The sequence below is a fragment of the Paenibacillus sp. GCM10027629 genome (assembly GCF_042676425.1).
Taxonomy (GTDB): domain Bacteria; phylum Bacillota; class Bacilli; order Paenibacillales; family Paenibacillaceae; genus Paenibacillus_K; species Paenibacillus_K terrigena.
In genome coordinates this window covers 404,350-462,020 of sequence record NZ_JBHTGZ010000009.1, presented here as the reverse complement: position 1 = coordinate 462,020, position 57,671 = coordinate 404,350, and the positions used below count along the sequence as shown (strand labels likewise).

General features: G+C 46.3%; 51 protein-coding genes (1 of these 51 running past the window's edge). 10 read left to right on the top strand and 41 right to left on the bottom strand.

What is annotated here, in order from left to right; genetic code table 11:
- On the bottom strand, positions 1 to 135 hold the start of the coding sequence (locus ACFQZR_RS11395; protein ID WP_379345845.1) for a DUF1904 family protein. It extends 201 nt beyond the left edge of the window; only the first 135 of its 336 coding nucleotides appear in the window; its start codon is at positions 133 to 135; its stop codon lies off the left edge, out of view.
- Between the two features lie 186 nt (positions 136 to 321).
- Between ACFQZR_RS11395 and ACFQZR_RS11390 the strand changes: the two genes are divergently transcribed.
- Both ACFQZR_RS11390 and ilvD read left to right on the top strand, forming a co-directional pair.
- Positions 322 to 2,514 (top strand): M1 family metallopeptidase, encoded by a 2,193-nt coding sequence (locus ACFQZR_RS11390; RefSeq protein WP_379345843.1) that lies wholly within the window; start codon positions 322 to 324, stop codon positions 2,512 to 2,514.
- A gap of 194 nt (positions 2,515 to 2,708) precedes the next feature.
- Positions 2,709 to 4,397 carry a dihydroxy-acid dehydratase gene (gene ilvD / locus ACFQZR_RS11385; RefSeq protein WP_379345841.1) on the top strand — a complete coding sequence of 563 codons (1,689 nt, stop codon included), beginning with the start codon at positions 2,709 to 2,711 and terminating at the stop codon, positions 4,395 to 4,397.
- A gap of 56 nt (positions 4,398 to 4,453) precedes the next feature.
- Here ilvD and ACFQZR_RS11380 read toward each other — a convergent pair whose 3' ends face one another.
- On the bottom strand, positions 4,454 to 5,839 hold the full coding sequence (locus ACFQZR_RS11380; protein WP_379345839.1) for a polysaccharide deacetylase family protein: 1,386 nt from the start codon (positions 5,837 to 5,839) through the stop codon (positions 4,454 to 4,456).
- Between the two features lie 125 nt (positions 5,840 to 5,964).
- On the opposite strand from ACFQZR_RS11380, the gene ytvI reads away from it, so the two are divergent.
- On the top strand, positions 5,965 to 7,068 hold the full coding sequence (gene ytvI / locus ACFQZR_RS11375) for a sporulation integral membrane protein YtvI (RefSeq protein WP_379345837.1): 1,104 nt from the start codon (positions 5,965 to 5,967) through the stop codon (positions 7,066 to 7,068).
- Here the strand turns inward: ytvI and ACFQZR_RS11370 are convergent.
- From ACFQZR_RS11370 to cymR, 16 genes are all read right to left on the bottom strand, one after another.
- Positions 7,005 to 8,852 carry a peptidoglycan D,D-transpeptidase FtsI family protein gene (locus ACFQZR_RS11370; protein WP_379345835.1) on the bottom strand — a complete coding sequence of 616 codons (1,848 nt, stop codon included), beginning with the start codon at positions 8,850 to 8,852 and terminating at the stop codon, positions 7,005 to 7,007. The genes ytvI and ACFQZR_RS11370 overlap by 64 nt on opposite strands.
- A gap of 113 nt (positions 8,853 to 8,965) precedes the next feature.
- Positions 8,966 to 11,011: a methyl-accepting chemotaxis protein gene (locus tag ACFQZR_RS11365; protein WP_379345833.1), complete on the bottom strand. Its 2,046-nt coding sequence runs from the start codon at positions 11,009 to 11,011 to the stop codon at positions 8,966 to 8,968.
- Between the two features lie 176 nt (positions 11,012 to 11,187).
- Positions 11,188 to 12,525, bottom strand: a complete 1,338-nt coding sequence (locus ACFQZR_RS11360) for a peptidase U32 family protein (protein WP_379345832.1) — start codon at positions 12,523 to 12,525, stop codon at positions 11,188 to 11,190.
- A 222-nt stretch (positions 12,526 to 12,747) separates the two neighbouring features.
- Positions 12,748 to 13,701: a peptidase U32 family protein gene (locus ACFQZR_RS11355; RefSeq protein ID WP_379345830.1), complete on the bottom strand. Its 954-nt coding sequence runs from the start codon at positions 13,699 to 13,701 to the stop codon at positions 12,748 to 12,750.
- A 35-nt stretch (positions 13,702 to 13,736) separates the two neighbouring features.
- Positions 13,737 to 14,780, bottom strand: a complete 1,044-nt coding sequence (mltG, locus tag ACFQZR_RS11350) for an endolytic transglycosylase MltG (protein WP_379345828.1) — start codon at positions 14,778 to 14,780, stop codon at positions 13,737 to 13,739.
- Between the two features lie 243 nt (positions 14,781 to 15,023).
- Complete coding sequence (locus ACFQZR_RS11345; protein WP_018757107.1) at positions 15,024 to 15,338, bottom strand: DUF1292 domain-containing protein; 315 nt, start codon at positions 15,336 to 15,338, stop codon at positions 15,024 to 15,026.
- Positions 15,339 to 15,341: 3 nt separating this feature from the next.
- A complete protein-coding gene (locus ACFQZR_RS11340) occupies positions 15,342 to 15,641 on the bottom strand; it encodes a DUF1292 domain-containing protein (protein WP_018757106.1) in 300 nt (99 codons plus the stop codon).
- A gap of 12 nt (positions 15,642 to 15,653) precedes the next feature.
- The gene (gene ruvX, locus ACFQZR_RS11335) at positions 15,654 to 16,073 is read right to left on the bottom strand and encodes a Holliday junction resolvase RuvX (protein ID WP_018757105.1); all 420 of its coding nucleotides are present in this window, start codon (positions 16,071 to 16,073) and stop codon (positions 15,654 to 15,656) included.
- A 12-nt stretch (positions 16,074 to 16,085) separates the two neighbouring features.
- Complete coding sequence (locus ACFQZR_RS11330; RefSeq protein WP_018757104.1) at positions 16,086 to 16,346, bottom strand: IreB family regulatory phosphoprotein; 261 nt, start codon at positions 16,344 to 16,346, stop codon at positions 16,086 to 16,088.
- Positions 16,347 to 16,477: 131 nt separating this feature from the next.
- Positions 16,478 to 19,105 carry an alanine--tRNA ligase gene (alaS, locus tag ACFQZR_RS11325; protein WP_379345824.1) on the bottom strand — a complete coding sequence of 876 codons (2,628 nt, stop codon included), beginning with the start codon at positions 19,103 to 19,105 and terminating at the stop codon, positions 16,478 to 16,480.
- Between the two features lie 380 nt (positions 19,106 to 19,485).
- On the bottom strand, positions 19,486 to 19,713 hold the full coding sequence (locus ACFQZR_RS11320) for a hypothetical protein (protein ID WP_379345822.1): 228 nt from the start codon (positions 19,711 to 19,713) through the stop codon (positions 19,486 to 19,488).
- 413 nt (positions 19,714 to 20,126) lie between these two features.
- The gene (locus ACFQZR_RS11315) at positions 20,127 to 21,194 is read right to left on the bottom strand and encodes an AI-2E family transporter (RefSeq protein WP_379345820.1); all 1,068 of its coding nucleotides are present in this window, start codon (positions 21,192 to 21,194) and stop codon (positions 20,127 to 20,129) included.
- A 169-nt stretch (positions 21,195 to 21,363) separates the two neighbouring features.
- Positions 21,364 to 21,573, bottom strand: a complete 210-nt coding sequence (locus ACFQZR_RS11310) for a hypothetical protein (RefSeq protein ID WP_018757100.1) — start codon at positions 21,571 to 21,573, stop codon at positions 21,364 to 21,366.
- Between the two features lie 12 nt (positions 21,574 to 21,585).
- A complete protein-coding gene (locus ACFQZR_RS11305; RefSeq protein ID WP_018757099.1) occupies positions 21,586 to 22,110 on the bottom strand; it encodes a PRC-barrel domain-containing protein in 525 nt (174 codons plus the stop codon).
- Between the two features lie 127 nt (positions 22,111 to 22,237).
- Complete coding sequence (locus ACFQZR_RS11300; protein ID WP_379345818.1) at positions 22,238 to 23,395, bottom strand: cysteine desulfurase family protein; 1,158 nt, start codon at positions 23,393 to 23,395, stop codon at positions 22,238 to 22,240.
- A 59-nt stretch (positions 23,396 to 23,454) separates the two neighbouring features.
- The gene (cymR, locus tag ACFQZR_RS11295; protein WP_018757097.1) at positions 23,455 to 23,874 is read right to left on the bottom strand and encodes a cysteine metabolism transcriptional regulator CymR; all 420 of its coding nucleotides are present in this window, start codon (positions 23,872 to 23,874) and stop codon (positions 23,455 to 23,457) included.
- A gap of 254 nt (positions 23,875 to 24,128) precedes the next feature.
- Here cymR and mnmA point away from each other — a divergent pair, with 254 nt between their 5' ends.
- Entirely contained in the window at positions 24,129 to 25,256 is a 1,128-nt protein-coding gene (gene mnmA / locus ACFQZR_RS11290) for a tRNA 2-thiouridine(34) synthase MnmA (protein WP_379345815.1), read from the top strand.
- A 92-nt stretch (positions 25,257 to 25,348) separates the two neighbouring features.
- On the opposite strand, the gene ACFQZR_RS11285 is transcribed toward mnmA, so the two are convergent.
- From ACFQZR_RS11285 to ACFQZR_RS11255, 7 genes are all read right to left on the bottom strand, one after another.
- Positions 25,349 to 26,494: an efflux RND transporter periplasmic adaptor subunit gene (locus ACFQZR_RS11285; RefSeq protein ID WP_379345813.1), complete on the bottom strand. Its 1,146-nt coding sequence runs from the start codon at positions 26,492 to 26,494 to the stop codon at positions 25,349 to 25,351.
- A gap of 12 nt (positions 26,495 to 26,506) precedes the next feature.
- On the bottom strand, positions 26,507 to 27,376 hold the full coding sequence (locus ACFQZR_RS11280) for a carbohydrate ABC transporter permease (protein WP_379345810.1): 870 nt from the start codon (positions 27,374 to 27,376) through the stop codon (positions 26,507 to 26,509).
- Positions 27,377 to 27,396: 20 nt separating this feature from the next.
- A complete protein-coding gene (locus ACFQZR_RS11275; RefSeq protein ID WP_379345808.1) occupies positions 27,397 to 28,290 on the bottom strand; it encodes a carbohydrate ABC transporter permease in 894 nt (297 codons plus the stop codon).
- A gap of 238 nt (positions 28,291 to 28,528) precedes the next feature.
- Positions 28,529 to 29,920 carry an ABC transporter substrate-binding protein gene (locus tag ACFQZR_RS11270; RefSeq protein WP_379345806.1) on the bottom strand — a complete coding sequence of 464 codons (1,392 nt, stop codon included), beginning with the start codon at positions 29,918 to 29,920 and terminating at the stop codon, positions 28,529 to 28,531.
- 170 nt (positions 29,921 to 30,090) lie between these two features.
- Positions 30,091 to 30,858, bottom strand: coding sequence for a hypothetical protein (locus tag ACFQZR_RS11265; RefSeq protein ID WP_379345804.1), 768 nt, complete (start codon positions 30,856 to 30,858; stop codon positions 30,091 to 30,093).
- Positions 30,855 to 32,297, bottom strand: coding sequence for a sensor histidine kinase (locus tag ACFQZR_RS11260; protein WP_379345802.1), 1,443 nt, complete (start codon positions 32,295 to 32,297; stop codon positions 30,855 to 30,857). The genes ACFQZR_RS11265 and ACFQZR_RS11260 overlap by 4 nt, the downstream gene beginning before the upstream one ends.
- Positions 32,298 to 32,300: 3 nt before the next feature.
- On the bottom strand, positions 32,301 to 32,957 hold the full coding sequence (locus ACFQZR_RS11255; RefSeq protein WP_379345800.1) for a response regulator transcription factor: 657 nt from the start codon (positions 32,955 to 32,957) through the stop codon (positions 32,301 to 32,303).
- Between the two features lie 284 nt (positions 32,958 to 33,241).
- On the opposite strand from ACFQZR_RS11255, the gene ACFQZR_RS11250 reads away from it, so the two are divergent.
- Positions 33,242 to 34,105 carry an ABC transporter ATP-binding protein gene (locus tag ACFQZR_RS11250; RefSeq protein WP_379345798.1) on the top strand — a complete coding sequence of 288 codons (864 nt, stop codon included), beginning with the start codon at positions 33,242 to 33,244 and terminating at the stop codon, positions 34,103 to 34,105.
- 207 nt (positions 34,106 to 34,312) lie between these two features.
- Entirely contained in the window at positions 34,313 to 35,527 is a 1,215-nt protein-coding gene (locus ACFQZR_RS11245) for an MFS transporter (RefSeq protein WP_379345796.1), read from the top strand.
- 15 nt (positions 35,528 to 35,542) lie between these two features.
- Here ACFQZR_RS11245 and crcB (ACFQZR_RS11240) read toward each other — a convergent pair whose 3' ends face one another.
- Positions 35,543 to 35,905, bottom strand: a complete 363-nt coding sequence (gene crcB, locus ACFQZR_RS11240) for a fluoride efflux transporter CrcB (RefSeq protein ID WP_379345794.1) — start codon at positions 35,903 to 35,905, stop codon at positions 35,543 to 35,545.
- 22 nt (positions 35,906 to 35,927) lie between these two features.
- A complete protein-coding gene (gene crcB, locus ACFQZR_RS11235) occupies positions 35,928 to 36,314 on the bottom strand; it encodes a fluoride efflux transporter CrcB (RefSeq protein WP_379345792.1) in 387 nt (128 codons plus the stop codon).
- A gap of 202 nt (positions 36,315 to 36,516) precedes the next feature.
- Between crcB (ACFQZR_RS11235) and ACFQZR_RS11230 the strand changes: the two genes are divergently transcribed.
- Both ACFQZR_RS11230 and ACFQZR_RS11225 read left to right on the top strand, forming a co-directional pair.
- Positions 36,517 to 36,954: a hypothetical protein gene (locus ACFQZR_RS11230; RefSeq protein ID WP_379345790.1), complete on the top strand. Its 438-nt coding sequence runs from the start codon at positions 36,517 to 36,519 to the stop codon at positions 36,952 to 36,954.
- Positions 36,955 to 37,147: 193 nt separating this feature from the next.
- Positions 37,148 to 38,056 (top strand): ROK family protein, encoded by a 909-nt coding sequence (locus ACFQZR_RS11225; protein ID WP_379345788.1) that lies wholly within the window; start codon positions 37,148 to 37,150, stop codon positions 38,054 to 38,056.
- A 92-nt stretch (positions 38,057 to 38,148) separates the two neighbouring features.
- Here ACFQZR_RS11225 and ACFQZR_RS11220 read toward each other — a convergent pair whose 3' ends face one another.
- The 3 genes from ACFQZR_RS11220 to ACFQZR_RS11210 form a co-directional block, all read right to left on the bottom strand.
- Entirely contained in the window at positions 38,149 to 39,477 is a 1,329-nt protein-coding gene (locus ACFQZR_RS11220) for a hemolysin family protein (RefSeq protein WP_379345786.1), read from the bottom strand.
- Positions 39,478 to 39,620: 143 nt separating this feature from the next.
- The gene (locus ACFQZR_RS11215) at positions 39,621 to 40,934 is read right to left on the bottom strand and encodes a replication-associated recombination protein A (RefSeq protein ID WP_379345784.1); all 1,314 of its coding nucleotides are present in this window, start codon (positions 40,932 to 40,934) and stop codon (positions 39,621 to 39,623) included.
- Positions 40,935 to 41,020: 86 nt separating this feature from the next.
- Positions 41,021 to 42,037: a ketoacyl-ACP synthase III gene (locus tag ACFQZR_RS11210; protein WP_379345782.1), complete on the bottom strand. Its 1,017-nt coding sequence runs from the start codon at positions 42,035 to 42,037 to the stop codon at positions 41,021 to 41,023.
- Between the two features lie 170 nt (positions 42,038 to 42,207).
- Here ACFQZR_RS11210 and ACFQZR_RS11205 point away from each other — a divergent pair, with 170 nt between their 5' ends.
- Positions 42,208 to 42,405 carry a hypothetical protein gene (locus ACFQZR_RS11205; protein ID WP_379345780.1) on the top strand — a complete coding sequence of 66 codons (198 nt, stop codon included), beginning with the start codon at positions 42,208 to 42,210 and terminating at the stop codon, positions 42,403 to 42,405.
- A 72-nt stretch (positions 42,406 to 42,477) separates the two neighbouring features.
- Here ACFQZR_RS11205 and ACFQZR_RS11200 read toward each other — a convergent pair whose 3' ends face one another.
- From ACFQZR_RS11200 to ACFQZR_RS11175, 6 genes are all read right to left on the bottom strand, one after another.
- A complete protein-coding gene (locus ACFQZR_RS11200) occupies positions 42,478 to 43,236 on the bottom strand; it encodes a tRNA threonylcarbamoyladenosine dehydratase (RefSeq protein ID WP_379345778.1) in 759 nt (252 codons plus the stop codon).
- Positions 43,237 to 43,253: 17 nt separating this feature from the next.
- Positions 43,254 to 45,035, bottom strand: coding sequence for an aspartate--tRNA ligase (aspS, locus tag ACFQZR_RS11195; protein WP_379348800.1), 1,782 nt, complete (start codon positions 45,033 to 45,035; stop codon positions 43,254 to 43,256).
- 37 nt (positions 45,036 to 45,072) lie between these two features.
- Positions 45,073 to 46,320 carry a histidine--tRNA ligase gene (gene hisS, locus ACFQZR_RS11190; protein ID WP_379345776.1) on the bottom strand — a complete coding sequence of 416 codons (1,248 nt, stop codon included), beginning with the start codon at positions 46,318 to 46,320 and terminating at the stop codon, positions 45,073 to 45,075.
- Between the two features lie 622 nt (positions 46,321 to 46,942).
- Entirely contained in the window at positions 46,943 to 47,086 is a 144-nt protein-coding gene (locus ACFQZR_RS11185) for a hypothetical protein (protein ID WP_379345774.1), read from the bottom strand.
- Positions 47,087 to 47,194: 108 nt separating this feature from the next.
- Entirely contained in the window at positions 47,195 to 47,641 is a 447-nt protein-coding gene (dtd, locus tag ACFQZR_RS11180) for a D-aminoacyl-tRNA deacylase (protein WP_018757071.1), read from the bottom strand.
- Between the two features lie 16 nt (positions 47,642 to 47,657).
- Positions 47,658 to 49,838, bottom strand: coding sequence for a RelA/SpoT family protein (locus tag ACFQZR_RS11175; RefSeq protein ID WP_379345771.1), 2,181 nt, complete (start codon positions 49,836 to 49,838; stop codon positions 47,658 to 47,660).
- Between the two features lie 199 nt (positions 49,839 to 50,037).
- On the opposite strand from ACFQZR_RS11175, the gene uraA reads away from it, so the two are divergent.
- Positions 50,038 to 51,309 carry a uracil permease gene (gene uraA, locus ACFQZR_RS11170; RefSeq protein ID WP_379345769.1) on the top strand — a complete coding sequence of 424 codons (1,272 nt, stop codon included), beginning with the start codon at positions 50,038 to 50,040 and terminating at the stop codon, positions 51,307 to 51,309.
- 75 nt (positions 51,310 to 51,384) lie between these two features.
- On the opposite strand, the gene ACFQZR_RS11165 is transcribed toward uraA, so the two are convergent.
- From ACFQZR_RS11165 to secD, 5 genes are all read right to left on the bottom strand, one after another.
- Positions 51,385 to 51,897 carry an adenine phosphoribosyltransferase gene (locus ACFQZR_RS11165; protein ID WP_379345767.1) on the bottom strand — a complete coding sequence of 171 codons (513 nt, stop codon included), beginning with the start codon at positions 51,895 to 51,897 and terminating at the stop codon, positions 51,385 to 51,387.
- A gap of 27 nt (positions 51,898 to 51,924) precedes the next feature.
- The gene (gene recJ / locus ACFQZR_RS11160) at positions 51,925 to 54,354 is read right to left on the bottom strand and encodes a single-stranded-DNA-specific exonuclease RecJ (RefSeq protein ID WP_379345765.1); all 2,430 of its coding nucleotides are present in this window, start codon (positions 54,352 to 54,354) and stop codon (positions 51,925 to 51,927) included.
- A gap of 38 nt (positions 54,355 to 54,392) precedes the next feature.
- A complete protein-coding gene (locus ACFQZR_RS11155; protein ID WP_379345762.1) occupies positions 54,393 to 55,346 on the bottom strand; it encodes a cation diffusion facilitator family transporter in 954 nt (317 codons plus the stop codon).
- 94 nt (positions 55,347 to 55,440) lie between these two features.
- Positions 55,441 to 56,385, bottom strand: a complete 945-nt coding sequence (secF, locus tag ACFQZR_RS11150) for a protein translocase subunit SecF (protein WP_379345760.1) — start codon at positions 56,383 to 56,385, stop codon at positions 55,441 to 55,443.
- The gene (gene secD, locus ACFQZR_RS11145; protein WP_018757064.1) at positions 56,375 to 57,640 is read right to left on the bottom strand and encodes a protein translocase subunit SecD; all 1,266 of its coding nucleotides are present in this window, start codon (positions 57,638 to 57,640) and stop codon (positions 56,375 to 56,377) included. Before secD ends, secF begins: the two co-directional genes overlap by 11 nt.
- Positions 57,641 to 57,671: the final 31 nt, after the last annotated feature.

Below are 57,671 nucleotides of genomic sequence, written 5' to 3'. Positions count from 1 at the left end.
AACGGTGGTATGTAGACATTCAAATGTAAAGTTATCGGTTCCGCAAGCACAGATCTCGGCAAGTTCTTCAACGAGCTGTTGACTGACCTCTGCAAGCTTCTCGGCTTCTACACCTCTGAATAATAAATGGGGCAAATTAAGCTCCTCCTCTAGGTGGTCTATGTTAGATATTCACTCTTTACATTATAACGAAGCTACTTCATTCATTCAAAGATTACGTAACTGTAAGGTTCATGTAAGTCGTTTGCATAGTGCAAAGATCTAACACCCCCTATACTTAACGTATCATGTTGATAACAAACTTATAAAGGAGAGAACAATATGAATACTACAACAAAGTTAAAAATCTCCAAACGGATGCTGGCATGCTCGTTAATCTTTACATTAGCGGTCTGCCCGATCCTGAATACAGGAAACGCATTAGCAGCGCCCGCAGCAGCGACGAAGCAAGACGTTAACAAAGCAGAAGTTCACAGCCCGATCCAATACCAAATCGATGTTCGATTGGATGAGAAGAAGATGACGCTGCATGGCAATCAGACCGTTGTGTTCCGCAATACCTCTAAGGATTCATTGAAAGAGCTTGTCTTCCATACGTTCGCTGATGCCAATCGGTCGAAGGAAACACAATCTTCTATGTTCAAACTCACCAATGCTGAAGCCCAGAAGAATGAATCCAGTCGGAAGCCCGAGGATTTCCTAGGCGGCATTGATATTACGAAGGTCCAATCCAACGGACAAGCACTTGAATTCAACAATAAGAATCAAGCTTTAACTGCAACATTAGGTCAAGCGTTGAAGCCAGGCGAATCCGTTACGGTCGAGATCCAATTCGATGTCAAACTCCCTTACGGTTCCCAGCGTCTATCCTATTATAAAAATATCATTAACGGCGCTCATTGGTTCCCTGTCATGTCTATCTATGATGAGAACAAACACCAATGGAACAAAACACCTTACAGCACATTCTTTGAGTCTGATTACTACACCTCCTCTGACTTTAAAGTCAATATGGATGTACCCGCTTCTTACCAAGTGTCCATGCCCGGAACCATTACGGAGCATCAAGGCACAGAAGCTGGTCGTAAAATTGTATCGACCGTATCCAATAACACTAGAGAACTCGTCTTCTTCGCAAGTCCCGATTTCAAAGTGGCAAGCAAGACCCGAGATGGTCTAACGGTGTACTACTACTATTTCGACAATATGAAGGGCAAACAAGAAATCATTGATCAATACTTAGATCAAGCCTTCAAAGCCATTAACTTCTTCAACGACAAATTTGGCAAATACCCTTACGCTGATTTCCGTATTGTAGAATCCTACGTAGAAGGCGTCGCAGTTGAATTCGCTCGTGTGATCCAGATGGGGATGATCCAAGGTCATAAAGATGCATCAAAGGATACGGTCTTCGTTCATGAAATTGCTCACCAATGGTTCCACGCACTGATCGGTAATGATTCAGAGACAGAATCCTTCCTCGATGAAGGCTTCGCTGATTTCGCGAGAGTGTATTTTGCGGACAAGCAAGGCGATATGCTGAATGGATTTAAATCGATTCAAATGCCAATAGGACCTATCGATATGATCATCGGATCATCGAATAACGACATCGGTGATATGGCGAACGCCGTCTACTATGAAAAAGGCCGCGAAGCGATCTATCAGCTATACCGCACGGTCGGTGAAGAGAAGTTCGATCAATTTATGAAAGAATATTTCAAACGCTACGTCTATCAGAACACTACGATCAACGGTTTATTGCAGACGATTGAAGATACATTAGGCAAGGCGCCACGTAATGAAATGGAGAAGGCACTTCGCCAACCGAATTTCGATTTAAAGCCGGAATATCAATTGTCTGAAGATGAGCAATCCAAATATTGGAATGAACAGTTCAAATCCATCTATGCAGATATTTTTACGCAGAGTGCGGATCTCCCTTATGAGACCATGAACCGCATTAGTCATAAAGCGCTTCAAGGCGAGCCGCTTACGATCGTTCTAAGCGATCCATTATCGAAGACTGCAAAAGCGCAGCAAGATCAGCTCGTTCAAAAAATACAAATGACCTTTGGGTTCATGGGGATCCAAACGAATGTATTGACAGAGCGTCAAACGATTAAGTCGAAGCTGGAAAAAGAACTGGCAAATAGCAATATCATCGTCATCGGAAATCCGAAATCCAATGCGCTTGTCCAAGCGATGAAGCCCGGCATCATAAAACGATCTGAAGCCATTAGCTTCCCGTGGAAAGAAATGATGGACAAGAAGAACTCGGCTGGGGCATATGTCATCAAACATCCATATAATCAGAATCGTCTGATGGTGAACTTCTTCTGGACAGGCAGTCAATTGAATAAGCAACAGGCAGAGGCGTCTATATTCCAAGCTTCCGAGGCACTAAGCTTCTCAAGTCACTTCTATCAATTCTATATGATAGATCCTGCCGGCAAGGTAACAACAGATAAAAAAGTCGAGAACCCGATAGCTAAATTCTTTGAGCAAGCGTAAGTCCAATACAGCAATTTAAGAAGCGATCACGAAGCCATATCCATGGCGCGCGGTCGCTTTTTCATTTCACAATAAAGTCATAGGAAATATCTATTATAACGAATACACTTATTGCTAGAAAAAGCTAGTCGATTGTGATAGACTCAATTTTAATCATTCCATTTATAGAACGAAAAAAACCGGAGGTTAAAGCCATGACTCAGAAAAAAATGCGTTCAGACATGATTAAAAAAGGCTTCGACCGCGCGCCACACCGCAGCTTGCTGCGTGCAGCAGGCGTCAAGGAAGAGGACTTCGACAAGCCATTTATCGCAGTATGCAACTCATACATTGACATCGTCCCAGGGCATGTCCACTTACAAGAGTTCGGTAAAATTGTAAAAGAAGCGATTCGCGAAGCAGGTGGGGTTCCATTCGAATTCAATACGATCGGCGTCGATGATGGGATTGCGATGGGGCATATCGGTATGCGTTATTCCCTACCGAGCCGAGAGATCATTGCTGATTCACTTGAGACTGTCGTTTCTGCTCACTGGTTCGACGGCATGATCTGTATCCCGAACTGTGACAAAATCACACCAGGGATGATGATGGGCGCCCTTCGCGTGAACATCCCGACGATGTTCGTCAGCGGCGGACCGATGAAAGCAGGTCGCACAAGCGACGGCCGCGCGATTTCTCTAACTTCCGTCTTCGAAGGCGTCGGTGCCTTCATGGCAGGTAAGATCGATGAGAATAGCTTAACGGAGCTTGAGCAATACGGTTGCCCAACTTGCGGTTCTTGCTCCGGCATGTTCACGGCGAACTCCATGAACTGTCTCGCAGAAGGTCTTGGCCTTGCATTGCCGGGTAACGGTACGATTCTTGCGGTTGCTCCTGAACGCAAAGATTTCGTTCGTCAATCTGCTCGTCAATTGATGGAATTGATCAAAGCCGACATTAAACCTCGTGATATCGTAACCATCGAAGCGATCGATAACGCTTTTGCACTCGATATGGCGATGGGCGGATCTACGAATACGGTTCTTCATACGTTAGCACTTGCACACGAAGCTGGATTTGAATATCCAATTGAACGGATCAATGAAGTGGCGAAACGCGTTCCGCATTTGGCGAAAATCGCTCCAGCATCTGACTACCATATCGAAGATGTTCACAATGCAGGCGGCGTCAGTGCGGTATTGAACGAATTGTTCAAGAAAGAAGGCGCACTTCACGGCGATTGCATCACGGTAACAGGCAAAACACTACGTGAGAACGTCGTTGGCTGTGAGATTCAAGATACGGACGTGATTCATACGCTCGATAACCCGCATAGCGTTGAAGGCGGACTTTCCGTCCTATTCGGTAACATCGCGCCTCGCGGCTCCATCATTAAAGTCGGTGCCGTTGATAAATCCGTTGGCGGCTACCACAAAGGCCCTGCAATCTGCTTCGATTCGCAAGATGATGCGCTCTATGGCATTGCGAACGGCAAAGTGAAAGAAGGCCATGTGGTCGTCATTCGTTACGAAGGTCCTAAAGGCGGCCCTGGTATGCCAGAAATGCTTGCTCCAACTTCACAAATCGTGGGTATGGGACTTGGCGCTAAAGTCGGTCTGATTACAGACGGTCGTTTCTCAGGCGCGTCCCGAGGAATCAGTATCGGTCATATCTCCCCTGAAGCAGCTGAGGGCGGTCCAATCGCATTCATTGAAGACGGTGATATCATCGAGCTTGATCTGAAGAACCGTACGATTAACTTGATCGATGTGAGCGATGAAGAATTCGCCCGTCGTCAAGCGAACTGGAAGGGCTTCGAACCAAAAGTAAAAACCGGTTATCTCGCTCGTTACTCGAAGCTTGTAACGAATGCAAGCACCGGCGGCGTAATGAAGGTATAATCGATCTCGATAATAGAGAAAGCCCCTTGACCTTAAGGTCAAGGGGCTTCTCATTATCACATTGTTGATGGGGTGTTCGTCGTATTGCCGTAAGTCTGTTCAACAGCAATCTTCAAGACCTGTTCCTCCATCGGATGATTCCTTTGATTACAAGTTTCTACATAATAACGTTTCTTTAACAGATCTGCTGAGAGAATGATGCTCTTCGGCACTAACATCGATGATCGCTCTTTAAGCCTTGATTGCCCTTGCGGGCGAATGACATGTAGCAGAAATTTGAGATAGACGCTTGTAAGGGATTTGAACATACCCTCTGGTAAATCCTGAACACTGAAGCCGAGTTTATCTGCTCCGCGATGTATCATCGATACACCATACAAAGCTTTTACATCGGAAAATTCCGGATTGTTCACCAATTCGTCTGCGAAATACGGCAAGGCATGTTCGACACTGCGTATCAATTGAATGGCTACATGCATAGATGACCGTGCCTTCTGTCCCATATCGAACAGCTTCTGATTATCGAAGTGAAGCTCCATCACGGAATCTCCATTCATAAGAACCTCGCCATCCTGCATGGTCACAGGCTCTCCATGATAACGGGTTACGCGATAATGGAATGTCGTATCTGGATCTGCTGTCTTCTTCAAATTGAACAAGACGTGGAAGCATTGCTCCCACACGAGCCAAAGTCGAACCGTTACCCGTCTGCCGAAGCTAAGCGTTCTTGCCTTGGCTTCATCTGTCACCTTAATCATTTCATCCACGCGGATGAATCGATATGCTTTATTCGTAGCTGCTTGCATGTAGTTCTCTAAGGCGATAAGCATATTTGCTGGTGCATCCGCATCCGCACCGAATGTAATCCCGCAGTCATGCAAGAGCAAGACTTCTCCAGGACGTAATTTGCGCATCATTCTTCGTTCTAACTGCTCTGCCCCAACACCTTTACGCCAATCCCCGAACATGGCTGACCATAGAATAATTTGAATATGTCCCAAATTCCCAAAATCAAATAAGTTAACTATCCCCCAAGGAGGACGATAATAGACCGACTTCGATCCTGTTATTTGATAAATAATATCGGATGTCTTCTTGATTTGTTTTCTGACCGTACCGGGACGCATCAGCCAATTGGTCTTGTGGACATAATTATGGATTCCTATGAGGTGTCCTTCGTCATGAATCCTCTTGACTATTTCAGGATTTTTTTCCGCATTTGATCCAACAACAAAAAAAGTCGCCTTTGCATCATATTTTTTGAGCAAATCGAGCAACTCTGCCGTGTAATAGGGGTCCGGACCGTCATCAAAAGTTAAGCAGATTTCCCGTTGACTACGCCCTCTTTTGAATACCCGAAATCCAAAAATGCGACTAAACACGCCTGGGAGAAACGCATAAAACGTTAAAATGTAGAAACACCATAGAACCAAATTTTCCATGTACATTTCCCCACTTTTCAAATGAGCTCCTATTATTGTATCATACAGGTGCAAAAAATAGGCACGATTTTTCAAAATAGTGTACAATCAAATATATATTCTTCATGAAATAAGGAGGTTCCCGTTTGTTACCGTTCTATAAAAAATATTGGCGTACCGCATTTGATATTGGGTTAATTGCACTTACTGTATACCTCACCATGTCACTCTTCAGTTATTTGTACAATATTGCTACTCCAATTTTCCTCTCGTTCATCATTTACTTGATTATCGAGCCTCTCGCCAAATTCCTGAATCGCCGTGGTCTCAAGAAATCCGTCGCTTCTGCCATATCCGTACTCATCTTTGTTCTGTTACTTCTAAGTGTCTTCTTCGGACTTGGCGTCATCTTGATCACTCAGATTACGAATTTAATCGATCGGCTGCCCATGTATACCAATATCTTCAAATCAACTATTAACGATATTGTTAGCATGCTACAGAACAAGGTTAATTTATTGCCGGAAAATATTATCGCGAATATAAATTCTTATCTCGGTACGATCGCAGGGAAAGGCTCTGAAATTGCCATAAAATTTCTGAACATGATCCTTGGATCGTTGCAATCCGTATCCTCCTTCGTCATGAACTTTGGCATCGGAGTTATTCTCGCTTACTTCTTAAGCACAGAGATTAAGTCGTGGAAGAAGTTAGCAGATGAACGAACACCGAGAACATTCAAAACGGCGTACATATTTTTGAAAGAAAATGTATTCCGCGGGATTGCAGCTTATCTCAAAGCACAAATGAAGCTCATTTCCATTACATTCGTCGGCGTCTTCGTTGGACTTCTGCTGCTTGGTGTATCAAATGCATTCACCCTTGCACTCATCTCAGCTGTTCTTGATTTACTTCCACTCCTTGGGGTGCCAGTACTATTTATCCCTTGGGTGATTTATCTGTTCTTTGTCGGTAGCTCGACGCTTGCCATTTGGCTGCTCGTATTACTCGCAGTGGTTATGCTGATTAGACAAATTATGGAGCCGAAGATTACAGGCAATACGCTCGGTGTGTCCGCATTTACAATGTTAGCTTGTATGATTATTTCTTTATCGCTTTTCGGAGTGGCAGGTTTGATATTATCCCCGATCTTGCTGATCCTTATGAAGGCTTTAATCGATCAAGGTTACCTCAAATCTTGGATCCGGCTGCCTAAGGAAGAATTTGACGGAACAGAATCCGAATCATGATCTGCGAGCAGATCCATGACCCCTCGAAATAAACTTGTCGCTTGATTAGTGCCGAACGTTGGCTTATTCTCCGACACAATGGCAACCGCGTAACGTGGAGATTCCACTGGGCCATATCCGATGAACCAATGGTTGTTCGTCGTCAGCCCTGGCTTCTTCACTTGCGCGGTTCCTGATTTACCGGCTAACTTCCACTTCGAGCGCTTTAGTGCACTCCCCGTGCCATCTGTTACGACCTCTTCCATCCAATGGGTTAATTGATGCGCAGTCTCTGGACGAATGGATCCATACGGAGATGGTGACAGATGTTTAGGGAGTGACGTTAACAGCTGACCATTCGCATATCGAATTTCCTTCACAAGACGTGGAGCATGCACCTTCCCATCATTTATCAAAGTTACAACTAAATTCGCCGCTTGCAGAGGTGAGACAAGTACATCCCGCTGACCTACGGCAGATTGCACCATAACTCCTCCATCAATTTGTTGCGCAGCAAATACACGCCCCGCTTCCTCGCCATCCAATTGGTTAAAATGAGGCATGTCCATCAGCCGTTCCGCTTGCCAACCGACAGTCCTGGATAACCCCAGCATCGAGGCATAACGGGAAAGGGTCTCCGGTTTCGTATGCTCTCCGATGGTCGCAAACACAATATTACATGACTTTGCAAAACCTTCCTCGAGTGATAGCAGACCATGCCCGTCCTTCTCCCAGCACGAGAAGCCATATTTACCATAATCCCCATGACATTCGAAAGTCGCACGTTCAATCCCTGGTATCGTCTCAAGTGCTGCAGCAGCTGTAACCACTTTGTAGATCGATCCTGGGACAAGTGCTTTCAAAGCACGATTTCCCCAGTTTCCTTCCTTGAGATCTACATGGTACGGATCAAATGACGGCTTCGATACCATCGCAACCACATCCCCATTTGCAGCATCTAGAACGACAATCGCTCCTTTCGTAAGCCCTGCTTGATCGGCATACGCCTCCAGCTTACTCTGGATGGATAAATCTACTGTCGTAACGATTTTCAGGGGATAGAATGGATTCTCAGGCTTCGACACCCTCGTATCCAGTCCGTATAATGGTCGTCTAGCACCGTCTACAAAATAAGTCGCTGTCGTCGGCCCAATACCGCGTAAGAAAGGATCAAATGTTCTCTCTAGTCCCGCTGCGCCAATCGGCGTCTCAAGACGGGTTTTCCAACGGTCTTTGCCACTTGCACGCTGCGCAAGCAACAGCTCAGGCTGCTCCGCTACAAATCCAAGCCACTGTTTGGCTGCACCAGTTGCATCGTAGCGCATTTGTATCGGTAAGATACGTACACCATTTAAAGGAAGCTGTTCAATGCGTCTCATCTGCTCCGATGACAATTTGTAGGGCTGTTTGCTCCCTTTCCCCATCCATATAGTAGGAGCCTTCAGATGCCTCCAATATGCATCAAGATCTCTATAAGATATCTGTAAGATGTCCGCTAACTTACGTTGATTCTCCGTGCTCTCCTTCATTTCTCGCGATGCTGAATCAATCGGGAACATCACTAACATGGGAACTTGTCTGCCTGTCAGCGGTATACCATTTCGATCATAGAAATGCCCACGACCGCTATCGAGGATAATCCCACGTTCACGTTGTAAGACGGATAACTGCGCAATGCTCTTCTTGGATACAGCTCCGGTATCTTGACGATGCAGCTGCATCCACGCCATTCGAATGGCAATACAAATGAACACCGCTGTGAACATCATCAAGCTATAGAACATTCTCCGTTTACTCGTGAACATATCAATCTCTCCATCTATCTCATTGTTACTCCTCATTATTGCCACAAACCTAAGAAAAAACCTGCCTAAGCGCATGCGGCTCAGGCAGGTTCGAAGTGATATGCAATTCATGACTATAACGTAAATTTGGATAATGTCTCTTTGAGGCGCGTAGATACTTCTTCAAGCTTATTTGACAAATCGATCAAGTTCCCGCTGACGACCAGCTGCTCATTACTGAGTGATGCGACTTCTTCCGATGTTGCAGACGCTTCTTCGGCTACAGCACTCACGCTGCTCATCGCTTCTGCTAGAATCCCTTGCGATTGATCAAGTTCCTGAATCGAATCCGTTGCCTGACCCAGTTGCTGAATGAATCCCGTCATCTGACCTTGAACAGTCCAGAAGATCTCGCTTGCATCTTTAACAGATACAATTTGCTCTTGGAAGATCGGATAAGCATCAGATAATACATTCACCGTCTCGCCGATTTCACCAGAGATCTGGTCCGTAATCTGTCCCACAATATCAATCGATTGACGCGACTGATCTGCGAGTTTGCGAATTTCATCCGCTACCACCATAAATCCTTTACCGGCTGCTCCAGCTCTCGAAGCTTCAATCGTTGCATTAAGTGATAGAATGTTCGTCTGTTTCGTCATATTGTTCAGTACTTCAAGAATTTTACGTATGGAATTCGTGCTTTCTTTAAGTGCATTGACTTTCTGAACAAGGGAACGAACCATATCTTCCGTGAGATTCGTCTTATCCGTCAATACAGTCATATGGGTAATTCCGTGCTGACTCGCTTTCTCAACCTCCGAAGCCGCTTCACCCATCTCAACATTGGAGCTAATCACATTGCGCATTTTCGATCCAATTGTGATCGTGAGATCATTTCCTCGCTCAGCTTCTACAGCAAGATTCGTTGCACCGTTCGCAATCTCTTCCGTGGCAATCGCAATCTCACGCGCTGAGATCCCTGTCTTCTTAGAAGCATTGCTGAGCTCGGATGCCGTATCGAGCACATCCTGCGCAGATTGGCTTGTATGCTTCACGAGTTCCGTAATATTATCCATCATCTCGTTAAAGCCTCTGGACAATTCACCAATCTCATCTTGCGACTTCACCTTCATACGGACGCCCAAGTTACCGCTAGCCCCTTGATTCATGAGGTTACGCAAATATTTGAGCGGACTGCCGACCATGCGCATAACCCATACGCCAATTAATCCAGCGACGATCGCCACAACGATGGCTGCAATGATCGTAATATTGTAAATTTCTTTAGCCTTCTCAACCAATTTCTCTACAGGTACTTCACTTACCAGATTCCATCCATTGGTGGATAATGGACTATACGAAGCTAGAACCTCAATTCCTTTACCATTTTTGATGGTCTCGCTACCGCCCGATTTCGCAACGCCCTCTTGGCCCTTAAGCTTCAACAGAGAATCCTTACCAATCAGGTCTTCCTGCTTCGAATATACAATCTTGTTTCCAGGACCAATGATCAGCAGATCGCTGCCTTCTCCAAGATCAATGGTGCTTAAGTTATTGCCAAGCGTGTCCATCTTCAATTCGATTAATAGCACATGGGAAGATTCTCCCGTTGACACATTCTTAAGAACACGACTAAGCCCAAATGTATGGTCCGGTGTCTTGTCGAGAATTTTCTGTGTCCCTGTTGGGATATATACCGTTCTCCCTTGTGCTTGAATAGCATTTTTGAACCATTCTGATTTACGAATCTCTTCCACTTCCGAAGTCATTCCGCCGCCTGTCGTAATGATTCGCGAAGTACCATTGATCGGAATCAAATAGATCCCTACAATATTCGAATTATTGATACTTAGCGTCTGAAGGATATCAGTTGCTTTGCCACTCGCTTCAAAACTACTGAATTCACTCGCATTGCTTTTCAAATAGTCATTCAGATTTGTCTGCAGCTCTTTATTCATCAGCAATTGCATGGACATATCATCATAGGTTTTAAGAATCAAATCCAACTTTTCACGTGCCTGAACGATCGTCTGGTAGTTCGCTTCCGATGATTGCTCCTGTATAATGCTTTTGGACTGCGAGTAGGAATATAGACCAATCCCCACAACAAAAATTATACTGCTTATCAGGAAAATCAATAAAAGCTTGAGTCCTACGGACTTTAGAGGGTTTTGCAAATATTTTGATAGTTGTTTCAAACGCTTCTGCACGATGGGAGCACCATCCTTTATATCTATTTTATCTCCTATCTATTTGTTCGGCATAATCCACTAAAAACTTTTGCTTTTTTTACAAAAAAATAAATAAAAATAAAAAATGCCTTCAATCTGAGACTGAAGGCATCTTCATTATTTTATTTCCCGTTCTTTTTACGCATCATATCGAAATACTGTACAGGCTGTTCGACCTTCATACGGATACGCTGCAATGGGTGACGCGCCGCATCAAGTAGCACTCCAGACTCATCCCAGATTTCCTCAACCGTTTGTTTGAAGAATGTGCCATTCGGTCCAAAGAACTCCACCACTTGACCTGGTTTGAAATGATTGCGCTGCTGAATCGTTGCCATGCCTGTCTCTGCATCATAATCCAGGACAAGACCTGCAAAGTCGTAAGGCGCTGCTTTCTCTTCAGGTTCATAAATGTGATCTTCATGATCCGGCGTATCATAGAAGAACCCCGTATTGAGCGGTCTGTTCGCCGCTTTATTGATTTCTTCGATCCATTCAGGCTTCAGAACATAGTTCTCTGGATCCGCCATATAGGAATCAATGACTTGACGATACACATTTACAACCGTAGCAACGTAGTGGATCGATTTCATTCGCCCTTCAATTTTGAAGCTGTCGACGCCTACTTCGATCAAATCCGGCAGATGCTCGATCATGCATAAGTCTTTGGAACCCATCGAGAATTGGTTGTCTTCTTGCTTGAATAGCGGAAGCTGTGTAATCCCAACTTTAAACTGTTCCAACACCGGATGCTGAGCAGCTTCTTCTTCACTCATGATCTCATCCAAGTCCGGGCGTCCATCCTCGAATAGATCGTATTTCCAACGGCAGGATTGGCAGCAGCCCCCGCGGTTCGAATCACGGTCCGTGAAATGGTTCGACAAAACGCAGCGTCCCGAATAGGAAGAACACATGGCACCATGGATAAATGCTTCAATCTCGATATCCACATGCTGCTTCATTTCATAAATCTCTTGCAAGCTAGTTTCTCGTGCAAGAACGACGCGCGGCGCGCCTTCTTCCTTCCAGAACTTCACAGTCTGCCAGTTCATAATCGATTGCTGCGTACTAACATGGACCTCTAACCGAGGGGCAACACGTTGAGCTGTCTCAATGATTACCGGATCCGCTGCAATAATGGCGGAAATACCGACTTCCTCCAAATTGCGCAAATACTCCTCGATACCTTCAATATCTTCGTTGTGTGCATAGATGTTCGTTGCGACGAATACTTTGGCACCGTATTTCTTCGCGAATTCAACACCTTCACGCATTTCTTCAAAGCTAAAATTATCCGCATTTGAACGAAGACCATACTTCTGTCCACCAATATATACAGCGTCTGCACCATAATGAATTGCGAACTTCAACTTCTCCAAATTCCCTGCTGGAGCGAGCAATTCTGGTTTGTCTAGACGATTTCGTTTGCCCTTTAGTACGGGTCTTTCGCTTGTTAACATTTTTTCCACCTCTTACTTCATCATTCGCCAATGGCGACTTATAATACATGTTCAAAAAGTTGGCTTTTCAGCACCGAGAAGGTTGCGAGAACCCGAAGAAGAAGGAACGCAGTTTAGGCAAAACCTAAATGAGTACCGGACTTCGAGGGTGAACGCAAGATTCGATGTTGAATTCACTTCCTGAAATACTTCGTGATCAAAAGACGACTTTTTGAACTTCCTCTAATACACTTGCTCTTTGAAGAAGAATCCAAAGGTTAGCTCACGTTCCGGATCTTGAACCTGTTGAATAGCTTCTAACCACTCGTCTTGGAACGTATAGTTCTCTGGATCAGCGATATATGCGTCAATGGCTTGACGATAAGCTCGAATCACCGTCTCGTTATATACATCTGATTTCATGAGTCCCTCGATCTTCAGACTATCGATCTGTCCTTCGAGCAGCTCATGGATATTCTCAATCATACAAATATCATCGGAACTCATAATATGCGTACCGTTCATATCTTCATAAATGGGATATTTCTCATCCTGACGTTCCTGCTCAATCAGGAATAACCCGCGATCTTTGGAGACATCTTGGCTGTGTACGTCTTCCGAAGCATGATTACGCTCATTCTGGTGCGACATATAGCTCTTCACCAAATTCCGCTTGGAATGATAAATGTTCGTCATCCCATGGACTTGAACTTCAACTTCCATATTCGGCAAATGTTCTTTCATCTCGATCACTTGCTCCATATTCAGCTCGCGAGCAGCAACGATCCGCTTCGCACCGCGTTTTGCCCAGTACGCAGCTGTCCGGTAGTTCGTTGACGTCATTTCGGCATTCCAATGCAGCTTCAGATCTGGAGCTGCCTCCCGTACGATCATCAGAACAGACGGATCACCGAAGACGATTGCATCAGCTCCGGCTTGCTGCACTTCCGCCAGATAGGCTGGAAGCTCTTCGAGCAATTGATTATCCATAATATTATTCACGGCGACATATATCTTCACGCCTGCTTGCTTCGCGATGTTTACCGCCTCACGGATATTTTCAATCTTGAACTCACCGGGGAGACGCATGCCGTACTTCTGCTCCCCGATGATCACCGCATCTGCTCCCGCTGCAATAAATTTCTGCAACTGTGGAATAGAGCCTGCTGTTACAAGTAATTCTGGTTTTTTGCTCATTTCACTTCACCTCTTGGACTCTCCACTATGCTTTCTTATTTCGCCATTTCTTTGCTCTTCTTAATATTCTCCAAATGTTCTTTGTACGTCACTGCGAACAAATGGCTCTGACTGCCGTCTTTCTTCGTCACATAATACAAATATTTCGAAGGCTCTGGATTTAACGCTGCTTCGATCGAAGCAAGACTCGGACTTGCGATCGGCCCTGGCGGCAATCCATCATGCAAATAGGTATTATAAGGACTTTCAATTTTCAAATCTTTATTGTACAGTCGATCCTTCGGCTTGTCGAACAAATATTGAATGGTCGCATCGATCTGAAGCGGTTTGTTCTGCTTAAGACGGTTATAGATCACACCCGCAACTAGCCCACGTTCAGAATCTACCACAACTTCTCGTTCTATAAGCGAGGCTACCGTCATCAACTGGTGGAAATTCAAGTTCTGGGCTTTCATTTTCTGTTCCCAATCGGATGGGAGAGTAGCCAGCTTCTTATCCAGCTCATTCAACATCCGCTGTATCATATCCTTTGCCGTGCTGCCCTTCTTGAGCTCATAGGTTTCAGGGAAGAGATAGCCTTCTAACTGATGTATCAGCTTCGCATCGGTTGGAATCTCCGTAGATGCCGGTAACTTAAATGCAGCAGCGTCATCTACAAGCTTAAGAAACTCCGCACGATCGACTTGATGATCTGCACTTAGTTTATCCGCGATCTGATTGATCGTATACCCTTCAGGAATCGTGAATCGGATGACTTCATCCGGGATCACATCCCCTGCATTCAACTTGGCAATAATCTCTTGATAAGTCAGACCCGGTGTTAACGCATATTTGCCTGCTTTGAACTTGGATCCTTCCTTATTGACCTTCAAATAAACCTTAAAAATAAGACTATTCTTAATGAGTCCTTCTTGCTCCAATACATCCGCAATCTTCGAAGTCCCCATCCCTTGTTTAATTTGAACCTCTTTGGCCTGCTCACTCGCTGATGTCGGCTGCATTTGAAGCCAGCCATATCCGGCACCGCCTATCACAATCACCAGCAAAATGATGACGCAGGTTAGGACAAATTTCTTCATTTTGTCCACCATTCCCCCTTTTTTCGCAAGAATATAGCAAGTATATCACATATGCACAACTCTTTAAATTTTAATAACCACCGAACACCCACAAAGTGGCGCTCTAGCTTTGATGCGATTCATGTACTTTGCGAGGACCCGATAAATCTAACCGAACCAAAAAGAGCGGAATAATCCGCTCTTTTGCAAGGTCGTAAATGAAGTTACATCTATCATGTGGTGCTATGATGGTAATCTCTGCCCTTAAGGCTCATCAATTGCATCTGGGAGCGTAAGTTCATCATACAGTTCCGAGATATTCTCCCATTCCTCATCATCCTCAATGGTCTCTAGCTCCGGCTGGCCATCTGCATTCACCATAACGCGGAAGATTTCTACATCTTCATCATCATGATCTTGCGATTGGAGCACAGCATAGCCATGCGCACCCAATTGAAATTCTTTGAGCAGACGATAGACGACAGCATGACCCTGGTCATCTGTAAGCTCGATATCATTTCCAAAGGCTTCCACAAGACGGTTCGTAAACACGACATCTCTCAACTGATAATAACTCATTTCTTAATTCTCCTCTTCCAGCTCACCAACGAGTGTATTGAAAGTCTCTTCAACCACTTGCCATTCTTCTTCATCTTCAATAATGAACAACTTCAAATCGTCGCCATCTTCTTCATAACGGAAGGCATAAACTTCATCCGCCTCTTCGTCTGTCGATTCAACCGGTACGACCATCATATACTTATTATCGGAACCATCCACTTCGAACTTCATGATGACTTCGAATTCTTCCTCATTGCCTTCATCATCCGGAATATAAATAATTTCTGGTTCTTCCATCTGTACTTCATTGTCCTTCGTCATCTGCAATCACCCTCACCTTTTCATTTTAGAATCCAAATAGTTTTGCAAAATCAACGTTGCTGCCATCTTATCTACGACTTGCTTTCTCTTCTTGCGGCTCACATCCGCTTCGACAAGCGTACGCTCTGCAGATACGGTGCTCAGCCGCTCATCCCAAAGGTGAACGGGGAGGTTAAAAGCTTCTTGCAACGTCTGGGCAAATGCCATACAAATTTCGCCACGGGGGCCGATTGTGCCGTTCATGTTCTTCGGAAGTCCGAGGACGATCTCGCTAACTTCATTAGCTTCAATCATCTCACCGATTCGCTTCAGCTCATCGCTGTCGCGCTTCCGATCAATGACATCCAGCCCTTGGGCCGTCCATCCAAACATGTCGCTTACGGCTACACCGATTCTCCGATCCCCGTAGTCCAGACCTAGAATTTTTGTCATCTGGTACTCCTGTTATCGATGCAGTTTGAGATACGAACGAACCAATTCTTCAATGAGTTCGTCGCGTTCCTTCTTACGTATCAAGCTTCGAGCATTGTTATGACGAGGAATATAAGCGGGATCCCCGGATAATAAGTAGCCTACAACCTGATTAATGGGGTTATAGTCCTTCTCCACCAAAGCATCATACACTTTTAGCAGAATTTCCTCAGAAGTAAACTCTTCTTCTTCTGCTTTGACGTTAAATTTCATGGTTGAATCCATCGATTCCATCGCCAACACCACCTCACTTCAATTCCAAAGCTTTCTCTCTATCATAACATATCATTGCCCACATTAAAATTCCATCTTCTCTAGGTGGTTCAAAAAGTCATGACGACTTTTTGAACCTTTTTTCCTTACGTTTACACCGTTTGTTTCGCTACAAGTTCCTCAGCAAATTTTAGTGCTTCGTCCAATTTGGATGGATCTTTACCGCCAGCTTGTGCCATATCCGGACGTCCGCCGCCGCCGCCGCCGCAGATTGCCGCAATCTCCTTGATGAGTTTGCCTGCATGGAATCCACGTTTGACCAAATCAGGGGAGACAGATACGACAATGTTCACTTTATCTTCTGCAACCGCACCAAGCACGAGAATCGCCGACTCCAATTTCACTTTGAGCTCATCGGCTACACCGCGAAGCGCGTCCATTCCGCTTGCATTTACTTTCGCTGCAAGAAGCTGCGCATCGCCAACTTGTTTCACTTGATCTGTAAGCTGACCCGCTTCAATGCTGCCAAGCTTCGCTTGCAGTGATTCATTCTCACGTTGCAATTCCTTGATCTGTCCGAATAATGCGTCAAGACGCTTCGGCACGTCGTTGATATTCGATTTTAAGAGAGAAGCGCTTTGCTTGAGCAGTTCAATCTGCCCATCCATATACTTATACGCATGACGACCCGTAAAGGCTTCAATTCTTCGTACACCTGATCCAATACCGCTCTCACTCACCAATTTGAATAAGCCGATTTGCGATGTATTGCGTACATGACAGCCACCGCAAAGCTCGATACTGTACGTACCGACTTGCACGACACGAACGACATCGCCGTATTTCTCGCCGAACAACGCCATCGCACCCATTGCTTTTGCGTCTGCGATTGCTTTTTGCTCAATCACAACATCTGTACCTTTCCAGATCTGCTCATTGACACGGCGCTCGATTTCCGTCAGCTCTTCCGCTGTTATGCTGCCGAAATGCGAGAAGTCGAAACGAAGACGATCGGTCTCTACAAGAGAACCTGCTTGGTTAACATGCTCGCCGAGCACATCTTTCAATGCACGATGAAGCAAATGCGTTGCTGTATGATTCTTAATAATATCTTCTCTAGCCGCCTTATCAACGGAAGCTCGCACGGTATCTCCAACACGAAGTGTACCCGATTGTACTGTCACTTGCTGCACGTGTTGACCAAGCGGTGCTTTGAACACACCCGCAACTTGTGCAACACCACTGTCATTAGAGATCGTTCCTAAGTCGCTAATCTGACCGCCGCTCTCTGCATAGAACGGAGTACGGTCTAAGATCAATTGACACACATGACCTTCTTCGACGGTATCAACAAGCGCATCATCCACAATCATACCGATAATTTGCGCCTGAATCTCCAATTCATTATATCCAACAAACTCACTTTTAGACGTAAAATCAGACAGGACGCCACCTTGCACCTTCATGCTCTCTGTCTCTTGGCGAGCTGCCCGTGCGCGATCCCGCTGCTCTTGCATGGAAGCGTCGAAACCAGCGCGATCCACAGTCAATCCATGCTCAGCCGCATAGTCTTCTGTTAAGTCGAATGGGAAGCCATACGTATCGTAAAGCTTGAACGCATCTGCACCACTGATCTCTGTCACGCCTTCTTGCTTTGCCTTATTGCTTAGCTGAGAGAGAATCTCTAAACCGTCGGACAATGTCTCATGGAAACGCTCTTCCTCTGTGCGAATCACTTTCTCGATGAATTCGCGCTTCTCGACTACTTCTGGATAGTACACGCCCATGATCTCGCCAACAACCGCAGTCAATTGGTACATGAATGGACGATCCATGCCGAGCAATTTGCCATAACGTACGGCGCGGCGCAATAAACGGCGGATGACATATCCACGGCCTTCGTTCGACGGAAGAACACCATCACCTACGGAGAAAGCAACCGTGCGCACATGGTCTGCAATGACTTTGAATGCAACGTCATGCTCGGCGTTCACGCCATATTTCACGCCTGCGATTTCGCAAGTCGCTTGAATGATCGGTTGGAACAGGTCCGTATCGAAGTTCGAATCCACATCCTGCAAAATGGAAGCGAAACGCTCAAGTCCTGCGCCTGTATCAATGTTCTTATTCGGAAGCGGCGTAAAGCTGCCGTCTTTGTTATGGTTGAATTGCGAGAATACCAAGTTCCACACTTCTAGGAAACGTTCATTCTCACCCACTGGCGTACATTCTGGATCCGATAGATCTCCGTACTTCTCGCCACGGTCATAGAAAATTTCCGTACAAGGTCCGCATGGTCCTTCACCGATATCCCAGAAGTTATCTTCCGTCTTGTAAATGCGCTCCGCTGGGATGCCGATCTTCTCATTCCAGAATTTATAAGCTTCCTCATCTTCCGGATAGACCGTCACGGAAAGGCGCTCTGGGTCGAAGCCGATCCATTTCTTGTCCGTTAAGAACTCCCATGCCCAAGTGATAACTTCTTCTTTGAAATAGTCGCCGATTGAGAAGTTCCCGAGCATCTCGAAGAACGTATGGTGACGGCGTGTCTTACCCACATTCTCGATGTCGTTCGTACGGATACATTTCTGCGAGTTCGCAATGCGCGGGTTCGCAGGCTTTACGCGTCCGTCAAAATATGGCTTTAGCGGTGCCATCCCCGCGTTGATCCATAGCAAGGATGGATCATTATGCGGTACAAGCGACGCACTTGGTTCAATTGTGTGGCCTTTGCTGGCGAAAAACTCTAACCATTTTGAGCGAATTTCACTGGCTTTCATTGGGGGATACCTCCAAGTTAAAATTTGTTTTTATAAAGGTGAGGGGGCGAGCTGTGTTACAGGCAAGTTGGAATGTCCGCTCGAAGAAATGGGTGAAACCCGGCCGCTCCGCGACTGAATCGTTCTTCCGATCGCTCTTGTCCCCAGATTTCTCTGATTGAACTAGAACACGAAGAGGTAGAAATCCGGGGACAAATGCGAACGCTATCGCTTCTCCAGTACGATTTCAGCCACTCCGCTGATATTCACCCATCTTCTCGCTATTCCAAGCCCTCCACGTCGCACGCCTCACCGTGGGATAAAAAAGAATTCGCTCCTCGGAGGCGCTTGGACCTCCGAGGCTCGGCGGACGCTGCGCCCGTCCGCCCTCACTGAGCTGCTTACACAAGGCTCTGCTCCGAAGCGTTACATGCACCTACATTGCCCGCAGCACCGCGCAGGGGCAATGTATTCTCTGCTTCAGAGCTTCGCCAAGAGACCACATTGAACGCAGCACCGCGCAGGTTCAATGCACAGCACTGCACCAACGTCCAAGCGGGTCCGAAGGACAGTAGCGCTCTCACCGCCACAGTAGCAGGAAAAAGCGCCTCTGCCCCGCACCTCGACAAACTTTGGGTGTCCAGAGGGGAACCCTTGGAATCCCCCTTTCAAAGGGGGACTTAGGGGGATGGCCCACGGCAAACACAAATAAACGTCCCCAAATAAATTCAGGGACGAAAAATCGCGGTACCACCCTGGTTATCCATCTGCTAGCAGCAGCTGGATCGCCTCGTAGAGCCGTTAACGGGGCCAACCGGCGAAGTTCATTCGCACTCCGAAATTAGCGTTCAACCGTCCTTCATTGCAGACTCTTACAGCCATCACAGCAGCATATCGTTAGAACCATATGGCTGGGAAGGAATCTGCTCTCTGAGCATAGGTGCGGCTTACTTGATTTCATCCACGTATTGATGAGTATAGACCATTTTTTCACAATAATATTAAAGTATATCGACCAAGCTGATTCCTGTCAAATAGCCCCTCAGATTGTCTTTCGCCTCACATAATAAGCAAAGAAATGTTGAAGAATGACCTTCATGACGGCGAAGAATGGCACGGCCAAAATCAATCCAAGCACACCCGCGATTTCACCGCCAACAAGCAATGCGAAAATGATTAATAACGGATGCATATGTAACGTGCGGCCAACGACCTGGGGTGAGATCACATTCCCCTCAAGGATCTGGCAGATTGTATTGATGATCACGACGAACAGGACCATTTTCCAAGAGACCATGAACGCCATGAGAATCGCAGGAGCAGCACCGAAAAACGGACCGAGATACGGAATAATATTGAAGATTGCGACGACACTGGCGAGCAATAACGGATATGGCATCCCAATCAACCAGTAGCCAATATAAGCGAGTACGCCAATAATTAGACAGACCAGGAATTGACCTCGAATATAGTTCCCTAGCGCCGAGTCAATATCTTTCATTAACTTGACGATCTGCTTCCGATGACTGCGAGGCACATACAGAATCACCGCCCGCTCGAATACTTCGAAATCCTTGAGGATATAGAAAATAAGAAACGGCACGATAAACGCAACCATCAGTAAATTAATCGTCTCGCCAATATTATTCATCAGACTCGAAATCGTGTGCGCAAGCTTCGTCTCCAGCTGCCCGATCCAATGAAAGATGCCAGAACGGATGCTCGGCGGCAGCAAAGAATGATTCAGATCCTGCACCAAGCTCTGTGCCTTCATATTCAACTCCGGCATATGCTCGCTTAACTCTTGCAGCTGCTTCATGAACATCGGAATCACATTCATGAGAATAACGGTAAGCGAAGTGAGGAATACCGCATAAATAAGTAAGACCGCCATCGTTCGCGGTACTTTTCGTTCCTTAAGCAGGTTCACAATCGGATTCAGCACATAAGCAATAATCATAGCGACCAAGAAAGGGGCAAGAACCGCCTTCACGAAATCATAGATTCCGACGATAATGGGCTTAATCTGCAGCAGCATGTACAAAATCAGCAAGCCCAGAAGCGTAAACACACCAAATATAAAAAATCGACTTTTCGTAAATCGCTCCATTTTCGTACATCCCCACCGTTCGGACTAGCATATAGATCAGTATATGTACCTGGTAGGGAATTTATAAGCCAAGCAGCAAAGACCAAAAACCCCTGTTCCGGATGACATGGATAAAGGCAGGCTTTCCATACCGAAACAAGGGTATCATGATTACACATTGTGTATGAAATTATGGAGAAACCTGAACCGAGGGGAAATCCTGCGGCACTTCCTCGCCAAAAAACAAATCATCCAATGAGCTGAGTGTCCCATCCTCTTCCACTTGGAAGACAGACATTTTCTCCCCGTTCACGGTAAGCTCAATAAAGCATCCCCAGCAGTAGAACTGGTGAGAACCAATCTTGCCGATATCCTTGGAGTTGCAATTTGGGCATCTCATCATAACATTCACCTATCCATTAACAGAAGTAATGATTTTCTCCAGACGTTGCTCAATGTCTACAGGAACCATGATGGCATCTTGACCAATCTGCAGCACGTCGGACACCCGTAGCCACTTGCGGCCTTCGATGAGATCTGAAATAAAACCATCCGTAATTTCTAAACCTATTATTGTATTACCCAATTTCTGGTCAACGTAAACATCGACAACACGACCGAGTTGATTTCCATCAGGTGTTAACAGTGGGAGATCGCGTATTCTGCGATCCCCGCACAGGAGTGTATATTGTATATCGACGGCGCTTCGCTTCTGAATCGCCTGTTTATTCGCAATCATCACGGCATCTTCGCCGCAAGCCGTTATCTCTTGCCACGGCACCATCCGAATGGGTGAAGTAGCGAACCACTTCTTTCCTTCCAGTTCAATTCCCTCCATCTGCCAATCTGGCGTCAGGTAGAAATCCTGTATTTTACCGACCCGTCTGCCGGTCTCAACTTCATAGATGGGTAATCCGATCATTTCTAGCAGCTTCATGATGCGTTATCAAGGTCCTCCTCATTTCGGTATAGCGGTCTGAACCTCGAATGCACGATACAACAGCATGTCCGACGGTCCTCCGAATGATGTGGATGGTTATCCCTCCTTGCCCACATAGAAACCCCTAACTTCTATTACGCAGCCGTGTGTAAATGGTTGCAATTTTCGCTATGGTTTCTTCCACATCTTCTATAGTATTGCCCAAACCGAAACTAAAACGAACCGCGCTGCGGAGAACTTCCTCAGGTAGATGCATCGCTTGCAGAACATGCGATATTTCGAGCGAACCTGAAGTACAAGCAGATCCGCTAGCTGCAGCTATCCCTTCCATATCTAAATTCATCAGCATCGTCTCAGTCGACACGCCGATCAAGCTGATATTCAGAATATGCGGCAAATGCTCGCTAACATGGCCATTCAGGACAACATGCTGAGCACCAAGCTGTGCTTGAAGCTGATCAAACATCGTATTTCGTAAATGGGAGGCAAATTGAATCTTATCATCGAGTGCATCTGTCGCAAGCTCCACAGCTTTGGCAAATCCAAGGATTCCGGCGATATTCTCCGTGCCCGATCTCCGTTTGCGCTCCTGGGAACCTCCGAACAGGAGAGGATCAATGGTTGTGCGGCGTGAAATATATAGCGCACCAACACCTTGGGGTCCATTAATTTTGTGCGAGGATAAACTCATGAGGTCCACGGGTAATTCCGACAAATCGAGTGGGCAAGCACCTAATGCCTGTACGGCATCCACATGAAATCGAATACCTTTCGATCTGGCCAGCTCGCCAATCTCACGAATCGGCTGCAGTGTTCCCACTTCATTGTTCCCGTACATGATGCTAATGAGCACCGTATCTGGGCGAATGGCAGCTTCGATATCTTCCAGTCGTACGCGTCCAGAAGTATCGACAGGTACGTAAGTAACCTCCACCCCCATGCGTTCCAATTGCTCACAGGCATGCAGCACAGCATGATGTTCAATCTGCGATGTGATGATATGCTTCTTGCCCGTACGATCTCTCTCGTACGATACTGCGCCGAAGAGCGCCATGTTGTCGCTCTCTGTTCCACCCGCTGTAAATACCAGTTCATTCGGGTGGCAACGAAGTCTTGCCGCAATACGATCTCGCGCTTGATTCAGATACTGCTTCGTTTCACGACCGATCCGATGGACGCTAGAGGCATTACCGAAATGCCCCTGCATATATCGCGTCATCTCCTCCACAACCGCTGGATGCATCGGCGTCGTTGCAGCATGATCTAAATAAATATATGACATTTTCATTCACCTGCTGTCTATTAACTTACTCACAATTCGATGGTTACCGCAGCTGCAGCTTAGATATAGAACATGTAATTATCCAGCGCACCTTCATCTTTGAAATTGATCAGGTCAGCGAGCGTCGTGGAATCGAGCACAAGAGCAATACTGTCCCGAATTCGAAGCCACAAATCACGCTTGGCAGGATCGTCTTCTTCCGTAAAATCAACCGGCGAGATCGGTCCTTCCAACACACGAATGACATCGCCTGCCGTAATCTGTTCTGCTTCCTTCGAAAGGATGTAACCGCCGTATGCGCCGCGAACACTTTTCACAAGGCCCGCATTGCGAAGCGGAGCAACCAATTGCTCCAAGTAATGCTCCGACAATTGATTCTTCTCTGCAATACTTTTCAAAGAAATAGGCCCGTCACCGAACTTGGCTGCGAGCTCCATCATGATCGTTAAGCCGTAACGGCCTTTTGTTGATATTTTCAAAAAGAGCACCTCTCTCATCACTTCAATAATTTAAAGCATTGTATTCCGATAATTCCAATGACACACCTGTGTTTATCGTAACATATTTATCATCGTTATGGTCAAAAAAACATCAACCTATTCACGAAAATGTTGTGACATCTAAGTTCTATGCACATTATTCGATGAAAATCAAATGTTATGTTACAATATACTCAAAGTTCTACATTTGCAAGGCAGACCTTTTGAAATATAGGAGAGAAATGGTGATAACGATGTCAAATTCGAATTCGAACATCCGTGTCATCGTCGGCATGTCAGGCGGCGTCGATTCTTCGGTTACCGCTCTGTTACTCAAAGAACAAGGCTACGATGTCATCGGAATATTCATGAAGAACTGGGATGATACAGATGAGTTCGGACACTGCACGGCAGAAGATGATGCAGAAGATGTCCGTCGCGTCTGTGAACAAATCGGCATTCCTTATTATACAGTCAATTTTGAGAAGCAATATTTCGATAAAGTATTCTCTTATTTCTTAGACGAGTACAAACGCGGACGGACACCAAATCCAGATGTCATGTGCAACCGCGAGATCAAATTCGGCGAATTTTTGCAGAAAGCAATGGATCTAGGCGCAGACTATCTGGCTACTGGGCACTATGCGCGTGTCGTAGAGGAAGATGGCGAGTTCAAGCTGCTTCGCGGCGTTGACAGCAACAAGGATCAAACTTATTTCTTGAATGCACTCAATCAACAGCAGCTTTCCAAAGCCATGTTCCCGATCGGTCATCTGCCGAAGAAGGAAGTCCGTCGGATCGCAGAAGAAGCTGGACTTGCTACAGCGAAGAAAAAAGACAGTACAGGCGTCTGCTTCATCGGCGAACGAAACTTCAAGGAGTTCCTCAGCAATTATCTGCCTGCCAAATCCGGCAATATGGTCGATATTCGCACCGGCGAGATCAAAGGTCGCCACGACGGCTTAATGTACTATACCCTCGGTCAACGCCAAGGGCTAGGTATTGGCGGTTCCGGTTCGGGTGAGCCTTGGTTCGTGGCAGATAAGGATCTCGAACAGAACATTCTCTATGTCGTCCAAGGGGATCAGCACATCAGTCTGTATTCGCACGGCCTCACGGCGACAGGGATCAACTGGATTCGGGGTAACCGCACGATCCATCCAGGCGAATCCATGCGCTGCACAGCGAAATTCCGCTACCGTCAGCCCGATCAAGGCGTCACGATCACTTGGTTAACGGCAGACACGGCTGAAGTGAAATTCGATCAACCGCAAAAGGCCGTTACACCAGGACAAGCCGTCGTCTTCTTCGATGGCGATGTATGTCTTGGAGGCGGAACGATCGATCAGGTGCATAAAATGCAGCCGGAGCCAACTGTATAGACAAACGTCCGCTACACGATAAAAATCCGTTAGCTATATACGAATAACCGCCCAGACCTAACGAGTCTGAGCGGTTATTTCGCGTATCTTAATTACATTCGAACCTTATTTCCCTCCTGCAGCGGCTCGCTGCTTTCTAATATCACTTGATCCTGTTCGAACAGTCCTTCGGTTATGGCAGATTCATGATCATTCGCATCCACGACAGTAATCGATGCTCTCTGGACATAGAACGCATTGCCAAGCGGACCGTTCCGCTCTTCTACCCGATAGACGTACTTTCCGCTTGAATCTTCATGTATCGCTTGATTTGAGATCAGCAGCGCTTCCGCGGCTGTCTGTCTCACCAACTCCACTTGAACATTCTCGCCGCCTTTCCAGCCTTCGCCTTGGATCGTGATGCGCAGACGCTTCATAGGCGCGTTCGGAGACGTCCCCCCGCCTGCATCGCCACTGCTCAGCTCTGTACCGTTCCCATCTTGAATATCGGCAAGCACACCTTCGACTTGCTCCACTTGGCTGCCATTCACTTGGACATCAAGCCTATCGCCTATCTTCAAGAAGGATGCCATTTTCGCTGGAACCCATACTTCCGCATCATATCCAAGGCTCCCATTCGAGATTCGCACATCAGGTCCCTTACTGGTGGAAGATAGACCTTCTATCGCGCCCACTTCCGTGATCATGCCGTCAAACGGAGCCACCAATGTTCGACTTTTCGTCAAATCCTCCTGCATTTTTTGGATTTTACGCTGCTGCACATCCAGATCAATTTTGCTGGTATCGATTTGGCGTTTCGCGCCCTTTATTTGCAGCTCATCCCCACTCTGGACTGCCATAATATAGCTGCTCTGCTGCTCCTCTATGGCAATCTTAAGCTTATGAAGACTCGCTTGCTCGTCTAAGATCTGTTGTTCCGCATCGGTGCGATCATATATCACGAGTTGCTGTCCCTTCTTTACCACATCCCCTTTCTTGACTTTTATCTTCTTCACGATACTGCTTGTTGGATTCGCCAATTCCATTTCCGCACGCCACTTCAATATTCCACTACCCTTAAATGTGTGAGTGAGTTGTCCAGGCTTCGGCTCGATGACCGCGACTTTAGGCAATGTCAGCGCCATGATCGTATTGCCAAGCAGCGTAAAGGCAATCAGTACGAAAATGAACAATATTGCAACGATTCGAATCGTTCGTTTGCGTCCCATTACCGCTTGTTCGGCAGATTGTAACTGCATGGTAATCCTCCCTTATCCTTTAATCCCCGATAGCTGAATGCCTTCGACAAAATAAGACTCTGCATAAAGATACAACAGCACCATGGGTGCCATAAACAGAACCGATGCAGCAAACGCAACACCCCGGGCCCCTTCATTAATTCGCGACAAATATAGCGATAACGGCTGCTTGAATGCATCCTCCAGAAAAATAAGCGGCTGCTCGACCATATTCCAATTGTCAACGAACAGCAAGACGATCAGTGCTGCGATTCCAGGTTGAATTAGAGGAACGATAATCTTATAAAAAATCCTTAATTGTCCAGCTCCGTCCATTTTGGCCGCTTCGATATACGAATTCGGAATATGCAGCATGAACTGTCTTAGCATAAATACACCGAAAGCACTGAAAATTCCCGGTAAAATAATCGCGGATGTTGTGTTCATGAGTCCAAGTTTCTCCACAATAATGTAGTTGGGAACCAAGGTGACTTGAAACGGCATAATCATGGTCATTAAATAAATGACAAACAACTTATCCCGACCCCAAAATCGAAGCTTGGCAAAAGCATAGGCCGCCAGAGATGCGACTAGCACTTGCCCAACGATAATAGGCGTGACCAACCATACGGAATTCCAAAACATCTGAAGGAACATCGGTTTATGAACCAACACCTCCGCATATTGATGAAATGACAGCCAATCGGGGAATATCTTCAAGTTAACAAAGCCATCTTTCTCTCCTGCTGAAGTATTGATCATCTCGCCAATGAGATGATAGTTATGCTCAATCTCACCTTCCGTCATCAAGGAGTTGGTGAATGTAACAACAATAGGAAACAGCATCATCGCGGCGATCATCCCCATCACCAACGTCAACGCAAACTTGCGAAAAAAAGCCAACCCTATCACCCTCCTTATGCTTAATCCATGAATTGCCGAAAACGGCGTTCTATGGAGAGCATGACTGTCACACTGATTAGAATGAAGCCAACCATCAACGTGGCAGCGGCCGTTAGTTTCTGAATATCGAGTGATAGAAACATGTTGTTCATATAATGCTGCAGGATATAAATACGGTCATGTGGATAATCTCCTGCAATCAGATACGTTTCACGAAAAACTTTGAAGGAATTAATAATAGACATCAGAACGACAAAGAACATGGTCGGAGTCAAGTAGACCAGCGTAATATGAATCAATTTATGAAATCTACCAGCACCTTCGATATCCGCCGTTTCATAGTAATCCTTAGGTATACTTTGTAGTCCGGCCAAGAATAAAATGATGTTGTACCCGATATTTTTCCATGTGTACACGACAACCAACACACCCATGGACCAATCGGATTTCATCCAATCGATCCGTTCGATATGCATGCTTTGCATCCAAACATTTACTGTACCATTCCAGTCGAACAATATTTGCCACATCATGACGATCGAGGCGACAGGTACCACAAGTGGCAATACAAAAGCCGTCTGCAGCCAATTCCGAATAAATAATTTTTGATTCAGCAAAATCGCAAATAATAAGGATAAAACAACGATGAGCGGTACACTTATACCGGTAAATAGGAATGTGTTTGATGCCGCTTTACGGAAGGATCCGCTAGCCAACAGTTCATTATAATTATCAAAACCGACAAAAGAGCCATCTACCGCGCTATCTTGGAAAGAATAGAAAAATCCCATAACAAACGGAATAAGATAAAAAATTGCGAAGCCTATCAAGCTCGGCGCTATGAAAAGAACAGCCACCATCCAATCTTGTCGTAGCAACTTAAATATTTTGCCCCGATAACATTTTCCCACCATATTTAACATCTCCTAAATCCACTTCGAATGCGAAAAATGAACCTTCTCCCAACCTTTTCACTGAGCATATTCGTTCATCGTCGACTGCCACGACTTGTACTTCTACCAGTGTAGTACGGGAATATATGATAAGTGAGATGGACTTGTAATGAAGTTGTAAAATGCTGAATTCAACAAGCAGCACAGCGCAAAAAGGCCAACTGCGGTTGCAGCTGACCTTGATTCTGTCGGCTCCTGGTTATTCATTCAAGAAGGTCGTCACTCGATTTTGAATTAACTTCCCTACGTCTTCGGCTGACTTCTGTCCGCTGAAGAAGGCCTTCGATTCATTCGTAATGATCTCGTCGATCTTGGAAGGTCTGAACTCCACCGGATAGATCGCTTCAGCCAGAAAATGTTCCAATCCTTGAAGATCCTGTGCTTTCACGTCGAATACCTTTCCCTTCAGCGGTCCCATTTCTTGATCCGATATGACTTTGCCTTCCTGCAGCAGCAGATGCACTTGCTTCTGATAGACGTTCTTATTTAATGGGAAACCCGCGCTGCCTGCTTTGGCTTGTACTTCATCCGACAACATAAATTTGATGAAATCCCATGCTTCGGCTTTAACCTCCGATTTGGCATTCATCCCGATTGTTTTGTAGGTTCTGAAATATCCTCCCGCTTCCTTCCCGTCTGCATGAGGTTTGGCGTACAGCTTGGACGTAAATTCATATCCCTTCCCATAATGTTCACTCTGCTTCATCGTTCGAATGTAGTCTGCAGGGGAAACAATCGACGTGTTCCAGAATATCGAGCGTGATGCGGTCTCTGAAGCCACCTGTTCATCGAATAACGATTTCACTTGTTGCAGCAGGGCGGTAAACCCTTGTGAATCGAAATTGGCTTCACCCTTAGCCTGATCCACATAGGTAGCATATTGATCTTTAACCATTTCATTTAACAAATAAGGCGATTCGCTTAATAAGGCCGTTTGGTTCTTGGAAGAATCCGCCTTCTTTAGTTCTTTGGCCACGTCGACGAATTGACTCCAGTTCCAATTTTGATCATCGATCTTCACACCGCTTTTATCGATCACCGTTTCATTGCCTACAAGGCCGTACAGGAAGAAGTTCAGCGGCATGCCATAGATCCCGCCGTTCAATGTAACAGCGTCCAGGATGTTTGTGAAATATTGGTCTTTCTGAAAAGACGGATCGTGATCCATCATCTCACTCATATTGACCAACAATTGTTTGTTCACATAGCTTCCCATCGGCAACAAGTCCATCTCAATGAGATCCGGTCCTGCGCCAGATAACATGGCTGTATTCGTCGTCTTAATATACTTTTCGCTATCCGCTTCGCCATGGGCGTCATCACTCTCGACATATCTGAGATCAATCGTAATATTTGGATGTTTGGCCTCATATTTCTTTTTTGCCTGCTTAAAAAACTCATCAGGAAAATAGGTGGAGAACACGATCGTTTTTTTCTCCCCGTCCAATTTTAAATCCGGCGTATTCTTCTCTTTTAGCGTTTCTGTTTTCTTATTTTCGCTTTGTGTCTCCCCCTTACCCGCAGGGGTGCTGCATGCCGAGACCGAAATGATCAGTAGGATCGTTAACATCATGAATAATGTTTTTTTCATTTCATTCTTCCTTTCCCTTATGAACTTACTATCCCATGAACCCTAGTGTAATAGGCGAATATATGGTAAGTAAGATGGACTTGTATAGAAGTTGTAAAATTTAGATTCAAGCGAACAAGTCACACACAAAAAGACCAGCTGCAGGTGCAGCTGGCCAAATATCTGTAGATTTACGACTCTGTATAATATTGTAGGAGCGCCATCACGTCTTTACTGAATCCCGCCACTTGCTCCGTACTCATTTGAACTTGAACACTATATTTTATCATTTGATTTGTCTTGTTCAAATAATACACTTCCGGTCTATAGCCCCAACGAATCTGTTTCTTATCGAAGGTCAACTGCGATAATGGTTCATTCATTTTCTCCTGAATAAAACGGTCCGCCACCCCATGGACCTCATCCATGAGCCGATCTGACACGACATCGTTGTATACAATAGGGGACTGGTCGACATTATTGATTCGAAGTACCTCCCCATCTCTCGCATTAATAACGACATCAAAAACTTCCCTAGGGTCAGCATCATGAATCAAGGTAACATAGAATAAACCACTCGGAATTTTTTTCAACTCTGCTTCAGCGTCCATCTCAAATGTGAACATCTGCCTCTCGCGCGGGTGACTCTTATATTTCTTTTCCACCCGGTCCAGCAGGTCTTTCAGCTTCAATTGGTCTACCGCAAGCAACTCGTCAAATTGAACGTCATCGATCGATAAGTTCTTATCGTAATATTTGTTGACCGCATTCAGACTGACAGTCTTCACCGCATCCTGCGACAGCACGCCTTCATACTGCACTTCATTCTTATTCGGCTCTTTCGTTATTTTCTTCACCATCACCTTGTCTTTGGCAATGCCGTTGAATAGGCCTTCGCAACCCGTCAGCGACACCATCACGAATGCTGCACCGATGAGCATTCGAATTAGCTTATTCATATATCCCCCCCGCCTTTCGGATGGATCGGTTCGAAAATAACTCGAATCGTCGTGCCCTCATTTTCTTCACTCTCAACTTCGATAACGGCATGGTGCATCCTTGCGACACTCTGACAAATAGAGAGTCCTAGTCCCGCTCCCTGGTTACCAGGCGATCTTGCTTTATCTGCCATATAGAACGGTTCGAATATTTTGTCACGATGCGATTCAGAGATACCCATCCCTTGATCCATCACTTCCAGCATGTATCGATCATTCTGACTGAAAAGTCGGATCGTAATGCTCTGCTGTAGGGCAGAAGCCTTCAACGCATTATCGACGAGATTGAAGATCAGTACTTTGATCAAATCCTTGTCCAACAGCAGTCTGCCGCCTTCTACACAATCGAGGACGATAGCAATCTGCTTCTCCTTCGCCATCATCTCAAGTGACGGTTTCATTTCGGCGATGATCGATCCTAGGTCTTGTTCCTCCATCTGACCGCGGCCCTCTTGCAACGAAATCAAGTCCATCAACTTATGCGACAGCGACTCTAATCGTTTCCCTTCGGTATAAATAACATCCAGACCGTCGAGGAATTGTTCTTCGTTATATTTCGTCGTTCGCAGGAAATTGGCATATCCGATAATCGATGTCAAAGGTGTCTTTAATTCATGGGTAAAATTATCGATAAATCGCTGCTTCTCTTGATTGTGCCTCTCCAAGTCTTGAATCTTATCCTCAACAACCGCAGCCATTTCATTAAAATTACGAGCCAGAATACCAATCTCATCCTTCGATTTCAATGGGACGCGTTCCGAAAATCCTCCCTGCGCAATCCTTTGAGCCGTCCGGTTCAACCGATCAATCGGCTTTGTCAGCCCTCTGCTAACGAAGAGCATGATCAGCATATAGAGGAAACAGGCGGCAATATCCACTTTGGCGAAGAAGCGATACTGCTCCAAGCGATCCGCGTACAAGGAGGTCACATCTTTCATGTAGGTGAAGACATAGCTTTTATGATGAATATCCGTAATATTCGAGGTGAACAGGATCGTACGCTGATCGATATCTCGAAGAATGTAATGAATCTCATCCACAGCCAGCTTGCTGAGTTCTTCACGATGGATCGGCATCTTAAAATCAACATTGCTATAAATCGACTGATTCTTATCATTCGTAATATCGATATAAACCTGTTGATCGCGATTCTTCTCTACGAATTCCTTGGCGACATTGGTTAATACCGTCTTCTCATAATCAAGCGAATCATAGATTCGAAGAATCGGAACAATCGCGTCGATACTTGAATGAATGCTCATGTTCTGACTTATCGCGCCGTTGATTTCCTGCGACAAAATCTTGTTATGGCTTCGTTCGATCACCAGGATCGAAGCTGCATTAAAGATAACGACGAAGACTAGGAATGAAAACAATGAAATTTTATGCCAAAATTTCATGGCTTAATCCTCCAGCCGATAACCGATTTTGTAAATGGTCTTAATATGATCCTGCAGCTGAAGCTTCTTACGCACCGACTTGATATGCATGTCCACCGTTCGGGTCTCGCCGTAATAATCGCTACCCCATACTTTATCGAGGAACTGCTCTCTAGAGAGGGCAATATTCTTATTCTTCAACAACACCACAAGTAATTCATATTCCTTCGGCGTTAGCTCAACGGTCTCCCCATGCAGCGTTACTTCCCGTTTGTCCAGATCGACTCGGACATGCTGTATCATCATCACCTGCTCTTCTTTGCCGTATCTGCGCAGCACCGTCTCCATGCGGGCCAGCAGCTCAATCGCTTCGAAGGGCTTGACCATGTAATCTTCGGCCCCAAGCTTAAGTCCGTTTACCTTGTCATAGACCGAATTTTTGGCTGTCAGGAAAATAACCGGAATGCCATAAGGTTTTATTTGTTCCATTAATTCGAACCCATCCAACTTGGGAATCATGACATCCAGCAGAATGAGGTCGAACTTTTCTTGCCTCACCGCTGCAAGCGCAGCTAATCCATCGTATACCTCGACGGTCTCGTAATTTACTAAGTTGAGATTCATTTTAATGATTCTGGAAATATGGATATCATCTTCTACGATCAGTATCTTTTGGGGCATGCTAATCTATCTCCTTACATATCCTGTTGTATCTATCTATATGATTCTATCGGATTGCAGAGCATTTCTAAAGAGCAATATCTGACTCCCCCAAGCGCGGGGTCAAAAATTGTACAAATTTGAATTTCGCAAAAACTATTGACAATGATTATGAGAATCATTATCATTTGAATAAACATAACGGAATTTTGCTCATTTAACATATCATTGATTTCAATTGGACGTAACGGGCTAACAGGCAGATCACTTCTGACCTTAGCTGCTTATAAAAAGGGGTAGACTAAATGAATCGTTTATTTACGGAGAAGCTTCATATTGCGTATGATAATCGCCTCATCGTTGAGGATTTAAATCTTGTCATTCCTGAAGGAAAAATTACAGCACTTGTCGGCGCGAACGGGTCCGGTAAATCGACGATTCTGAAGACGATGGCACGTATTATGAAGCCACAGAAAGGCACGGTCATCCTGGATGGACGTTCCTTGCATCGTCAATCGACACGCGAGGTTGCGAAGCAGCTGGCGATTCTACCTCAAAATCCAACGGCACCAGATGGTCTTACCGTCAGCGAACTCGTCTCCTACGGTCGCTTCCCGCATCAGAAGGGATTCGGCAACCTGAATAAAGAAGATCAAGAAATGATTCAATGGGCGTTACAAGTGACTGGTATGAGCGCATTCAGCATGCATCCTGTCGATCAGCTATCTGGTGGTCAACGACAACGTGCATGGATCGCGATGGCACTCGCTCAAGGCACAGATCTGTTGTTCTTAGATGAACCGACAACGTTCCTCGATATGGCTCACCAATTGGAAGTCTTGAAGCTGCTCGAGCAGCTCAATCAAGATCAGAAACGCACCATCGTGATGGTCGTCCATGATTTGAATCATGCTTCCAGGTTTGCGCAGCATATGGTAGCCATTAAGAGCGGTAAAGTTGTAAGCTCCGGCTCACCAACCGAAGTCATCACACCAGAAGTGATGCGAGATGTGTTCGGCATCGAAGCCGATATCGTGCCTGATCCAAGAACGGGCCTGCCACTCTGTCTGCCTTACGAATTAGCAGGCACGCCATACAGTAGTTCCTCCAGCCGTCCATCGACTGGAACGAAGCAAGCTTCGCTCCAGTCAATGGCTGCTGCTCAATAACATACAGAATTAACCACGGTTTAAATCTGATCAACCCTCACCTGAAAAAGCCCTAAAGGGTAAAATCGTACAATGTTCTTCGCCATTTTGTATGATTTACTCTCTAGGGCTTTTTCTTGTCTGTGCTCTATGATATGTTGTTATATATTTCTAGATTGACTTAAGAGACAGGTGATCATCATGAAGCTTCCACTTCACTTCAATAAAATGTCAGAATTACCCCGCGAGGTTTGGATTTTTGTTACGGCTAGCTTTGTCAATTCCTTAGGCAGTGCATTTATGTGGCCTTTAACATCGCTCTACATCTATTCCTTCTTCCATCGATCAGCTGCTGATGCAGGCCTTGTATTGCTCGGACAAGCACTCGCCAGTATTGCTGGGCAACTTGTCGGCGGCACTCTATTTCATCGCGTCGGTATGCGTGCCTTAGTCGTCAGTGCACTATTTATGACGTCATTGTTCCAATTCTCGTTAATGTTCACAAGCAATTTCCATATCTACTCTCTGCTCATGGCGTGTGTAGGCTTCTTCAATGCCATCAGCATGCCAGCCATTGCGGCATTTATCGGCTTCCGTTGGGCGGATCGTCGACGAGAGATGTACAATATCGCTTACGTGGGCAATAATCTAGGTGTTGCGATTGGTACCGCATGCAGCGGCATTATTGCAAGTTTCTCCTACCAGCTCACGTTCGTATTGAATGGTGTAACATCCCTCTTATTCGCTACGTTCTTCTGGGTGTTCATGAGCAAGTTGGACTTAAATCTCTCTTCAGCTGATCGCTCCAAACATCAGAAGAAAACGAAATCTTCGTTCCAGCAGACTTGGCAATTGCTCTCGGCATACCAAATTTATCTCTTCATGGCACTTGGAGCCTTATTCATTATGTTTGGTAATTCGATCTGGGGGACGGGTGTGTCGACCTTACTTAACAGTATCGGCATGAAGCCTATTGCATTTAGTATTCTATGGACACTGAATGGTGTTCTGATCTTTGTCGGTCAGCCGTTCGTCCGGTGGCTCAATGATCGATTTATGAGACAACTCACGTCGCAACTTACCGGAAGCGCAATTTTCTATATGGCTGGATTCATCATGATTCTCTTGAATCACAGCTATCCTATGATCATCCTCGCTATGATCACGATTACGATTGGGGAAATGCTGATTTCTCCAACCGTCCCTGCTTTCATCAGTGAGCGGACTGGCTCTAACGCCCCCTTCTATCTCGGCGTTGAAGGAGCCATTAGCAGCTTAGGCCGGTTATTCGGCCCATATGCCATTGGCTTTATGTTCGATACAGGCGGCATTCATTATGCAGCTTGGGTCGCTGTAGCAGGCGGCGTCCTTGCCGTGATCTGCTGTATCATCCATGCATCCTTCCATCGCGAAGAGGAAGTGAACCTGCATGCGAACATGTAGCATGGATGAACAGCCTTAGCTGTTGAAGATAAGGAACCCGGCACCTGCACCTACGAGGCTAAGAATGACAGAAGTCGTCACATAGATAATAGCTTGTGTTCTTAATTCACGTTCCAGCAATCGTATTGTTTCAACACCAAATGTCGAGAAGGTCGTGTAAGCGCCGCAGAAGCCTATCCCAAGAAAAGAATACAGCGTCTCCGATATCTCGTGCTGCCCGTAAAGTGCTGCGAGGCAGCCGAGAATGATCGAGCCGCTTATATTGATCACTAAAGTCCCCAATGGATAAGAGGATGTTGCCCGAGAAGTGACCCAAGCTCCTAGGAAGAACCGACTTATGCTCCCGAGGATACCACCCGCGCCAATGATCCATAACATTTACTAATCACTCCTTCCCGCTTCACTCGCACTTTGCACCTTGCACAGCAGCTAATCTAACCCCGATGTAAGCCAGCAATAATCCACCGATCACGCTACTCAAAATATATAGCATGGCCGTGAGCCAATGTCCCTGATCCATCAATCGGAAAGTCTCAACAGCAAACGTCGAGAATGTGGTAAATGCACCTGTAAACCCTGTGCCAAGTGCAAGAGTCCATGTCGGTGAGATCTTCAGCGACTTCCCTGCTGCCGTTAGAAGCCATCCGAGGAAAAGACATCCGCTCCAGTTAATGATGAGAATTCCCCAAGGGAAGCCATCCACTGCAGGAATCCATTTACTTAACCCATATCGAAGCACGGCGCCCACAAACCCACCGGTCCCTACTGCCAAAACTTTATAAATCATTTATCCCATCACCTATTTCAAAAAACGATATATTGCTATTTAACCACACCTTTCCATAAAAACAACAATCCACCCACAACCGCCAAAAGTGTTAACAAAAAATTCATAAATCCCGCGTAAGAGAAATACCATTTGGCCGGTGATCATGGTATCGTAACTGTATGCGCAATCATCATTGCAGCTTTCATGAGGAGGTTTCACAATGAACCGATATACCATCGTATTTGATGTCGGTGGAACAGAGATTAGAAGCGCTATCGTCTCAGAGTCGGGGAAAGTATTAGAGAAGACCGCCAGAGTATATCCGGCGTATTCGAACCAAAGCAGACATTTTCTCTTGGATTATCTCTATGAACTGATTAAGAAGCAAGCTGCAACAATTTCTGGGTCCGATCTCATTGCAGGAATCGGATATGTATTTCCAGGATCCTGTGATCTTGACAGAGGAATTAGCTACATACGGGAGCAGAAGAAGTTCGAATCGCTCTACGGTGTTAGCATCATCGACGCGATGAGAGATCGCATCGTTGCAGATACGCGCCTATTGCCACGTATGGCAGCAGATTATCGTATTTTCTTCGATCAAGACACAACTTGGGCAAGTCTACAGCCTCGTGAGCTTATGCACGTCGGTGGATAACAGATACAATTAGAACTAGTACCCAAAACATAAATTACGCCCATGGTTGCCTCTCGCAGCCATGGGCGCTTCTATATCAGCGAACGATATTTCGCTGTTATGAGTGGTTTTTGCCCGAAATCTTTAGTATCATGATACAAGGGAGCGCGCTTCCCGAACGTTACAACGAAGACTTAACAAGGATGTGTAACCTATGAATCCCTTCACAATCGTATTCGACGTCGGTGGTACTGCGATCAAAGCAGCTGTCACGACGGCCCAAGGCGAAGTCATTGAATCTACTGTAGAAACGTATCCCGCACACTCAGATCAAAGTAAAGAATTCATGCTCGACCATTTCTATCAGCTTATTCGCAAACAAGCGGCTAAAATTAGCGATCCTAACCAGACTCTTGCTGGTGTAGGATATGCTTATCCCGGCCCTTGTGACTATGAACGAGGTATTAGCTTAATTCAAGGTCTACAGAAGTTCGACGCCCTGTATGGCGTGAGCATCCTGGATGCTATGCGTGAACGCATCGATGCTGATCAAGCATTACGCAGCCGGATGATCCCGAATTATCGAATCATATTTGATAACGACGCACGTCTATTTGGTGTGGGTCAGTTGTTCATTGGACCTGCCAATAAAACCGATCGAGCCATCTGTATTACGATTGGTACAGGAACCGGTTCCGCATTTATTGACCAAGGCATCGCACTGAAAAATAAAGAAATTTACGCTCGTCCCTTCCGGGATAGCATGATCGACGATTATATATCCAAACGCGGGGTATTACGCATTGCTGCTGAATTAGGACTTCCTGCAAGCCTTGACGTCAAAGATATCGCAGATGCAGCACGGGATCAGCACGATGAACAAGCGATTGCCGTATTCAGGCAATTCGGCGAGATGTTCGGTGAGGTCCTACTGCCATTCATGGACGAATTCGGGCCTAAACTGGTCATCATTGGCGGACAGATTGCCAAGGCGTCCGATCTCTTCTTGCCTTATACGAGACAAGCTATGCAAGATCGCGCACCTGAATTCCATACCGTTATGAATAGCTCGCACAGTACTTTTGCAGGAATATCTGCACTTATCCAAGGTTATAGTGAATAAATCACCCTAAGAATTTATAAGATCTACACGAATGAAAAAAGGAGCCCATCCGCGCATCGCAGATTGGCTCCTTTTTTTATTATTTATGTCGATTACACTGCTTCTAAAGCATCTTCCTCTGATCTCTCTCGAACGACCTTACGGAGCGTAATCCGAGATACTCGTAAGTTATCTGTCTCTTCAACAATGAAATCGTAATCTTCATACGTAATGGATAAGCCCTTCTTCGGAGGAATCTCGATTTGGGCATACAACCAGCCACCAATGGTGTCATAGTCGACCGTCTCAATCTCCAGCCCGAACTTATCATTGACTTCATCAATTAACAGAAGTCCATCCAATGAATAAGTCAACTCATCCTTCTTCTCAATCGTAGGACGCTCTTCATCGAACTCATCTTGAATCTCGCCGACGATTTCTTCCATGATATCTTCTAAGGTTACAAGACCCGAGGTACCACCATATTCATCGATCAAGATCGCAATTTGCGTCTTATTCTTTTGCATTAATTTGAGTAATGCACTGATTTGCATCGACTCAGGAACGGATGTAATCGGACGAATCATCGAACGTGAATCATTTAACTCTTCGGATTTGAGCAAATCTTTAATATGAATAAATCCAATAATATGGTCTTTATCTTGCTCACAGACCGGATATCGTGTACGCATTTCTTCGAGCGCAATCGCTTTGTTCTCATCATGCGACAAATGCGTGTATAGACAGATCATCTCTGTCCGCGGAATCATAATCTCACGGGCTGTCGTCTCCGCGAATTCAAATATATTATCTACTAAGGTCATTTCGGTGTTATCGATCAGACCACTCCGGTTACTTTCTTTCATCAAAATACGAATTTCTTCTTCGGTATGCGCAGAATCATGTTCGGATGCCGGTGCAATGCCGAACAACCGAAGTAAATTGTTCGCAAGTCCGTTAAGCACCCAAATGAACGGATACATGATCTTGTGGAAGAACATGAGAAACGGCGCAGTCCATAGCGTCACATTTTCCGACTTTCGAATCGCCATCGTCTTTGGTGCAAGCTCACCTAGCACAATGTGTAGAATCGTAATCACTAGAAACGCAATAATAATAGAAACCGTATGAATAAGTACATCATTGAAACCTAACGCTTCAAACACAGGTTTGAGCAGTTGTGCGATTGCTGGCTCTCCCAGCCAACCTAGTCCTAGTGATGCGAGTGTAATTCCCAACTGACAAGCCGATAAATAGGCATCCAAGTTATTGACGATGCTCTGTGCGAACTTCGCATTCTTACTGCCTTCTTGCACAAGGGTATCAATTCTACTCCCCCGTACTTTCACCATCGCGAACTCCGCTGCGACGAAGAAACCATTCAGAAATACGAGCACGAACACAAAAAATAAATTCAACAAACTCGGTAAAGGGTCATCCATTCATTCCCTATTCTCCTTTGCGAAACTTAATTCACAAGCGCTAAAGGCGAATAGGTACACCTCCTTCAGATATGAAAATCTTATATTAATATTATATTATACCGATGAGTAGGTTTGTCCGTCAAATGAAGGAAAATTTTCGTCTATGATTTTGGTTGTCGCCGAAGCTGCTGGTTATGCTTAATTTTCTCTTCCATACCTTGCTCAGAGGCCATATAGAAGACACGATTTCGAATGTTCGCAGGCAAATAATCCTGCACGACATAATGCCCTGGATAATCATGCGGATATTTGTACCCTTGATGTCCCAGCTTCTCTGCCCCCTTATAATGCGTATCGCGCAAATGAAGCGGCACCTCGGCTGACTTGATCTCCTCCATCGCTTCCATCGCGCGATAGATGGCGAGCGGAATCGCATTCGACTTCGGACTCTCAACAGCAAATAGAATGGCCTGAGCAATAATATATTTGGATTCCGGCCACCCGATCTTATGATACGCATCCAGCGCGCTGGTCGCTTGAACGAGCGCTTGCGGATTAGCTAAGCCGATGTCTTCGCTGCATGCGACGGTCAGACGACGGATGAACGTCATCGGGTCCATGCCGAGCTTCTCGACGGCATAGAAGAACCAGAACAACGCGGCATCGCTCGATCCGCGAATGCTCTTGTGGAACGCCGACAAGACGTCGTACTGCGTCGACTCGTCTGCACGGACCGTCGGGCGGCGGATGGACTCCTCCGCCACCTCGAGTGTGATGCGGACGCTGCCGTCCGCATCCGGCGGCGTCGTCAGCGCCGCCAGCTCCAGCGCATTCAGCGCACGGCGAATGTCCCCATTCGCCATGCTGGCGATGTGCGTCAGCGCCTCTTCATCGGCGCTGAGCTGCATGAAGCCGAGGCCCCTGCCCTCATCCGACAGGGCACGGCGCATGGCCAGCAGCGAATGCACCTGCGTCAGCGGCTGTAGCTGGAAGAGTGTAGAACGACTGAGCAACGCCCCGTTCACATAATGGAACGGGTTCTCCGTCGTCGCTCCAATGAACACGATGATGCCCTGCTCCACCGCAGGCAACAGCGCATCTTGCCTTGAACTGTTGAAGCGATGCACCTCGTCCAAGAATAGAGTCGTCTTCGTCCCATACATCATCTTATTCTGTTTCGCTTGTTCTATGACTTCTCGTACATCCTTAACCGATGCATCGACTGCATTTAGGCGTACGAATGTACCTTTTGTCTGCCTCGAAATGATATGAGCTAACGTCGTCTTCCCGCATCCTGGCGGCCCATAGAGAAGAATCGAGCTGACCTGATCTGCTTCGATTGCTCTTCGAAGCAATTTACCCGGTCCTACAATATGTTCCTGACCAATGTATTCATCCAGGGACTGCGGCCGCAGTCGATCTGCGAGCAAACGCTGTCCCGGATCTGATTGTTCTTGATAAGAGAATAAATCCATCGTCTAATCCCAACCCTTATTTATTCTGCGATATGATGCTAACACTTGTTCTTATATCATACCACAAGTAAGCTAAGGGAGCCTAACTACATCCAGCGAAGGATCAATCCTGTGTACGTAAGACCGCCGCCAAAGCCGAACAATAACATATTGTCGCCCGGCTTCACTTTGCCTTCCTGGACCCCAAGATGGATGGCGAGCGGAATCGATGCAGCCGATGTATTGCCGTAATATTCGAGACTATAGAGCGCCTTCTCAAATGGAATATCGCTCTTCTCACAGATCGATTCGATAATGCGCAAATTCGCGCTATGCGGTACGAACCAATCAATCTGCTCCGTTGTTCCACCTGTCTGATCCAGTAACGCAGCAATTCCTTTTGGTACCGTACTCACCGCGAAGCGATAGACTTCCCGACCATTCTGTACGATCTTCCCATCTCCAACAAGTTCTGTACCATGCAGCGCCTTCCGTGCTCCTGACCGATATACATGCTTCCCGCCGGCTCCATCCGTTCCTAGAGTAGCCGCCTGAAATGCGCCGTTCCCCATATCGCGCTCTAGCATAACCACACCCGCTCCATCACCAAAAAGAATGCAGGTCGTGCGATCCGTGTAATCTGTCACAGGAGTTAATGTATCTGCACCAAATACGAGAATCTTCCGATGCAACCCAGCGCTGATGAGACCATTCGCCATATGCAAGCCATATGCGAATCCCGCACAGGTCGCATTAATATCTAACGTTCCAGTGCTCGCAATTCCGAAATGCGCTTGAACAATCGCCGCTACTGAAGGAAATGGAACATCAGGCGTGTTCGTCGCCACCAGAATCATATCGACATCATCAAGGGTAACGGGATAGTTCGCAAGCATGTCGTCGACAGCCTTAATACACATATCACTCGTAAACTCACCTTCATGGACGGCTCTTCGCTCATGAATCCCTGTGCGCTGTACGATCCACTCGTCACTGGTATCTACCATTCGTTCCAGATCCACATTCGTTATGATTCGCTCAGGTACATAAGCACCAATCGCTGTAATCCGTGCATGCGAAGTTATTTCGATTTTACTATCGTTCAATACATTTGAATTTGTCATGTTAATTCCTCCTTCAGTCATTTTTAGCACTAGATATTAGTATCTGGTGCTAAATTAAGAGCTATCATAACACAACTCCTCATTTAACGCTAGAGGGCTGTTAATAAGGAATTATGCTATGTAGTAATTTAACTCCCATTTTATTACAATATAAGAAAAAGGGGATGTGAATGATGAAGAAAATCCGAAGCTTTACTCTCATCGTTGTAAGCCTTGTATGGGACCTCTGGGTAGGAAACTCGCGTAAAGCCGAATACTACGATAATCACACCATGACTCGTACGAAAATCGGTTACTTCGTCTACATAACGCTATCAGCTGCAATTGCCATTAGTATTGCAAGCTGGGCTTACCTCCGGCTGAAATAATCTCACCTATACTTGGCATAAAAAAATAACCTGCTCTCAACCAAATCGGCCAAGAACAGGTTATTCGCATTATTATGATTCTTCTGTCTGCATAGTTGCGAGCAAATCACGTACTGCAACGCTGGTCATAATTAGCCCAACGGTTGGGGGTACGAACGCGTTACTCGCTGGCGGCATTTGCGCTTTGCGAATATCCGGCGCATTCTCCGGTACGATCCGCTGGGTAACATCTTCGCGCGGCTTCAGCGGCTCTTCCGTCGAGAAGACCACTTGAACACCTTTTTTAATGCCTTCCTTGCGAAGCTTCTGACGAATCACACGTGCAATCGGGTCCATAGACGTCTTCGAAATATCCGCTACTTGGAATTTCGTCGGATCCATCTTATTCGCTGCACCCATGCTCGAAATGACCGGGATCCCGCGCGTGAGACACTGTTTGATCAGATGAATCTTGTAGATGATCGTATCCGATGCATCCAGTACATAATCGAGTGGATATTGGAACAACTGCTCATAGGTCTCTTCCGTGTAGAACATATTCAGTGCGATGACATCGCAATCCGGATTAATGAGCTTAATCCGGTCACGCATCAAATCCGCTTTCTTCTGTCCCACCGTCGTCGTTAACGCATGAATCTGGCGATTAATGTTCGTGATGTCGACCACATCTTTATCGATGAGAATGATCCGGCCAACCCCTGTGCGCGCGAGCGCCTCCGCTGCGATCGAGCCGACGCCGCCAATCCCAAGGACCGCGACGGTACTTCTCTTCATTTTGTCCAGACCATCCGGACCAATCGCCAGTTCCGTTCTAGAAAACTGATGAAGCATAGTGCTGATTGCCTCCTCTAGCCGATGACAGCTTCAGCTGCTTTTTTCGACAGCTTGATGTGCAATTGATCGAGCTGTGCGCTCTCAACCGGTGATGGCGCATTGCTGAGCAAATCTGTTGCACTTGCTGTTTTCGGGAATGCGATCGTCTCACGTAGGTTCGTACGGCCTGTGAGCAGCATCACTAAGCGGTCAAATCCGAATGCAATACCACCGTGTGGAGGCGTTCCGTATTCGAATGCATCCAGCAAGAAGCCGAATTGTTCTTTCGCTTGTTCTGGCGAGAAGCCAAGTGCGTTGAACATTTTCTCTTGCACATCACGTTTGTAGATCCGCATCGAACCGCCGCCGACTTCATAACCGTTCAAGACGATATCGTAAGCTTGTGCACGAATCTTTCCTGGGTCAGTGTCGAAATAATGCACATCATCTTCGTTCGGACGCGTGAACGGATGGTGTTCTGCGACATAGCGTTTCGCTTCTTCGTCATATCCGAGAAGTGGGAAGTCTACAACCCATGCGAATTTGTATTCATTATCGTTAATCAAACCGAGTTGACGGCCGATTTTGAGACGTAGGTTGCCAAGTACATCAGCAACAACTTTCTTGTTGTCTGCGGAGAACAAGAGCAAGTCGCCTTCTTCTGCACCTGTACGCTCTTTGATCGCTGCAATTTCTTCTTCGCTGAAGAATTTCACGATAGGCCCTTTGAACTCGCCGTCTTTCACTTGAATCCAAGCGAGGCCCTTCGCGCCATAACGCGCTGCATATGGTCCTAGATCGTCGATATCTTTACGGCTCCATGTACCGCAGCCTTTTGCGTTCAAGCATTTCACTTCGCCGCCTTTTTCAATAACGGAAGCAAATACTTTTACACCACAGTTCGCTACGATATCGTTCATCTCAATCAATTCCATGCCAAAACGCAAGTCCGGTTTATCTGAGCCATATTTACCCATTGCATCTGCATAAGTTATACGTTGGAACGGCGTAGGAATATCAACGTTAATCGTTTCCTTGAACAAGCGAGCCATGAGCTGCTCCATCATGCCAAGCAATTGATCTTGGGACAAGAAGGAAGTCTCAATGTCGACTTGCGTGAATTCTGGCTGACGGTCTGCACGAAGATCTTCATCGCGGAAGCAGCGTGCGATTTGGTAATAACGCTCGATCCCGCCGACCATTAGCAACTGTTTGAAAATTTGCGGTGATTGCGGCAATGCGAAGAATTCACCTGGATGCACCCGGCTCGGTACTAGATAGTCACGCGCACCTTCTGGTGTGCTCTTCGTCAAGATCGGTGTCTCGACATCGATAAAGCCTTGCTCATCGAGGAAATCGCGGAAAATTTTCGCAGCCTTCGAACGAAGCAATAATGTTCTCTGCATTTCTGGACGACGTAGATCCAGGTAACGATATTTCAAGCGAAGGGACTCATCAATTTCGATGCCGTCTTCGATGAAGAACGGCGGGTTCTTCGCTGCATTTAGAATTTCGATTTCCGTAATTTGTACTTCAACCTCACCTGTCGGCAAGTTCGAGTTAACCGTCTCCGCATCGCGTTCCACGACTTTACCAGAAACAGCAAGTACGAATTCATTCCGCGCACGATCGCCTAATTTAAGCGCTTCGCCGGAGAAATCCGGATTGAATACGATTTGTACGATCCCGCTGCGGTCGCGAAGATCAATAAAGAGCACGCCTCCAAGGTCACGGCGGCGCTGTACCCAACCGTTGAGCGTTACCGTCTCACCGACGTTAGCTTTGGTCAATGTTCCACAGTTATGCGTTTTTAGCATCATTTTCGTTCTACCCCTTTTGGTATATTGTCTTTACCTATTTAATGATTTCTTCAGCTAAGCGAGCAAGTGGTACCATCTTCTGCTCCCCTGTAGTCATCGATTTCAGCGCAATCTCTCCGCGGGATAACTCGTCATCACCTAAAATCGCGGTAAAGCGAGCTTGCATCCGGTCAGCTGATTTCATTTGCGCCTTCATTTTACGTCCCTGGTAGTCTTTCTCCGCAATGATGCCTTGTGTCCGTAAAATATGCAGCTGCTTCGTACCCTCATCCTCCGCCTGCTCGCCAAGTGCAATCAGGTACACATCGAGCGGCTTCGGTTGTGGAATCACAATGCCCTGCTTCTCCAGAATTAGTGCGATTCGCTCCAGGCCGATTCCAAATCCGACACCCGGTTGATCCGGGCCGCCAATACCAGCAACCAATCCGTTGTATCGCCCACCGCCGCCGATCGTATCAATCGCGCCGATGCCTTGTGCTTTATACTCAAACGCAGTATGCGTATAATAGTCAAGCCCCCGTACAAGACGGTGATTAATCGTGTATTCCACACCCATCGCGGTCAAATGCTGCTTCACCTTCTCGAAGTGTGTCGCACATTCTTCGTCCAGACTATCTAGAATCGATGGTGCGTCCGTGAAATATTGCTGATCCACTTTACAATCCAATACACGAAGTGGATTACGATCCATACGAGACTGACAATCCTTACAGAGTTTGTCCCGTAGCGGATTCAAGAAATTGAGCAATGTATCGCGATAAGCTGCCCGAACGGCTGGGTTCCCGATGGAGTTGATCTCCACCTTTACACCTTGTAATCCGATCTCGCGGCAGAACTGATAACCGAACGCCACAACTTCCGCATCAATACTCGGGTCTACCGCACCGAAGGCTTCGATCCCGAACTGATGAAATTGGCGCTGACGCCCTGCTTGCGGACGCTCATAACGGAACATCGGACCGATATAATACAACTTGCATGTATCCGGCTCCCCGTAGAGCTTGTTCTCAACATAGGAACGAACCACGCCTGCCGTACCTTCCGGACGAAGCGTCATGCTGCGGTCGCCTTTATCACGGAACGTATACATTTCTTTCTCGACGACGTCTGTCGTCTCTCCAACACCGCGCTCGAACAATTCAGTCTGCTCAAAAATCGGTGTGCGAATCTCCTTGTAATTGAACCTGCGGCTCAAGTCACGTGCTTTCTCTTCAATAAACTGCCAGTTCTCTACATTCCCAGGCAGAATATCCTGTGTGCCCGTAGGCTTCTGAAATGCCATATTCGATTCCCTCCGTCTAAAAAATACCCCACAAAGTGATGCATTAACTTCGAAGTCCATCCAGGTACTTTGCGGGGACCCCGAAAAATCCTATAGTAACAAAAAAAATCCCCCACCCCTGTCATCAGAACAGGGACGAGAGATTGTGTTCACATTCACCCGTGGTACCACCCACATTTCGAGCTACATCCCCATAATTCAGGATGAATATCGCTCGCTTTACGGTTAACGCCCGTGACACGCAAATCGATTACTGCGAAGGCTTCGCATCGAAGCTCATCGGTTCACCGTTTGTTCTCAGGGAGGTCTATTCGTTCGTCCATCATAAGGATCCTTACAGCCTGGGGATCCCTCTCTGTCTATGTGGGGTGAAGTACTTTATCCCTTCAACGAATCAAAGATTCATAAACTTATTATATGATTGTAGCGAGTTAGTGTAGGAAAGTCAAGATTTGGTTGCCTCTTTGGGGCTGAATTCGATAAGAAGACAGAAAAAAACCTACAAATTCGATTGTAGGTCCAAAAGTTATATTAAAAAGGGGGTCATGTTTGTAGTATAGACCGGCAATGTTATCGGATTGTTTAATTAACATTACAGTTATATTACAAAAAATAAAGCGCTTCATTTCCCCGTTCCATTCCAATCCTGATTACGCTTCGTTGGAATCATCATCTCGGAAGCGAACTCGTTCCCGCTCCGACTGACGCCCATCCGCATCGTCTCATGCATATCATTGCCAAGAATTCGAGCATCTGCTCGTCGCATGGCCATTTCTTTCTTCGATGAACGCAACTCAATCGCTCCTTCACGTAAGACTGGTACCTCCCTAGTCTTCCCGATCGGAGCTCTCTTAATCCATCTGGGTGTTCTTGCTTACTCTTGCTTCGAATCCACGATCAAGGTGACGGGGCCTGAATTTGTAAAGACGACATCCATCATTGCCCCGAACCGCCCGGTCTCTACAACCAAGCCTAGCTCACGCAATCTCGCATTGAAGAGTTCGTATAACTTTTCCGCCTGTTCGGGACGAGCCGCAGCCATGAAGTTCGGACGTTTCCCTTTGCGAACATCACCGTAGAGTGTGAACTGGGAGACCGATAGAATCTGTCCGCCAACATCCACGACAGAGAAGTTCATTTTCTCCTGATCATCTTCAAAGATACGTAGCCCCGCAATTTTATCCGCAGCATACCGAACATCTTGTTCTGTATCTTCATGGGTGATGCCCACGAGCAGCATTAATCCGAATTCAATTTGACCGATGGTCTCACCCGAGACAATGACGCTTGCTTCTTTACAACGCTGTACCACGACTTTCATGAACCACAATTCTCCTCTATTGCATCATCCGATGAACGGAATAGACATCTCTGACACGCTTAATTTTATCGACGACGGATTGCAAATGATCATTGTTCCGAATGAGAATCGTCATATGAATGAGCGACATTTTGTTCTTATCCGAACGACCCGATACCGCCGAAATATTCGTCTTGCTCTCGGATACCGCCTGAAGCACTTCATTTAGCATACCGCGGCGATCCAGTCCTGTAATCTCAATATCAACACTATAGTTCGCTTCGACCGTCTTCTCCCACTCAACTTCAATGACACGTGCTGCTTCATCAGCATCGTCATCCTTCGGAATGTTCGTACAATCCGTTCGATGCACAGACACCCCGCGTCCACGCGTAATATACCCGATAATCTCATCGCCAGGAATCGGATTACAGCAGCGTGCAAACCGCACGAGCAGGTTATCGATACCTTTGACCCGAACGCCGTTCGTCGGACGTGATTTCCGTTCTGGCGAACTCTTCACTTCACGTACTTCATTCGTCAATTCAATTAAATTCGCTTCTTCCGCTTCCTTACGCATTTTCTCCGTAAGTCTTGTGCAGATCTGAGCTGCGGTAATGCCACTGAAGCCGATGGCAGACAGCATATCTTCGATATCATTGAAGGTGAATTTCTTCGCCACCTCAAGCAGCTTGTCATCCGTTAACCAGGCCGACGGCTCTAGTCCTAGACGCTTCAGCTCGCGCTCGAGCAGTTCTCGACCCTTCTCTACGTTCTCCTCGCGGCGCTCTTTCTTGAACCATTGCTTAATTTTGCTGCGCGCGTGCGAGGATTGTGCGATTTTGACCCAATCCTGACTTGGACCGTAGGAATGCTTCGACGTTAGAATTTCGACGATATCGCCTGTCTTCAATTTATGTTCGAGCGGTACGATTCGACCGTTTACCTTCGCGCCAATCGTCCGATTTCCGACTTCCGTATGAATGCGATAAGCAAAATCCAATGGGACTGATCCCGCCGGTAATTCGATAACTTCGCCTTTTGGCGTAAAAACAAACACAAGATCCGAGAAGAAGTCCATTTTGAGTGATTCCATGAACTCTGACGCATCTTTGGTCTCTTGCTGGAGCTCTAGAATTTCGCGGAACCAATTCATCTTATCCTCGAAATTGCCAGCAGGTACGACACTGCCTTCTTTGTATGCCCAATGCGCTGCGATACCGAACTCGGACGTGCGATGCATTTCCCATGTGCGGATTTGCACTTCTGTCGGTTCACCATTCGGTCCAATCACCGTCGTATGCAGGGACTGATACATATTCGCTTTTGGCATCGCGATATAATCTTTGAATCTGCCAGGCATCGGCTTCCATAACGTATGGATAATTCCGAGTGTCGCATAACAATCTTTAATATTATCAACAATGATCCGAATCGCGAGCAAATCATAGATTTCAGTGAACTGCTTGTTCTTCGTCGACATCTTCTTATACACGCTATAAATATGTTTGGGGCGACCGGATAAATCCGCTTCGATCCCCATCTCGTCTAGCTTCTCTTTGATTCGTCCAATGACATTATCAATATACTGCTCCCGCTCTACACGCTTCTTCTGAACGAGATTCGCAATCCGGTAGTATTGCTGCGGATTCAAATATCTAAGGGCGATATCCTCCATCTCCCATTTAATTGCGGAAATCCCGAGCCGATGTGCGATTGGACAAAAAATCTCCAACGTCTCATAAGCAATTCGACGCTGGCTTTCTTCCGATTGATATTTTAACGTTCGCATGTTATGCAAACGGTCTGCAAGCTTAATGACAATGACACGAATGTCCTGCGCCATTGCTACGAACATCTTTCGATAGTTCTCGTTCTGTTGTTCCTCTTTGGATCGGAACTGAATCTTCTCGAGTTTAGTCAGACCATCCACGAGCAAGGCACATGTATTGCCGAATTTCTCCCGAATGGCATCCAAGGAGACCGATGTGTCTTCAACTACATCATGCAATAGCGCCGCAATAACGGATGTCGTATCCATCTGCATATTAACCACAATATCAGCGACCGCAAGCGGGTGAAGAATATAAGGCTCCCCCGATTTGCGCACCTGATTGATATGGGCTTTCTCAGCAAAATCGTAGGCTTCCTGTATACGCTGCAAGTCCTGTGGTTTGATATATGCGGATGCCTTCTCAAGTAACTTTTCAATGCCCATCTGCTCCGTTCCAATTCCTCTCTACATAGAATGCGGTTCAATCCGACCATAAATCTGTGTTTTTATCATTATGCCCTTCTGGGCTGGCTTCGTCAACTATTCTGACTTTGGTTTGTCTATTTGTGCACATTTTTGTTGAAATTATCGGAAAATCTATATAAGATAGTACAGGTTTTATATTTATTGGGGAGTGATATTGTTGTCACAAAGAGAAATTCAAGTCCATGAAAGACCTCCACTCGGCAAAGGCGCAATCCTGAGTATTCAGCATTTGTTCGCTATGTTCGGGTCGACCGTTCTTGTTCCGAATTTGTTCGGTATTGATCCGGGTATTGTTCTACTCATGAACGGTATCGGGACACTGCTCTATTTATTCTTATGTAAAATGCAAATTCCTGCTTACTTAGGCTCCAGCTTCGCATTTATCTCACCGATCGGTGTTGTGCTCGCTATGAAAGGCGGCAACGGCTATTCCGATGCACTTGGCGGTTTCATTGTTACTGGGGTTATCTTCTGTCTCGTTGCCTTGCTTATTAAAGTAGCAGGGACGAATTGGATCCACGTTCTCTTCCCTCCTGCAGCGATGGGCGCGATCGTCGCTGTTATCGGCCTTGAGCTCGTACCGGTTGCAGCTAGCATGTCTGGCCTCATTGGTACCGGTGCAGATTGGACACCAGACTCCAAAGTCATTACGGTTTCCCTTGTAACCCTGGGTGTAACAGTTATTGGTAATGTTATGTTCCGCGGCTTCTTCAAAATCATTCCGATTCTGATCGGGATTATCGTCGGTTATATCACTGCAGCGATCGTAGGTATTGTGAACTGGGAGAGTGTTACGAATGCAAGCCTATTCTCTTTCCCACATATGACTACGCCAACGTTCAACTGGACAGCTATCATCACAATTATTCCTGCAGCCCTTGTCGTTATCGTTGAACATGTCGGACACTTGATGGTAACGAGCAACATCGTCGGTAAAGATCTCTCGAAAGACCCTGGATTACATCGTTCTCTACTTGGTAACGGGATTTCCACCATTATCTCCGGCTTCGTCGGTTCGACGCCGAATACTACATACGGCGAGAACATCGGCGTTATGGCACTTACCAAAGTATATTCCACCTTCGTTATTGCAGGTGCGGCGATTTTCGCCATTCTAATGTCCTTCTTCGGTAAGTTCTCTGCCTTGATCTCTAGTATTCCTGTGCCGGTTATGGGCGGTGTATCCCTTATGCTCTTCGGTGTTATCGCAGCATCCGGTCTTCGCATTCTGGTTGAATCCAAAGTTGACTTTGGTAAACCTACGAACTTATTGCTCACGACACTCGTAATCGTGATCGGGATCAGTGGAGCGAAGCTGACGATCGGTCATGTTGAGCTTAAAGGGATGGCGCTTGCGACCATCGTAGCGATCTTCCTTAGCTTATTCTTCACGATCATCGAGAAAATCGGCTGGTCGAACGATAAGTAATCCATAGCTATACAAAAAAGAGCTGGTCGTAACGAATACGTTACACCAGCTCTTTTTGATACATCTTTATTATGATTAATAAGTTAACAATGAGAAGACATCAATGTTCTCTAGTTTGTCGCGACCATTTAATTCTGCGAGCTCGATCAAGAAAGCCGCACCGACAACATCGCCGCCTAGCTGCTGAACAAGGTTCACCGAAGTACAGATTGTACCGCCTGTTGCAAGTAGGTCATCCGCGATAAGAACCTTCTGACCCGGTTTGATGGCATCCTTATGCATCGCCAACTTGTCTGAACCATACTCAAGGTCATAGCCAACTTCAATCGTCTCTCCTGGTAATTTACCGCTCTTACGAATCGGTACGAACCCTACGCCAAGAGCATAAGCAAGAGGTGCACCCACGACGAATCCACGTGCTTCTGGACCTGCGATCAGATCAATTTGCTTGTCCTTGATCATTTCCTTCATGGCATTGATGGCTTCGCGGTAAGCTTCACCGTTTTTGAGCAAAGTCGTAATGTCTTTAAAGCTAATACCTGGTTGCGGAAAATCCTCAATGACACGAATATGTTGTTTGAAATCCATCTATCTATCTCTCCTCTATTTCATTACTTAAACGGATTGTCGCCCAAAACGACGCGCGAGCTGCGCTGTCGATACGGCTAATAATTGCTCTTCTACAGCAGACTTGCGTTCAAGATCGCGATAAGCTTGCGCCGTGGTCAAGTCTGCTTTTTGCGGCTGTTCCACGATGGTGACACGCCCCGAAACTTCTTGAATGAAACCAAGTTCCGTGAATACATTCATCACATGCTGCAAAGTCCGTTCGGAAAGTCCTGTACGCTGCTTCATACCTTGAATAAATGTATTCTCTGCAGCAGACCACGACCGTTCTTTCATCATATCCACATAAACCCGTTTAAATTCCTCTCTCGAAGGAACACGCAAACAATCCTCTGTTGGCATGTTATCGTAGAGGATATAAATGCGTTCGAGCCGTGCGGCGTGCTGGAGAATCAAATCGACTGCAGCGACTTCCTCTGGCAAATCGATAAGATAAATCGTCTGCAGATCCGATAGCTCGACATGCGGCTGATCAGACATGCCTGGGATCGGTCTTAATCCTACTTCGCGATCGTACACCAAACACGTGAATATCTCTGCATTCAACGGAGGCACATCCCATTGCATCCAATAGGAATCGCTTGCAACAACCCCCTGCAATTTCGGGCCGTAGATCGATGAACGTCCCGCTTGTTCCCAAGCTGAATGTGTCTTCTCGATATACTGCAGGGGATTCCGGATCCCGCGTCCGTCGTAACATTGCACATACGGAACAGCTAAGTCTTGTACGAGCAGCTGCGCTTTTCTGCGGCCGTTCCATTCATTGATCTGAAGTTCTCCAACAAGATCGAGTACAGCTTCATCATTCATGAGATTCGCGAGTGGGCCATTGCGGAAGGATATAGCATCCAGCTCCATCCGACCCTCAGCGAGCGTCAATTTCAGATGCTGTTTCTCTTGACCGATTTGTCTGGACTCCTTGAGCCGAAGCCTTCGCAACTTCACACGAGGCGCCGGGTTCGCCATTCCGAACGGAGCAAGCTCCTCCAGTGATTCAATGAATGCAACGGTCGCATCAGACAATTTACATTCGAGATCAATCTCAACGGAAGCCATTTCATGCTCTGGCGTGAGACAGCGCTCAGCAAGCGAGATCATCCGCGCCTCAAATGCAGCAAGATGATCCCGCTCCATTGTAAGGCCTGCGGCAGCCTCATGTCCACCATAATGATCTAATAATTCAGAACATTCTGTTAAAGCATCATACAAATTAAATCCATCAATCGAACGAGCCGATCCTTTGCACTTACCTGTATCCGCATCAATGCCCAGAATCAGCGTCGGGCGATAATAACGCTCGAGAATTTTGGAGGCAACAATCCCGATTACCCCAACATTCCATCCTTCACCTGCAAGCACAATCACTTTAGGCAGCAATCCATCTTGGGAACCCGCAATTTTCTGTTCCAGCTGTTCGACCGCTTCTGCCGTAATTTCTTCCACGATATCTTGTCTTGCCCGGTTCAGGGCATCCAGATGCTCGGCAAGCTGCTTCGCTTCCGCCACATCTCTAGTCGTAAGGAGCTCTACGGCTTGCATCGCATGCTCCAATCGACCGCTTGCATTGATCCGAGGCGCCATTGCAAATGCAACTTGCGTTGACCCAATTTGAGGCAGTTTCATATCCGCTGTTTCGAATAGCGCTCGCACGCCTAAATTGGTCGAATGACGCATACGTTCAAGGCCATAACGAACGAGAATCCGGTTCTCCCCCGTTAATGGCATCAAATCTGCGATCGTCCCGAGTGTGACGAACTCCAATAATTCCTCAGGAACTCTGCCCAATAGGGCGTGTGCCAATTTGAATGCAACGCCGACGCCTGCTAATCCTTTGAAAGGATAAGGACAATCATGGATTTTGGGATTCACAAGCGCAACTGCATTTGGTAATACGTCCGGCGGTTCATGGTGATCAGTTACGACGACATCAATCCCCAATTGATTCGCATAAGCAATCTGATCGACGGCGCTAATCCCCGTATCGACCGTAACAATTAAAGCGACACCATGCTCCGCCGCATGATCGATCGCTGGATTATTCATGCCATACCCTTCGGTCATCCGATGCGGAATATAGGTATCGAAATTCGCGCCGAGCTCGCGGAACAATTCAATCATTAATGACGTACTGGAAACCCCATCTGCATCATAATCACCATAAATGCGAATTTTCTCACCCTGCTCTAAGGCCCGTTCGATTCGCTCAACAGCAGTAGCCATTCCTTTCAGCAGGAATGGATCATGCAAATCTGTAAGTGTCCCATGCAGGAACATTTCCACTTGTTCGGCGGTATCGATTCCTCGAACAATGAGCATCTGCGCGATGAAAGTGGATACTCCCGTCTCCTCTGCCAATCGACGCACTTGCTCCGGCTGTGGATTTTCTTTGAGCAACCACTTCATTTTGGAATGAAGCATTGATCCCCCTCCTTCGTCATCCAAGCCATCATGCTTGTTTATTGCAGCATTGTCGGATGATCATCGTCCAACATGTGATGGTTACTCTTATACGGGAACCCTGGATCATACGGGTTCACATGAATGAACACATCTGATACATGGTCGAATTGACTCATGAGATGCTGCTTCACTCGTTTACCAATCCGATGACCTTCAAGCACTGAGATCCGCGGATTCACACTTAGCTTCACATCGACGATCACATAATGTCCATGCTTTCTCGCACGGAGCTCATCCACCTCTATTACACCTGACACGGATAATACCGCATCAACCAATTCCTTCGAATCCTCGTCATGCAGCACATGATCCATCGTGTTGTGAATGGCTTCAACGACAAGTCGGTAGCCCATTCGCAGCACGAGAACAGCGACGACAAGCCCTGCCAGCGGATCCAGATACAGAAGCCACGGCAAGTGCTGCCATTCTCCAACCAATGCTCCACCAACACCAACCAACGCGGCTAGAGAGGAGTACACATCAGACCGATGCTCCCAAGCATTCGCAATGAGCGCCTGACTCCCTAATTGGCGACCTAATCGATATTTATACTGGAACATAGCTTCCTTCACGATAATCGATATGATGATCGCGAGGACCGCATAGCCTTTCGGCGCCTCATGAACACCTGAGAACATCGCGAGAATCGAACTGCGCGCAATCTCGAATCCGACGAACACGAGCAGCAAAGAGACGACGATCGCAGCGATAGACTCGGCCTTACCATGACCATAAGGATGATCTTTATCCGGCGGGATCCGCGCCGCTCGAATGCCGACGAGGACCGCAAGCGATCCCGCGATATCAGAAGCCGAATGAAATGCATCTGCGAGTAAGGCTTTACTACCAGAATACCATCCAACAATTCCTTTCATGACGGCTAACAATAAATTCCCAATAATTCCTACCCATGCCCCCGCTTCCGCCTTAGCGGAACGATCATTCCTCATATGTCCCCCTCCAAGTTGAAACGGATGCACTCGCGCACAAAAGCCGCGTCGCGAGGACGCGGCTTTCCGTAAATCTCTTCGTTCACGCCGTCAATTAAGTTGTCGCTTTGGAAGCTTCGTTCTGCTTCTTAGCCTTATTCTTCAGCACTAACCACAATGGGCTTGCAATAAAGATGGACGTGTATGCACCACATACAAGACCAATCGTCATTGCGAGTGAGAACATACGGATTGATTCACTACCGAAGAGCAGTAGGCAGAATGCAGCGATGAATACCGTAAATACGGTGTTGATCGAACGTGTCATTGTCTGCGAAATACTGTGATTCACTAGTCGAATCAAATCATCCGTGCTCTTGATTTTAGCAAAGCGCAGGTTCTCACGAATCCGGTCGAAGATAACGACGGTATCGTTGATCGAATAACCAATGATCGTAAGAATTGCCAGAATAAACGTTAAGTTGACTTCCAGACGGAAGATCGAGAATACGCTGATAACGATAAATGACGTATGAAGCAAGGCGATAATGGCCGCAATTGCGAAACGCCACTCAAAACGGATACTAACATAAATAATAATCCCGATACTTGCAATTGCAACGGATAACAGCGCATTGGTCTGCAGCTCTCTAGCGATTTCAACATCAACGGTATTGATCTCGAAAGATGCTTTTGGATCAAATTTTGCTTGGAAATCCTTCTTGAATTTGATTTCTTGATCGTGTGTAAGGACGTCCCCAAGACGAACCGTTACACGGTCGCTGCTGGTCTGAACCGTATGGTCCTTCGTAAAGCCTTGTCCTACAACGAACTGCTCTACCTCTGCTTTGGATAATTCCTTGTTCACAGTCACATCAATACTGGACCCCTCACGGAAATCCACACCATAATTCAATCCGAAGATAGAAAGTACAATCACGCCGAGCAATGTAATGATGATGGAGAACGTGAAGAAATACTTGCTTAATTTAACAAAGTCGACTTTATATTTGTCTGTATCCAGGTAATGCTTGTTCGCATTCTTGTTCTTAGAGGTCACGTACTTCACGCTCCTTCACGCCGAAATATCCAAGTTTGTGTCCAACGCCATCTTTGAGCAACAGATCCATCAAGAACCGTGAGAAGACAACGTTCGTGAGCAAACTTGTAATAATCGTCAAGATCAGAATTAACGCGAACCCTTTAACCGTACCTGTACCTAGCGCGAACAATACCGCAGCCGCGATCATCGTCGTCACGTGAGAGTCAATGATCGTACGAAGGGATGTTCTTGAACCCGCTTTGAATGAAGACAGAATGCTCTTCCCGCTGCGTAGTTCTTCCTTCACCCGCTCGTAGGTTATGATATTCGCATCGACGGCCATCCCGATCCCGAGTACAAATGCTGCAATACCCGGCAACGTTAAAGTAATATTCGCCAGCTTAAAGACGAGCAATAACAGCCATGTGAAGGAAATCAGCGTGAAGCAAGCAATCGCGCCTGGAAGGCGGTAGAATACGAGCATGAATAACAGAATAATGCCACAACCGATAAGACTTGCGATCATTGTCGCATTAAGCGATTTCTGTCCGAGCGTCGCTTCTACGCTGTTCGAATATTTCTCATTCAATTTGAGTGGAAGTGCACCCAAGTTGATCGTATCACGCATTTCTTTTGCTTCTTCAACACTATAACTACCGGAGATAACAGCTGTTCCATCTGTGAAGACGCCATTAACAACCGGGTCAGACAATAGGCGATCATCCAAGAAAATCGCTAGGTTTTTGCCTAACAAACGCTGAGAAATCTCTTGAAATTTTTTCTTATCTTTAATTTTGATGGCGATTTGCGGTTCACGAAGCTGGCTGTAAGTCAATTCCGCTCCATTCTCCACGAAATCATCACCACGAAGCTCAATCTTCGGATATTTCTCCAAATCGGTCTTCGCGTCCGCTTTTCCACCTTCTGCGCTGCGGAACGTTAGATCTGCAGGCTTCTTCATGATTTCACGAACTTCTTCTTCGTTCTTTATCCCTGCAATTTTGACACGGATCCGATCTGTTCCTTCTGGGTAGATCTCCGGTTCACTCGTACCGAGTGCATTCGCACGTTTCTCGAGACTCTTTGCCGTCTGGAGAAGTGCTTCTTTCGTTACTTTCCCGTTCGCATCTAGTGGCTGGGCCTGATAGAGAATCTCAAATCCTCCCTTAAGGTCTAATCCCAGCCGGATGTCTTTCAACAATCCTGGGGTAGTCCATGCCATAACACCAGCGGACACTACCACGATAAGCCAAAAAGCTACAACTCTTTTCATACCGTCCCCTGTTCCCCTTTCATACTCAATA

What these genes read in the sequence shown, in the direction of transcription:
- ACFQZR_RS11390 (WP_379345843.1), top strand. Translation starts at nt 322, where the DNA reads ATGAATACTACAACAAAGTTAAAAATCTCCAAACGGATGCTGGCATGC.
- ilvD (WP_379345841.1), top strand. Translation starts at nt 2,709, where the DNA reads ATGACTCAGAAAAAAATGCGTTCAGACATGATTAAAAAAGGCTTCGAC.
- ACFQZR_RS11380 (WP_379345839.1), bottom strand. Translation starts at nt 5,839, where the DNA reads ATGGAAAATTTGGTTCTATGGTGTTTCTACATTTTAACGTTTTATGCG.
- ACFQZR_RS11370 (WP_379345835.1), bottom strand. Translation starts at nt 8,852, where the DNA reads ATGTTCACGAGTAAACGGAGAATGTTCTATAGCTTGATGATGTTCACA.
- ACFQZR_RS11360 (WP_379345832.1), bottom strand. Translation starts at nt 12,525, where the DNA reads ATGTTAACAAGCGAAAGACCCGTACTAAAGGGCAAACGAAATCGTCTA.
- ACFQZR_RS11355 (WP_379345830.1), bottom strand. Translation starts at nt 13,701, where the DNA reads ATGAGCAAAAAACCAGAATTACTTGTAACAGCAGGCTCTATTCCACAG.
- mltG (WP_379345828.1), bottom strand. Translation starts at nt 14,780, where the DNA reads ATGAAGAAATTTGTCCTAACCTGCGTCATCATTTTGCTGGTGATTGTG.
- ACFQZR_RS11345 (WP_018757107.1), bottom strand. Translation starts at nt 15,338, where the DNA reads ATGAGTTATTATCAGTTGAGAGATGTCGTGTTTACGAACCGTCTTGTG.
- ACFQZR_RS11340 (WP_018757106.1), bottom strand. Translation starts at nt 15,641, where the DNA reads ATGACGAAGGACAATGAAGTACAGATGGAAGAACCAGAAATTATTTAT.
- ruvX (WP_018757105.1), bottom strand. Translation starts at nt 16,073, where the DNA reads ATGACAAAAATTCTAGGTCTGGACTACGGGGATCGGAGAATCGGTGTA.
- ACFQZR_RS11330 (WP_018757104.1), bottom strand. Translation starts at nt 16,346, where the DNA reads ATGGAATCGATGGATTCAACCATGAAATTTAACGTCAAAGCAGAAGAA.
- alaS (WP_379345824.1), bottom strand. Translation starts at nt 19,105, where the DNA reads ATGAAAGCCAGTGAAATTCGCTCAAAATGGTTAGAGTTTTTCGCCAGC.
- ACFQZR_RS11315 (WP_379345820.1), bottom strand. Translation starts at nt 21,194, where the DNA reads ATGGAGCGATTTACGAAAAGTCGATTTTTTATATTTGGTGTGTTTACG.
- ACFQZR_RS11310 (WP_018757100.1), bottom strand. Translation starts at nt 21,573, where the DNA reads ATGAGATGCCCAAATTGCAACTCCAAGGATATCGGCAAGATTGGTTCT.
- ACFQZR_RS11305 (WP_018757099.1), bottom strand. Translation starts at nt 22,110, where the DNA reads ATGAAGCTGCTAGAAATGATCGGATTACCCATCTATGAAGTTGAGACC.
- ACFQZR_RS11300 (WP_379345818.1), bottom strand. Translation starts at nt 23,395, where the DNA reads ATGTCATATATTTATTTAGATCATGCTGCAACGACGCCGATGCATCCA.
- mnmA (WP_379345815.1), top strand. Translation starts at nt 24,129, where the DNA reads ATGTCAAATTCGAATTCGAACATCCGTGTCATCGTCGGCATGTCAGGC.
- ACFQZR_RS11285 (WP_379345813.1), bottom strand. Translation starts at nt 26,494, where the DNA reads ATGCAGTTACAATCTGCCGAACAAGCGGTAATGGGACGCAAACGAACG.
- ACFQZR_RS11275 (WP_379345808.1), bottom strand. Translation starts at nt 28,290, where the DNA reads ATGGTGGGAAAATGTTATCGGGGCAAAATATTTAAGTTGCTACGACAA.
- ACFQZR_RS11270 (WP_379345806.1), bottom strand. Translation starts at nt 29,920, where the DNA reads ATGAAAAAAACATTATTCATGATGTTAACGATCCTACTGATCATTTCG.
- ACFQZR_RS11265 (WP_379345804.1), bottom strand. Translation starts at nt 30,858, where the DNA reads ATGAATAAGCTAATTCGAATGCTCATCGGTGCAGCATTCGTGATGGTG.
- ACFQZR_RS11260 (WP_379345802.1), bottom strand. Translation starts at nt 32,297, where the DNA reads ATGAAATTTTGGCATAAAATTTCATTGTTTTCATTCCTAGTCTTCGTC.
- ACFQZR_RS11255 (WP_379345800.1), bottom strand. Translation starts at nt 32,957, where the DNA reads ATGCCCCAAAAGATACTGATCGTAGAAGATGATATCCATATTTCCAGA.
- ACFQZR_RS11250 (WP_379345798.1), top strand. Translation starts at nt 33,242, where the DNA reads ATGAATCGTTTATTTACGGAGAAGCTTCATATTGCGTATGATAATCGC.
- ACFQZR_RS11245 (WP_379345796.1), top strand. Translation starts at nt 34,313, where the DNA reads ATGTCAGAATTACCCCGCGAGGTTTGGATTTTTGTTACGGCTAGCTTT.
- crcB (WP_379345794.1), bottom strand. Translation starts at nt 35,905, where the DNA reads ATGTTATGGATCATTGGCGCGGGTGGTATCCTCGGGAGCATAAGTCGG.
- crcB (WP_379345792.1), bottom strand. Translation starts at nt 36,314, where the DNA reads ATGATTTATAAAGTTTTGGCAGTAGGGACCGGTGGGTTTGTGGGCGCC.
- ACFQZR_RS11230 (WP_379345790.1), top strand. Translation starts at nt 36,517, where the DNA reads ATGAACCGATATACCATCGTATTTGATGTCGGTGGAACAGAGATTAGA.
- ACFQZR_RS11225 (WP_379345788.1), top strand. Translation starts at nt 37,148, where the DNA reads ATGAATCCCTTCACAATCGTATTCGACGTCGGTGGTACTGCGATCAAA.
- ACFQZR_RS11220 (WP_379345786.1), bottom strand. Translation starts at nt 39,477, where the DNA reads ATGGATGACCCTTTACCGAGTTTGTTGAATTTATTTTTTGTGTTCGTG.
- ACFQZR_RS11215 (WP_379345784.1), bottom strand. Translation starts at nt 40,934, where the DNA reads ATGGATTTATTCTCTTATCAAGAACAATCAGATCCGGGACAGCGTTTG.
- ACFQZR_RS11210 (WP_379345782.1), bottom strand. Translation starts at nt 42,037, where the DNA reads ATGACAAATTCAAATGTATTGAACGATAGTAAAATCGAAATAACTTCG.
- ACFQZR_RS11205 (WP_379345780.1), top strand. Translation starts at nt 42,208, where the DNA reads ATGATGAAGAAAATCCGAAGCTTTACTCTCATCGTTGTAAGCCTTGTA.
- ACFQZR_RS11200 (WP_379345778.1), bottom strand. Translation starts at nt 43,236, where the DNA reads ATGCTTCATCAGTTTTCTAGAACGGAACTGGCGATTGGTCCGGATGGT.
- aspS (WP_379348800.1), bottom strand. Translation starts at nt 45,035, where the DNA reads ATGCTAAAAACGCATAACTGTGGAACATTGACCAAAGCTAACGTCGGT.
- hisS (WP_379345776.1), bottom strand. Translation starts at nt 46,320, where the DNA reads ATGGCATTTCAGAAGCCTACGGGCACACAGGATATTCTGCCTGGGAAT.
- ACFQZR_RS11185 (WP_379345774.1), bottom strand. Translation starts at nt 47,086, where the DNA reads ATGCGACGAGCAGATGCTCGAATTCTTGGCAATGATATGCATGAGACG.
- dtd (WP_018757071.1), bottom strand. Translation starts at nt 47,641, where the DNA reads ATGAAAGTCGTGGTACAGCGTTGTAAAGAAGCAAGCGTCATTGTCTCG.
- ACFQZR_RS11175 (WP_379345771.1), bottom strand. Translation starts at nt 49,838, where the DNA reads ATGGGCATTGAAAAGTTACTTGAGAAGGCATCCGCATATATCAAACCA.
- ACFQZR_RS11165 (WP_379345767.1), bottom strand. Translation starts at nt 51,897, where the DNA reads ATGGATTTCAAACAACATATTCGTGTCATTGAGGATTTTCCGCAACCA.
- recJ (WP_379345765.1), bottom strand. Translation starts at nt 54,354, where the DNA reads ATGCTTCATTCCAAAATGAAGTGGTTGCTCAAAGAAAATCCACAGCCG.
- ACFQZR_RS11155 (WP_379345762.1), bottom strand. Translation starts at nt 55,346, where the DNA reads ATGAGGAATGATCGTTCCGCTAAGGCGGAAGCGGGGGCATGGGTAGGA.
- secD (WP_018757064.1), bottom strand. Translation starts at nt 57,640, where the DNA reads ATGAAAAGAGTTGTAGCTTTTTGGCTTATCGTGGTAGTGTCCGCTGGT.